Source organism: Jiangella gansuensis DSM 44835 (genome assembly GCF_000515395.1).
Taxonomy (GTDB): Bacteria; Actinomycetota; Actinomycetes; order Jiangellales; family Jiangellaceae; genus Jiangella; species Jiangella gansuensis.
Map to the genome: position 1 here is coordinate 3,649,289 of NZ_KI911782.1, position 57,127 is coordinate 3,706,415.

53 protein-coding genes and 3 pseudogenes (2 of these 56 cut by a window edge) are annotated in these 57,127 nt (G+C 71.2%); 41 read left to right on the forward strand and 15 right to left on the reverse strand.

Features of this window, described 5'->3' with window-relative positions; translation table 11 throughout:
• From hemW to JIAGA_RS34640, 3 genes and pseudogenes are all read left to right on the forward strand, one after another.
• Positions 1-298 carry the 3' end of a radical SAM family heme chaperone HemW gene (gene hemW, locus JIAGA_RS0117260; RefSeq protein WP_026876630.1) on the forward strand. The gene continues 929 nt to the left of window position 1, outside the view, so only the last 298 of its 1,227 coding nucleotides appear in the window; the start codon falls outside the window, past its left edge; it ends in the stop codon at positions 296-298.
• Between the two features lie 68 nt (positions 299-366).
• Positions 367-849, forward strand: a pseudogene (locus JIAGA_RS0117265) (putative immunity protein); the annotation flags it as partial.
• A gap of 4 nt (positions 850-853) precedes the next feature.
• Positions 854-1,180 (forward strand): hypothetical protein, encoded by a 327-nt coding sequence (locus JIAGA_RS34640; RefSeq protein WP_157553263.1) that lies wholly within the window; start codon positions 854-856, stop codon positions 1,178-1,180.
• On the opposite strand, the gene JIAGA_RS0117275 is transcribed toward JIAGA_RS34640, so the two are convergent.
• The 3 genes from JIAGA_RS0117275 to JIAGA_RS0117285 all read right to left on the reverse strand — a co-directional run bounded on the left by JIAGA_RS0117275 (position 1,152) and on the right by JIAGA_RS0117285 (position 4,353).
• Positions 1,152-2,000, reverse strand: coding sequence for a DUF3097 family protein (locus JIAGA_RS0117275; RefSeq protein ID WP_026876633.1), 849 nt, complete (start codon positions 1,998-2,000; stop codon positions 1,152-1,154). The two genes, JIAGA_RS34640 and JIAGA_RS0117275, sit on opposite strands and share 29 nt — an antisense overlap.
• A 111-nt stretch (positions 2,001-2,111) precedes the next feature.
• The gene (locus JIAGA_RS0117280) at positions 2,112-3,608 is read right to left on the reverse strand and encodes an MFS transporter (RefSeq protein ID WP_026876634.1); all 1,497 of its coding nucleotides are present in this window, start codon (positions 3,606-3,608) and stop codon (positions 2,112-2,114) included.
• A gap of 94 nt (positions 3,609-3,702) precedes the next feature.
• On the reverse strand, positions 3,703-4,353 hold the full coding sequence (locus tag JIAGA_RS0117285; protein ID WP_026876635.1) for a TetR/AcrR family transcriptional regulator: 651 nt from the start codon (positions 4,351-4,353) through the stop codon (positions 3,703-3,705).
• A 407-nt stretch (positions 4,354-4,760) separates the two neighbouring features.
• Here JIAGA_RS0117285 and hrcA point away from each other — a divergent pair, with 407 nt between their 5' ends.
• The 3 genes from hrcA to JIAGA_RS0117300 all read left to right on the forward strand — a co-directional run bounded on the left by hrcA (position 4,761) and on the right by JIAGA_RS0117300 (position 7,775).
• Positions 4,761-5,783 (forward strand): heat-inducible transcriptional repressor HrcA, encoded by a 1,023-nt coding sequence (hrcA, locus tag JIAGA_RS0117290; protein WP_026876636.1) that lies wholly within the window; start codon positions 4,761-4,763, stop codon positions 5,781-5,783.
• 11 nt (positions 5,784-5,794) lie between these two features.
• Positions 5,795-6,934, forward strand: coding sequence for a molecular chaperone DnaJ (dnaJ, locus tag JIAGA_RS0117295; RefSeq protein ID WP_211239708.1), 1,140 nt, complete (start codon positions 5,795-5,797; stop codon positions 6,932-6,934).
• A 100-nt stretch (positions 6,935-7,034) separates the two neighbouring features.
• The gene (locus JIAGA_RS0117300) at positions 7,035-7,775 is read left to right on the forward strand and encodes a 16S rRNA (uracil(1498)-N(3))-methyltransferase (protein ID WP_026876638.1); all 741 of its coding nucleotides are present in this window, start codon (positions 7,035-7,037) and stop codon (positions 7,773-7,775) included.
• 50 nt (positions 7,776-7,825) lie between these two features.
• Here JIAGA_RS0117300 and JIAGA_RS33230 read toward each other — a convergent pair whose 3' ends face one another.
• The 3 genes from JIAGA_RS33230 to JIAGA_RS30490 all read right to left on the reverse strand — a co-directional run bounded on the left by JIAGA_RS33230 (position 7,826) and on the right by JIAGA_RS30490 (position 10,675).
• Positions 7,826-8,893: a Gmad2 immunoglobulin-like domain-containing protein gene (locus tag JIAGA_RS33230; protein ID WP_051426209.1), complete on the reverse strand. Its 1,068-nt coding sequence runs from the start codon at positions 8,891-8,893 to the stop codon at positions 7,826-7,828.
• 10 nt (positions 8,894-8,903) lie between these two features.
• Positions 8,904-9,413, reverse strand: a complete 510-nt coding sequence (locus tag JIAGA_RS0117310) for a SigE family RNA polymerase sigma factor (protein ID WP_211239709.1) — start codon at positions 9,411-9,413, stop codon at positions 8,904-8,906.
• Positions 9,414-9,613: 200 nt separating this feature from the next.
• The gene (locus JIAGA_RS30490) at positions 9,614-10,675 is read right to left on the reverse strand and encodes an LCP family protein (RefSeq protein WP_051426210.1); all 1,062 of its coding nucleotides are present in this window, start codon (positions 10,673-10,675) and stop codon (positions 9,614-9,616) included.
• A 165-nt stretch (positions 10,676-10,840) separates the two neighbouring features.
• Between JIAGA_RS30490 and JIAGA_RS0117320 the strand changes: the two genes are divergently transcribed.
• The 6 genes from JIAGA_RS0117320 to JIAGA_RS33235 all read left to right on the forward strand — a co-directional run bounded on the left by JIAGA_RS0117320 (position 10,841) and on the right by JIAGA_RS33235 (position 16,972).
• Positions 10,841-11,188 (forward strand): histidine triad nucleotide-binding protein, encoded by a 348-nt coding sequence (locus JIAGA_RS0117320; protein ID WP_245597201.1) that lies wholly within the window; start codon positions 10,841-10,843, stop codon positions 11,186-11,188.
• Between the two features lie 150 nt (positions 11,189-11,338).
• Complete coding sequence (locus JIAGA_RS30495) at positions 11,339-12,373, forward strand: PhoH family protein (RefSeq protein WP_035812653.1); 1,035 nt, start codon at positions 11,339-11,341, stop codon at positions 12,371-12,373.
• Positions 12,370-12,831, forward strand: a complete 462-nt coding sequence (gene ybeY, locus JIAGA_RS0117330; RefSeq protein WP_026876641.1) for an rRNA maturation RNase YbeY — start codon at positions 12,370-12,372, stop codon at positions 12,829-12,831. Before JIAGA_RS30495 ends, ybeY begins: the two co-directional genes overlap by 4 nt.
• A gap of 37 nt (positions 12,832-12,868) precedes the next feature.
• A complete protein-coding gene (locus tag JIAGA_RS30500; RefSeq protein ID WP_084469753.1) occupies positions 12,869-14,245 on the forward strand; it encodes a hemolysin family protein in 1,377 nt (458 codons plus the stop codon).
• On the forward strand, positions 14,242-14,583 hold the full coding sequence (locus tag JIAGA_RS0117340; protein ID WP_026876642.1) for a hypothetical protein: 342 nt from the start codon (positions 14,242-14,244) through the stop codon (positions 14,581-14,583). The genes JIAGA_RS30500 and JIAGA_RS0117340 overlap by 4 nt, the downstream gene beginning before the upstream one ends.
• Positions 14,584-14,713: 130 nt before the next feature.
• Entirely contained in the window at positions 14,714-16,972 is a 2,259-nt protein-coding gene (locus JIAGA_RS33235) for a zinc ribbon domain-containing protein (RefSeq protein WP_026876643.1), read from the forward strand.
• Between the two features lie 135 nt (positions 16,973-17,107).
• Here the strand turns inward: JIAGA_RS33235 and JIAGA_RS0117350 are convergent, their stop codons facing one another.
• Both JIAGA_RS0117350 and JIAGA_RS0117355 read right to left on the reverse strand, forming a co-directional pair.
• Positions 17,108-17,689, reverse strand: a complete 582-nt coding sequence (locus JIAGA_RS0117350) for a TetR/AcrR family transcriptional regulator (protein ID WP_035812655.1) — start codon at positions 17,687-17,689, stop codon at positions 17,108-17,110.
• The gene (locus JIAGA_RS0117355; RefSeq protein ID WP_026876645.1) at positions 17,689-18,015 is read right to left on the reverse strand and encodes a DMT family transporter; all 327 of its coding nucleotides are present in this window, start codon (positions 18,013-18,015) and stop codon (positions 17,689-17,691) included. The genes JIAGA_RS0117350 and JIAGA_RS0117355 overlap by 1 nt, the downstream gene beginning before the upstream one ends.
• 103 nt (positions 18,016-18,118) lie before the next feature.
• Between JIAGA_RS0117355 and era the strand changes: the two genes are divergently transcribed.
• The 3 genes from era to JIAGA_RS36360 all read left to right on the forward strand — a co-directional run bounded on the left by era (position 18,119) and on the right by JIAGA_RS36360 (position 20,229).
• The gene (gene era, locus JIAGA_RS0117360; RefSeq protein WP_026876646.1) at positions 18,119-19,060 is read left to right on the forward strand and encodes a GTPase Era; all 942 of its coding nucleotides are present in this window, start codon (positions 18,119-18,121) and stop codon (positions 19,058-19,060) included.
• Positions 19,061-19,127: 67 nt separating this feature from the next.
• Positions 19,128-19,808, forward strand: coding sequence for a DUF433 domain-containing protein (locus JIAGA_RS0117365; RefSeq protein WP_169738883.1), 681 nt, complete (start codon positions 19,128-19,130; stop codon positions 19,806-19,808).
• Positions 19,809-19,932: 124 nt separating this feature from the next.
• Positions 19,933-20,229, forward strand: a complete 297-nt coding sequence (locus tag JIAGA_RS36360; RefSeq protein ID WP_425402788.1) for a PIN-like domain-containing protein — start codon at positions 19,933-19,935, stop codon at positions 20,227-20,229.
• 44 nt (positions 20,230-20,273) lie between these two features.
• Here JIAGA_RS36360 and JIAGA_RS0117375 read toward each other — a convergent pair whose 3' ends face one another.
• A complete protein-coding gene (locus JIAGA_RS0117375) occupies positions 20,274-20,957 on the reverse strand; it encodes an alpha/beta fold hydrolase (protein ID WP_084469755.1) in 684 nt (227 codons plus the stop codon).
• A gap of 177 nt (positions 20,958-21,134) precedes the next feature.
• On the opposite strand from JIAGA_RS0117375, the gene leuA reads away from it, so the two are divergent.
• The 7 genes from leuA (at position 21,135) to JIAGA_RS0117415 (ending at position 27,820) form a co-directional block, all read left to right on the forward strand.
• A complete protein-coding gene (leuA, locus tag JIAGA_RS0117380) occupies positions 21,135-22,895 on the forward strand; it encodes a 2-isopropylmalate synthase (RefSeq protein ID WP_026876650.1) in 1,761 nt (586 codons plus the stop codon).
• Positions 22,896-23,259: 364 nt separating this feature from the next.
• Positions 23,260-24,834: a D-alanyl-D-alanine carboxypeptidase/D-alanyl-D-alanine endopeptidase gene (gene dacB, locus JIAGA_RS0117390; RefSeq protein ID WP_051426212.1), complete on the forward strand. Its 1,575-nt coding sequence runs from the start codon at positions 23,260-23,262 to the stop codon at positions 24,832-24,834.
• 57 nt (positions 24,835-24,891) lie between these two features.
• Positions 24,892-25,158 carry a type II toxin-antitoxin system Phd/YefM family antitoxin gene (locus JIAGA_RS0117395; protein ID WP_211239710.1) on the forward strand — a complete coding sequence of 89 codons (267 nt, stop codon included), beginning with the start codon at positions 24,892-24,894 and terminating at the stop codon, positions 25,156-25,158.
• Positions 25,155-25,595 (forward strand): type II toxin-antitoxin system VapC family toxin, encoded by a 441-nt coding sequence (locus JIAGA_RS0117400; RefSeq protein ID WP_026876653.1) that lies wholly within the window; start codon positions 25,155-25,157, stop codon positions 25,593-25,595. The genes JIAGA_RS0117395 and JIAGA_RS0117400 overlap by 4 nt, the downstream gene beginning before the upstream one ends.
• Before the next feature lie 164 nt (positions 25,596-25,759).
• Entirely contained in the window at positions 25,760-26,248 is a 489-nt protein-coding gene (locus JIAGA_RS0117405; protein ID WP_026876654.1) for a pyridoxamine 5'-phosphate oxidase family protein, read from the forward strand.
• Positions 26,249-26,309: 61 nt separating this feature from the next.
• Complete coding sequence (recO, locus tag JIAGA_RS0117410) at positions 26,310-27,038, forward strand: DNA repair protein RecO (protein ID WP_026876655.1); 729 nt, start codon at positions 26,310-26,312, stop codon at positions 27,036-27,038.
• Positions 27,035-27,820: an isoprenyl transferase gene (locus JIAGA_RS0117415; protein WP_026876656.1), complete on the forward strand. Its 786-nt coding sequence runs from the start codon at positions 27,035-27,037 to the stop codon at positions 27,818-27,820. Before recO ends, JIAGA_RS0117415 begins: the two co-directional genes overlap by 4 nt.
• Positions 27,821-27,863: 43 nt before the next feature.
• On the opposite strand, the gene JIAGA_RS0117420 is transcribed toward JIAGA_RS0117415, so the two are convergent.
• The 5 genes from JIAGA_RS0117420 to JIAGA_RS0117440 form a co-directional block, all read right to left on the reverse strand.
• Positions 27,864-28,322 (reverse strand): MarR family winged helix-turn-helix transcriptional regulator, encoded by a 459-nt coding sequence (locus JIAGA_RS0117420; RefSeq protein ID WP_026876657.1) that lies wholly within the window; start codon positions 28,320-28,322, stop codon positions 27,864-27,866.
• A gap of 240 nt (positions 28,323-28,562) precedes the next feature.
• Entirely contained in the window at positions 28,563-29,804 is a 1,242-nt protein-coding gene (locus JIAGA_RS0117425) for an RNA polymerase sigma factor (RefSeq protein ID WP_026876658.1), read from the reverse strand.
• A 36-nt stretch (positions 29,805-29,840) separates the two neighbouring features.
• Entirely contained in the window at positions 29,841-30,833 is a 993-nt protein-coding gene (locus JIAGA_RS0117430; protein WP_026876659.1) for a metal ABC transporter permease, read from the reverse strand.
• The gene (locus JIAGA_RS0117435; protein ID WP_026876660.1) at positions 30,830-31,585 is read right to left on the reverse strand and encodes a metal ABC transporter ATP-binding protein; all 756 of its coding nucleotides are present in this window, start codon (positions 31,583-31,585) and stop codon (positions 30,830-30,832) included. Before JIAGA_RS0117435 ends, JIAGA_RS0117430 begins: the two co-directional genes overlap by 4 nt.
• Positions 31,586-31,598: 13 nt before the next feature.
• Entirely contained in the window at positions 31,599-32,645 is a 1,047-nt protein-coding gene (locus JIAGA_RS0117440) for a metal ABC transporter substrate-binding protein (RefSeq protein WP_026876661.1), read from the reverse strand.
• Between the two features lie 332 nt (positions 32,646-32,977).
• On the opposite strand from JIAGA_RS0117440, the gene JIAGA_RS0117445 reads away from it, so the two are divergent.
• The 18 genes and pseudogenes from JIAGA_RS0117445 to JIAGA_RS0117525 all read left to right on the forward strand — a co-directional run bounded on the left by JIAGA_RS0117445 (position 32,978) and on the right by JIAGA_RS0117525 (position 56,458).
• Positions 32,978-33,394, forward strand: coding sequence for a Fur family transcriptional regulator (locus JIAGA_RS0117445; RefSeq protein ID WP_026876662.1), 417 nt, complete (start codon positions 32,978-32,980; stop codon positions 33,392-33,394).
• A gap of 205 nt (positions 33,395-33,599) precedes the next feature.
• The gene (locus tag JIAGA_RS0117450; protein WP_026876663.1) at positions 33,600-34,376 is read left to right on the forward strand and encodes an SDR family NAD(P)-dependent oxidoreductase; all 777 of its coding nucleotides are present in this window, start codon (positions 33,600-33,602) and stop codon (positions 34,374-34,376) included.
• Complete coding sequence (locus JIAGA_RS0117455; protein WP_051426214.1) at positions 34,376-35,737, forward strand: lyase family protein; 1,362 nt, start codon at positions 34,376-34,378, stop codon at positions 35,735-35,737. The genes JIAGA_RS0117450 and JIAGA_RS0117455 overlap by 1 nt, the downstream gene beginning before the upstream one ends.
• Entirely contained in the window at positions 35,734-36,699 is a 966-nt protein-coding gene (locus JIAGA_RS34645) for a thiamine pyrophosphate-dependent dehydrogenase E1 component subunit alpha (protein WP_026876665.1), read from the forward strand. The genes JIAGA_RS0117455 and JIAGA_RS34645 overlap by 4 nt, the downstream gene beginning before the upstream one ends.
• Positions 36,692-37,678 carry an alpha-ketoacid dehydrogenase subunit beta gene (locus JIAGA_RS34650; protein WP_026876666.1) on the forward strand — a complete coding sequence of 329 codons (987 nt, stop codon included), beginning with the start codon at positions 36,692-36,694 and terminating at the stop codon, positions 37,676-37,678. The genes JIAGA_RS34645 and JIAGA_RS34650 overlap by 8 nt, the downstream gene beginning before the upstream one ends.
• A gap of 112 nt (positions 37,679-37,790) precedes the next feature.
• A complete protein-coding gene (locus tag JIAGA_RS0117470; protein WP_026876667.1) occupies positions 37,791-38,768 on the forward strand; it encodes a sugar ABC transporter substrate-binding protein in 978 nt (325 codons plus the stop codon).
• A gap of 25 nt (positions 38,769-38,793) precedes the next feature.
• Entirely contained in the window at positions 38,794-40,305 is a 1,512-nt protein-coding gene (locus JIAGA_RS0117475) for a sugar ABC transporter ATP-binding protein (RefSeq protein WP_026876668.1), read from the forward strand.
• Entirely contained in the window at positions 40,302-41,615 is a 1,314-nt protein-coding gene (locus JIAGA_RS30510) for an ABC transporter permease (RefSeq protein WP_051426215.1), read from the forward strand. The genes JIAGA_RS0117475 and JIAGA_RS30510 overlap by 4 nt, the downstream gene beginning before the upstream one ends.
• Positions 41,612-42,088: a VOC family protein gene (locus tag JIAGA_RS0117485; protein WP_026876669.1), complete on the forward strand. Its 477-nt coding sequence runs from the start codon at positions 41,612-41,614 to the stop codon at positions 42,086-42,088. Before JIAGA_RS30510 ends, JIAGA_RS0117485 begins: the two co-directional genes overlap by 4 nt.
• Positions 42,089-42,141: 53 nt before the next feature.
• Positions 42,142-42,990 (forward strand): amidohydrolase family protein, encoded by an 849-nt coding sequence (locus tag JIAGA_RS0117490; RefSeq protein ID WP_026876670.1) that lies wholly within the window; start codon positions 42,142-42,144, stop codon positions 42,988-42,990.
• Positions 42,990-44,063 carry a Gfo/Idh/MocA family protein gene (locus tag JIAGA_RS0117495; protein ID WP_051426216.1) on the forward strand — a complete coding sequence of 358 codons (1,074 nt, stop codon included), beginning with the start codon at positions 42,990-42,992 and terminating at the stop codon, positions 44,061-44,063. The genes JIAGA_RS0117490 and JIAGA_RS0117495 overlap by 1 nt, the downstream gene beginning before the upstream one ends.
• Positions 44,060-45,091: a LacI family DNA-binding transcriptional regulator gene (locus JIAGA_RS0117500; RefSeq protein WP_026876672.1), complete on the forward strand. Its 1,032-nt coding sequence runs from the start codon at positions 44,060-44,062 to the stop codon at positions 45,089-45,091. Before JIAGA_RS0117495 ends, JIAGA_RS0117500 begins: the two co-directional genes overlap by 4 nt.
• 52 nt (positions 45,092-45,143) lie before the next feature.
• Positions 45,144-45,929 (forward strand): hypothetical protein, encoded by a 786-nt coding sequence (locus JIAGA_RS34655; protein WP_157553267.1) that lies wholly within the window; start codon positions 45,144-45,146, stop codon positions 45,927-45,929.
• Positions 45,930-46,015: 86 nt separating this feature from the next.
• Positions 46,016-49,366, forward strand: coding sequence for a glycosyl hydrolase family 95 catalytic domain-containing protein (locus tag JIAGA_RS0117510; RefSeq protein ID WP_157553269.1), 3,351 nt, complete (start codon positions 46,016-46,018; stop codon positions 49,364-49,366).
• A gap of 196 nt (positions 49,367-49,562) precedes the next feature.
• A pseudogene (locus JIAGA_RS36365) lies at positions 49,563-52,352 on the forward strand (exo-alpha-sialidase); the annotation flags it as partial.
• Between the two features lie 39 nt (positions 52,353-52,391).
• The gene (locus tag JIAGA_RS36370) at positions 52,392-54,743 is read left to right on the forward strand and encodes a DUF6351 family protein (RefSeq protein ID WP_483790131.1); all 2,352 of its coding nucleotides are present in this window, start codon (positions 52,392-52,394) and stop codon (positions 54,741-54,743) included.
• A 63-nt stretch (positions 54,744-54,806) separates the two neighbouring features.
• Positions 54,807-55,937 (forward strand): EstA family serine hydrolase, encoded by a 1,131-nt coding sequence (locus JIAGA_RS0117520; RefSeq protein WP_026876676.1) that lies wholly within the window; start codon positions 54,807-54,809, stop codon positions 55,935-55,937.
• Positions 55,934-56,458: a pyridoxamine 5'-phosphate oxidase family protein gene (locus tag JIAGA_RS0117525; protein ID WP_026876677.1), complete on the forward strand. Its 525-nt coding sequence runs from the start codon at positions 55,934-55,936 to the stop codon at positions 56,456-56,458. Before JIAGA_RS0117520 ends, JIAGA_RS0117525 begins: the two co-directional genes overlap by 4 nt.
• 60 nt (positions 56,459-56,518) lie before the next feature.
• Here the strand turns inward: JIAGA_RS0117525 and JIAGA_RS36170 are convergent, their stop codons facing one another.
• On the reverse strand, positions 56,519-56,986 hold the full coding sequence (locus JIAGA_RS36170) for a DUF6703 family protein (RefSeq protein WP_342673662.1): 468 nt from the start codon (positions 56,984-56,986) through the stop codon (positions 56,519-56,521).
• Between the two features lie 56 nt (positions 56,987-57,042).
• Here JIAGA_RS36170 and JIAGA_RS30520 point away from each other — a divergent pair.
• A pseudogene (locus JIAGA_RS30520) lies at positions 57,043-57,127 on the forward strand (antibiotic biosynthesis monooxygenase family protein) (its annotated part continues 251 nt past the right edge of the window); the annotation flags it as partial.

Here is a 57,127-nt window from a genome sequence, read left to right on the forward strand (position 1 = left end):
CTGGTGGAACGTCAAGCACCCGGCGGCATGGGCGTCCCGGCTGGCCGCCGGCTCCAGCCCGGCGTACGCCCGCGAGATGCTCGACGCCGAGACCCAGCGGGTGGAGCGGGTCCTGCTCGAGGTGCGGCTGGCCACGGGGTTGCCGCTGGACGCGCTCGACGACGACGGCCGGCGCGCGGCCGCGCAGGTGGTCGCCGACGGCCTCGCCGACGACACCGCGCACGCCGATGGCCGCCTGGTCCTGACCCGCCGCGGCCGCCTGCTCGCCGACGCCGTGGTTCGCGACCTGCTCCCATGATCATCAACGGTTGGGTGTGTGATGGCACCCGTAACCGTTGATGATCATGGGGCTCGCGTGGGATCAGGGCTGAGGAAGTCCTCCCAGTCTTCGAGGCGGCGGTACCCGGTGACGGTCGTCCGCGCGCAGCCATCGATGCGGCGTGGGAGTTCGTCAACGGGGCGAGGCGGACCAAGCTGCAGCGCATCACCTCGTTGGACGCGCACCGCGCAGCGAAGGAGGCGCCCACCGAGGCCGCACGTCTCGCGGCGCGCGCCGGCGGCGACGCCGCATCCGCCGCGTATCTCCACCCGATCGCGAAGGCCACCCAGGTGGGCCACGTCCTGCGCGCTGCGGCCAGTGCGGCCCGCGTCGCCGAGTTGAACGCAGGCGATGATCCCCGCGCCGGCATCGCGGTCATCGAGCAGGCGCGGCGGCGCGCCACACCGGCACTGATCGATGTTCTCGGTCGCTATCCGCTCGCGCCGGCTGGGAAGGGCCGGGTCGCGTTGCTTATGACCATCTTGGACAACTCCCTGCGTGTGTCGCTGAATCGCCAGGACACCTCATGATGGCTTGATCATTTCCGGTATATGGTCGCGCGGCCGACGTTATGATCAACTTCCCGACGTCGACGACGATGGTGCCGATGAGCGTGAAGAAAAGACGGGGATCACCGCCGCCAGCCGGACGAGCATGGGCCGGCCGCGGGGCAAGGGCCACGCCGTCCAGGCGACGATCTGGGGCCGGTCGGCGGCCGGCACTGCTCGTGCCGACGAGAAACGGGTCATCGGCCGTCGCCGTGACAGGGAGCTCGAGCCCTACCGGCGGCTGAAGCCGACCATCGACGACGACATCCGACGGCTGATGAATCTCAGGGATGGCCTGGCGACGGGTCGGTGACGAAGTCGATCATCTCCTCCACCCGGCCCAGCAGCGAGGTTTCGAGGTCGGTGTAGGTCGTCACCGCGCCGAGGATGCGCGCCCACGCCTCCCACGGCTCGACGTTCCAGCCGAGGCGGGCCATGACGCCCTCCTTCCATGGCTCACCCTTGGGTACGTCCGGCCAGGCCCCGAGCCCCAGCACTGACGGCCGTACCGCCTGCCACACGTCGATGTAGGGGTGTCCGACGATGAGGACGTGCTCGGCGTGCGCACCGCCCCGCACCGCGTCGGCGAGCCGTGATTCCTTGCTGCCCGCGACGAGGTGATCGAGCATGACGCCCAGCCGCCGGCCGGGTCCGGGCTCGAAGTCGTCGACGACGGCGGCGAGGTCGTCGGCCCCGCCGAGCTCCTCGACGACGACGCCCTCGACCCGCAGGTCATGGCCCCAGACCTTTTCGACCAGTTCGGCGTCGTGCTTGCCCTCGACGTAGATGCGGCTCTCGCGGGCCGTGCGGGCTTTGTGGTTCAGCACCGCGACGGAGCCGGACGCGGAGACCATGCGGCCGGGCTGGCGGGGCGCTGTCGGGCGGACCAGCGCGACCGGTTTGCCGTCGATCCAGAAGCCCGGGCCGAGCGGGAAGGCGCGGCGCTTGCCGTGCCGGTCCTCGAGGATGACGCCGTGCTTGTCGACTTCCACGACGGCACCGCAGAACCCGGTCTGCACGTCCTCGACGACGAGCCCGTGCTCGGCCGGCTGCTCGGTGCTGGCGGGGCGCCGGGGATGCGGAGAGTCGGCCAGGACGTCGCGGCCGTAACGGTCGGAGTAGCTGCTCACGATTCGTGACGGTACTGGCTCACCGTGGCCGGGCGCGGCAACGACATGCGCGCGGGGTGGGGGCGCGAAAAGGCCCCCGCCGCTGGAGGCGACGGGGGCCCGTGGCGCTCGGACTCAGTGGATCATGACCGGAGCGGCCTCGCCTTCACCCTCGCCTTCGAACGCCGCTTCCTCGCTCTCCGGCGTGGCGTTGACGAACGCGAAGGCGATGGCCGCGGCCACCACCAGGATGCCGACGGCCCACCAGATGGCGGTGGTGTAGCCGTTGACCATGCCCTGGAGTTGCACCAGCTCCGGCGACGACGCACCGGCCAGGTTCGCGCTGATGTACGTCGTCGTGGCACTGGCGGCGATGGTGTTGAGCAGGGCTGTGCCGATGGCGCCGCCGACCTGTTGCGAGGTGTTGATCATCGCTGACGCGATGCCGGCGTCGCGCGGCTCGACCCCGTACGTGGCCAGGCTCATGGCCGGCATGAACGTCGAGCCCAGCCCGAGGCCGAGCAGGAGCTGCGCCGGCAGCAGGAGACCCACGTACGAGCTGTCCACGCCCATCTGAGTGAGGATCAGCATGCCCGCGGCGGCTACCAGCAGACCCGGCGTCATGATGTAGCGCGCCGGGACCCGAGTCATCAGCCGGGCACCGATCTGGGTGGAGCCGATGACCATGCCGGCCACCATCGGCAGGAACGCCACACCGCTGCGGACCGGACTGTAGTCCTTCACGATCTGCAGGTAGTAGGTGAGGAACAGGAACAGGCCGAACATCGCAATGACGGCCAGGCCGAGCGCGAGGTACACGCCGCCTCGGTTGCGGTCCAGCAGTACGCGCATCGGCAGCAGCGGCGCCTTCACGCGACGCTCGACCATGACGAACGCGCCCAGCAGGACGACGGTCAGCACGAACATCGAGATGGTGCCGGCCTCGGACCAGCCCTCCGTCTCCGCCCGGGTGAAGCCGTAGACCAGCGTGACCAGGCCGAGGGTGCCCAGCAGGGTGCCGGGAATGTCGAGCGGCGAGCGGTTGCGGGTGCCCTTCGGCTCGAACACCTGGGTCAGTGCGCCGACGAACGCCACCGCCGCGATCGGGATGTTGACGAAGAACACCCAGCGCCAGTCGAGGTACTCGGTGAGGATCCCGCCGAGGATCAGACCGATGGCCGCGCCACCACCGGCGATGGCACCGAAGATGCCGAACGCCCTGGCACGTTCCTTGGTCTCGGTGAACATGACGGCCAGCAGCGACAACGCGGCCGGTGCCAGCAGCGCGCCGAACACACCCTGCAGCGCGCGGGAGGCGAACATCATGAACTCGTTGGCGGCCGCGCCACCGAGGGCTGACGCCCCGGCGAAGCCGATGAGTCCGGTGAGGAACGTGTTCTTGCGGCCCCACATGTCGGCCACCCGGCCGCCGAGCAGCAGCAGGCCACCGAAGGCCAGCGCGTAAGCCGTGATGACCCATTGCCGGTTGGCGTCGGAGATGCCGAGGTCGGCCTGCGCCGACGGAAGCGCGATGTTCACGATGGTCGCGTCGAGCACGACCATCAGCTGCGCCACGGCGATGAACGCGAGCGCCCGCCAGCGCCGTGGATCTGGCTGAGTTGTTTCAGGCATGACGAGTCCAATCAAGGTTTTCCGTGTCCAGGCGAGTCGTCTACGAACATGACGGTTTCGCCCGGGTAGATGTGACATGCAGGCGGGACAGGGCTCAGGCGGTGTCGGCTTCGAAGTCCTCGAAGGTCACCGCGGTTCCGCACAGCTCGGACCTGGCGGGCGTGTGCAGGCCATCCAGGAAGAGCTGCAAGTGCCGGTGCATGAACCGCTCGACCTGTGAACATGCGGTTCCGGCGACCGGACGGGTGAGCTGGGTGATCGCGACCATGAGATCACCCAAGGCGATGTCGGGCCGGAGCTGGCCGGACCGGCGGGCGTTGTCCATGAGGCGCGTGACCGTCGCCTCGAGGCGTTCGCGGGCATCCACGACGTGGGGATCGTTCTTGTCGAACCCCTCGTGGAGGAGGGACGAGAGCGCGCCTACGCGTTCGTCGGCGGCTCGGTGGACGAAGCGCCGCAGCGCCTGGAACGGGTCGGGCTCCTCGGCGAGGGCGGCCTCGGCCTGTTCGGTGATGCGGGCCATGGAATACGACGCCACGACGTGCACGAGTTCGTGGCGGTCGGAGAAGTGCCGGTACAACGTGGCGTTGCCAACCCCGGCGCGGTGCGCGATGGCGTCGAGCGGCACGTTCGGCCCGTGTTCGACGAATGCCTCGCGTGCCGCGGCGATGATGCGCTCGCGGTTGCGGGTGGCGTCAGTACGGACCGGACCCGTCTTGCGGTCGGCCGTCGCGCTGGCGCCCATCGGATCCCCCTTCGAGGTCGTACCTGAACCGGGGGAACTTTCCCCGGTTCCCGATCCGGGGAAAGGCTCCCCGGATCGACGGACACAGGCTCAAACGGGGAGTGTGTCCCCGGATATTTCCGGACCTGGCTGTGACCTGCGTCACATGGATGGCTGGACAGGCGCCGTCGCCCCGGCGTCAACGCTCGCAGCGAGGCGCGGTCGGGAGCAAACGAATTTTCCAGCACGGCCACGACGCTACTCACGGGGTCCGACAAGGTCGGTCCGCTGCTCACCGATGTGGGTGGCCGAGCGGGCGGCTCGGTGAGCCGCCGTGAGCGTGGCGCGACGCGGGCCCGCCCGATTACGTAGAATTGGCACTTCGAAGGGTCGAGTGCCAAAGTGATCGCGACGGGAGGTGTGCTCGGTTGTCCATCGATGACCGCAAGCTCGACGTCCTACGGGCGATCGTCCAGGACTATGTCGCCACTCAGGAGCCGGTCGGTTCGAAGGCGCTGGCCGATCGGCATCAGCTCGGGGTGTCGCCGGCCACCATCCGCAATGACATGGCCGTGCTCGAGGACGAAGGCTATATCGCCCAGCCCCACACCAGCGCCGGTCGGGTGCCCACTGACAAGGGCTACCGCTTGTTCGTCGACCGGCTCTCCACGGTGAAGCCGCTGTCGTCGCCCGAGCGCCGGGCCATCCAGACCTTCCTCGACGGCGCCGTGGACCTCGACGACGTCGTCTCGCGCACCGTGCGACTGCTCGCCCAGCTCACCCGGCAGGCCGCTGTGGTGCAGTACCCGTCGCTGAGTCGCTCGACCGTGCGCCATGTCGAGCTGGTCATCCTGGCGCCGGACCGTGTGCTCGTCGTGCTCATCACCGACACCGGCCGGGTCGAGCAGCGGGTCGTTGAGCTGCCCGCCGACGCCGACGACACCCTCGTGGGTGAGCTGCGCGCGCGCATCAACGCCCTCGTCGTGGGCCAGGACTTCGCCACCGTCGAGACCCGCGTCACCGAGCTGGCCGAGCGCTTCGCCCCCGAGGACCGCGCCACCGTCGCCGCTGTCACGGCCACGCTGTTGTCCACGCTCATCGAGCGGCACGAGGAGCGTGTCGCCGTCGCCGGCACCGCCAACCTGGCCCGTTACGGCCAGGAGTTCGACCACGAGCTCGAGCCGCTGCTGTCCGCGCTGGAGGAGCACGTCGTGCTGCTCCGCCTGCTAGGCGAGGCCACCAGCCCGGCCACGTTCCGGGTGCGCATCGGCAGCGAGAACGCGCCGTCCGGCCTGTCGGCCACGTCGGTGGTCACCACCGGGTACGGGCCGGGCGAGTTGGCCCTGGCTAGCATGGGGGTGGTCGGGCCGACCCGGATGGACTACCCCGGGACGATCGCGGCGGTCGGCGCTGTTGCTCGATATGTCAGCAAGATTCTCTCGGCTCACTAGGGATGACAAGGGTGCCCACCACGGATTACTACGAAGTCCTCGGCGTGCCGAAGGACGCTTCCAGTGAGCAGATCAAGAAGGCCTATCGGCGGTTGGCGCGGCAGTTGCACCCTGACGTCAACCCCGACCCCGAGACGCAGGAGCGCTTCAAGGAGGTCGTCACCGCCTACGAGGTGCTGAACGACCCGCGCAAGCGTGAGATGTACGACCTCGGGGGAGACCCCCTGGCCAGCGGCGGCGGGGCGGGTGGCAACTTCGGTGGCGCGTTCTCGTTCACCGACATCATGGACGCCTTCTTCGGTGGCAGCGCCGCCCGTGGCCCGCGCAGCCGGGTCCGTCGCGGCCAGGATGCGCTGGTCCAGCTGAAGATCGAACTGGCCGACGCCGTCTTCGGCGCCACCCGCGAGCTCCAGGTCGACACCGCGGTCGTCTGTGAGGTCTGCCACGGCGCCGGTACCGCCCAGGGGGCGCAGCGGGTCACCTGCCCGACGTGCCAGGGCCAGGGCGAGGTCAGCCAGGTGCAGCGGTCTTTCCTCGGCCAGGTCATGACCAGCCGGCCGTGCCCGGCGTGCCAGGGCTTCGGGACGGTCAACCCCAACCCGTGCGTGGAGTGCTCCGGCGACGGCCGGGTGCGCACCCGCCGCACCCTGACGATCAAGATCCCGGCCGGTGTCGACAACGGCACCCGCATCCAGCTGTCCGGCCAGGGCGAGGTCGGCCCGGGCGGCGGCCCCGCCGGCGATCTCTACGTCGAGCTGGCGGTCACCCCGCACCCGGTCTACACCCGCAACGGCGACAACCTGCACTGCACGCTCCCGCTGCCCATGACGGCGGCCGCGCTCGGTACCAGCGTCGAGATCGAGACGTTCGACGGCCCGGCAACCATCGAGATCCGCCCCGGGGCCCAGCACGGCGAGCAGATCAAACTGGGGGCTCGCGGCGTGCCGAAGCTGCGCGGTACCGGCCGCGGCGACCTGCTCATCCACCTCGATGTGCAGACGCCGACCAAGCTCGACGCCCGGCAGGAAGAGCTGCTGCGCGAGCTGGCCGCGCTGCGCGACGAGGAATCCGTCCCGGGTCCCGGGCCGGCGCAGCAGCACGGCAACTTCTTCACCCGCATCCGCGACGCGTTCAAGGAAGGCCTGGCCTGACCGCCCGGCGACACCGAAATGATCACGTCGACGCGGGCGCGCGCTGCGCGAGTGGCCCGTCCTTCGGAACACAGGGTGTACGCCTGGTGATGGGCCGACCGTGAGCGCTCCAGTGTTCATCGCCGACGCCGCCGCACTACGGGCGTCGGACGAGGTCGTGCTCGACGGCGACGAGGGCCGCCACGCCGCCGTCGTCCGCCGCATCGCCGTCGGCGAGACCGTCGAGCTCACGGACGGCGCGGGGCAGCTGGCGCGCTGCGTCGTCGTCGGCGCCAGCAAACAGAGCCTCACGTGCGCCATCGAGGAACGGATCGCCGTGCCCGCGCCGCGGCCCCGGGTGGTCGTCGCTCAGGCCCTCCCGAAGGGCGACCGCGGCGAGACCGCCGTCGAGACCCTCACCGAGGTGGGTGTCGACGAGATCCTGCCGTGGTCCGCGCAGCGCTGCATGGTGCGGTGGACGGGCGAGCGCGGCGAGAAGTCGCTGCGACGCTGGCGGTCCACGGCGCGCGAGGCGGCCAAGCAGGCACGCCGGGCCTGGCTGCCGTCCGTCGGCGACGTGACGACGACGCCGGCACTCGCCACGCGGGTCCGAGACGCCGCGCTGGCCGTCGTTCTGCACGAGGAGGCGACCGCGCCGCTGGCGTCCGTCGACCTTCCCGACGACGGCGACATCCTACTGGTGGTGGGCCCGGAGGGCGGGGTGACGCCGGAGGAGATCGAGACGTTTGAGGCCGCCGGCGCCGTCACTGTCCGGATGGGACCCACGGTGCTGCGGACGTCCACCGCCGGGACGGTGGCCGCCGGCATCCTGCTCGCCCGCACCCCACGCTGGCTCCCATGATCATGTTCCCTCGCGGACCCTAAAGCGACCGCGAGGGAACATGATCATGGTCACTCGACGGTGAAGGTGCGCGAGTCGCTCATCGGGGGACGGCCCTCGCCGCCGGACACGTCCTCCTCGGTGATCACGACCTCATAGGTCCCCGGCTCCAGCTCGACCTCGAACTGGAACTCCGCGAACGTGCAGCACTCGGCGGCCGTGGTGGCACCCTGCTCGACTACCTCGCCGTCGCGGCGGACCTCCCACGGCACGTTGGCCTCGAACGTCGCCGCCTCGCCCATGACGGCGACGGGGCTGGTGACCGTGGCGCCCTCGGCCGGCTCGTTGAGCTGCATCAGCTGCCGGACCTCCAGCGGGTCGGCGCGGCCGACCGGCTCGGCGAGCGACACCCCGTCCAGGGCGTCGACCGGCTGGCCCTCGACCGTGATGCGCACCGGCAGCGAACCGTCCTGACCGCTGCTCGCCGCCGCGGCCGTCGCGGTGTAGACGACCTGCTGTACGGCCAGCTCGGCCGCCGAGGGCTCGGTGTCACCGGCGGTGACCTCCGGCAGGGCGGTGAGGTCGACGGTGATGACGTCGACGCCCACCTCGGCGGAGCGGACCAGGTCCGGCTGCCACAGGCTCGAATAGTCGGGATCGGCCGGGTCGGCCAGCTGGCGCAGCGCGGCGAGCACCGGCGGGTCGGCGGTTTCGACCGTCTGGAACTCCCGTGCCAGCCGGGGGCCTGCGCCGGAATCGGCGACGAAATAGACCGGCAGCGAGAGCGTCTCGACCGGCCCCGTCGATGGTGGCTCGCTCGGCGGCGTGGTCTGGTCGCCACCTGGCGGCGTCGGCGACCCGGAGCCGTCGGCGGGGGTGCGTGACGGCGACGACGTGGTGGAGGCGATGGGGTCGTCGGAGCCGTCCAGGGCCATGACGCCGCCGACCAGCACCGCCACGGCCACCGCCGTCGCCGCGGCCAGGCCCAGCAGCACCGGCCGGCGCCACAGCGGCACGTCCTTCGTGCGCCGGCGGATCTGCGCCAGCCCGTCCGGTCCCGGCTCGACGTGTTCGGCCGCCCGGTTCAGGGCGGCGTGGAGGCGCTGTTCCTCAGGTGTCCAGTCCTCGGGGGTGTTCATGGTTGCCTCCTCACGACCACTCGGCGAGCGCTGCGCGCAGTCCGGCCATGCCGCGGGAGGCATGGCTCTTCACCGCTCCGTTGCTGATCTTCATCGCCCTCGCGATCTCCGATTCGGACAGGCCGCCGTAGTACCGCAGGACCAGCGCCTCGCGCTGGCGGTCCGGCAGCTCCCGTAGGGCGTCGACGACGGCGGACGTGGCGGCGTCGAGGACGGCGTGGTGCTCGGCGCTGGGTTCGTGGACCGGGGGGTCAGCCGGATGCCGGGCCGCGACCCCACGCCGTCGCTGGATCGAGCGGCAGCCGTGCACCACGGAGGTGCGCAGGTACCCCACCGCCGCGGCCGGGTCGCGCAGCCGGCGCCAGCGGCGGTGCAACGCCACGAAAGCGTCCTGCACGACCTCCTCGGCGACGGCGTGGTCGCCCTGGAGCAGCGTCGCGAGCCGGACGAGGCGCACGTAGTGAGCTGCGTAGAGCTCCGTGATCGCTTCGTCGGCGCCGGACTCGGTCCTGTCCTCCACCACATACCCCTAGTGACGCGTTGCCGGCCGTGTTGGTTTACCGGCCGGCGCCGTTCCCCGATGCGGGCCACAACCGTAGGCGATCGCGGGGACGATCTTCAGGCGAACGGAGCCATCACCGGGTTTGTCCTCGCCTCAGGCGGCAAGCATTCCTGGGGGAGCGTGAGTACCCATGGTGGACGTGATCATTTCCGACGGGGTCAGCGGACGTCGTCGCCGGTCACCAGTTCCGGGTTCGCGGCCAGGAAGGCGTCCATGTCGTCGGCGGTCAGGGCGGTCCACAGCTGGCCGGCACGTTCCTCGTCGTACACCACGATGCTCTGCGACCCGGCCATGCCGGTGCCGTCGGTGGGCACCGTCAGGAACGTCATGTCGTTGGCGCGCAGGCCGTTCATCGACAGCCCGAGCTCGACCATGCCGAACGCGGACAGTTCGTCGTCGACCCGGGCGGCCTGGCCGATGGCGCCGGCGATGCCGTTGACCTTGCCTGGGCTGGTGAGGGTCCCGGACGAGATCAGCTCGGTCATCAGCGCGCGGAGGTAGTTCTGCTGCCGCTTGACCCGGTCGAAGTCGCCGCCGGGCAGGTCCTTGCGGTCGCGCACGTACTGCAGGGCCGTCGCGCCGTCGAGGGTGTGCTCGCCCGCCGCCAGGGTGGTGCCGTCGGCCAGGACCGTCTCGTCGTCGAACGTCATGGTGACGCCGCCCAGCTCGTCGGTGAGTGCCTCGAAGCCGTTCCAGTCGATCAGTGCGAGGTGATCGACGCGGATGCCGGTGAGCTGCTCGACGGTTTGCACGAACAGCGCCGGCCCGCCGAACGAGTACGCGGCGTTGATCTTGTTCTGCCCGTGGCCGGGGACGTCGATGTAGGTGTCTCGCGGGATGGAGACGAGGTAGCCGCGGTCCCGGCCCTCGGGGAAGTGCGCCAGCATGATGGTGTCGGTGCGGGCGGCACCGGGCTCGTAGACGTCCACCTTGTCCTCGCCGTCCAGGCCGCCGAGCAGGAAGGTGATGCTGTCGCCGGGCGCGTCGGCCGGCCGCTGGTCCTCGGGGATGTCGAACGCGTCCGGGATGCGCTCGATGTTGGACGACAGCCGGTTGACGAACCAGAACGCGCCGCCGGCGACGGCGAGGATGAGGACCAGCAGCGTGACGAGCACGCCGATGAGGATGCGCCGGTTGCGGCGGCGGCGCGGCCGGTCGTCCGCGGGAGGGGTGGTGCCCGCGGGGTCGCCGGGCTCGTGATCGACGGTCGGGTTCGACATGGCTCCAGAGAGTACGGTTCGGGGCTGGGACGAGGCCGGAGGACACCCCAGCCCGTGGCGCCTCCACTGTGATGACGCCCCGAGCGGCGACCGGGTTGCGCCGGATTCTCGCGGCCGCGGCCCGTACCATCCGACGTACCCGAGATCCCGCGACGCGGAGGCATTGTGAGCCCAGACCCGGACTGCCTGTTCTGCAAGATCGTCGCCGGTGCCGTGCCGGCCACCGTGGTGCTCGAGACGAGGCGGACGCTCGCCTTCCGCGACATCTCGCCGCAGGCGCCCACGCACGTGCTGGTCATCCCGCGCGATCACCACCGGGACGTCGCCGAACTGGCCGATGCGTCCCCGGAGACGCTGGCCGAGCTGGTCGACACCGCGCGGGCGGTGGCCGCCGACGAGGGAATCGACGCGTACCGGCTGGTGTTCAACACCGGGGCGCAAGCCGGTCAGTCCGTGTTCCACGTGCACGGTCACGTGTTGGGCGGGCGCGCCATGACGTGGCCGCCCGGCTGAGCGAACCCGCGGCCGTGCCTTGCGGCCCGAAAGCAAGCCCACCGAAAAACAGGGCTGACCTGTCGGTGGACACGGGTAGCATGACAGGAACCGTCAGCGCAGCACTCCGAGACCGAAAGAAGGCGTGAACAGGCCCCGCGTGGCCGACCCATGACGAAGACAGAACAGGCCGAACAGCAGGCCGCCCAGCACACGATCGTCATCCCGTCGAGCATCTCCATGGTGAGCTTGCTCGGCTCCGGTGACGAACTGATCAGGGTCGTCGAGGCGTCGTTCCCCGGCGTGGACATCCACGTGCGCGGCAACCAGATCACCATGACCGGCGTACCGGGCGACATGGCCGAGGCCGAGGCCGCCATCGACGAGATGGTGGCGGTGCTGCGCACCGGTCAGGGCCTCACCCCGGAAGCGGTCGAGCGCACGGTCTCCATGCTGCGCTCACGCACCAGTGAGCGCCCGGCCGACGTGCTGACCGCGAACATCCTGTCCAACCGCGGTCGCACCATCCGGCCCAAGACGCTCAATCAGAAGCGTTACGTGGACGCGATCGACCGGCACACGGTCATCTTCGGCATCGGCCCGGCAGGCACCGGCAAGACGTACCTCGCCGTCGCCAAGGCGGTGCAGGCATTGCAGGCCAAGCAGGTCAGCCGCATCCTGCTCACCCGTCCCGCCATCGAGGCCGGCGAGCGGCTCGGTTTCCTTCCCGGCACGCTCTCGGAGAAGATCGACCCGTACCTGCGGCCGCTCTACGACGCCCTGCACGACATGATGGACCCGGCGTCCATACCGCGGCTCATGACCGAGGGCACCATCGAGGTCGCACCGCTGGCATACATGCGCGGCCGCACGCTCAACGACGCGTTCGTCATCCTCGACGAGGCGCAGAACACCTCGGCCGAGCAGATGAAGATGTTCCTCACCAGGTTGGGCTTCGGGTCGAAGATGGTCGTCACCGGCGACGTCACGCAGGTCGACCTCCCCGCCGGCACCACGAGCGGGCTGCGCGTCGTGCAGGAGATCCTCGACGGCATTGAGGACGTGAACTTCTGCCGGCTGACCAGCCACGACGTGGTCCGGCACCGGCTGGTGGGCGACATCGTCGACGCATACACCCGCTACGACGCCGCGCAGGAGGCGGCGCAGGGCAACGGGCGGTCGCGCGTTCCCGGCCGGCGCTCGTGACCATCGAAGTCAACAACGAGTCCGGGACCGAGATCGACGAGAAGACCCTCTCCGACCTCGCCCGCTTCGTCCTCGACCACCAGCGCATCCATCGCGGCGCGGAGCTGGCCATCCTGCTGGTCGACACCGCCACCATGGAGCAACTGCACGTGCAGTGGATGGACGAGCCCGGCCCGACGGACGTCCTGTCGTTCCCCATGGACGAGTTGCGGCCCACGCCGGACGACGCCGAGCCGGAGCCCGGCCTGCTGGGTGACGTCGTGCTCTGCCCCGACGTCGCCGCCACCCAGGCCAAGGCCGCCGGCCACAGCGCCGCCGAGGAGCTGGAGCTGCTGACGGCGCACGGCATCCTGCATCTGCTCGGGTACGACCACGCCGAGCCGGAGGAGGAGAAGGAGATGTTCGGTCTGCAGAAGCAGCTGCTTACCGACTGGCGCAAGGCCCGAGGCGGCCGCTGATGGTCGCCTCAGCCCGCTGGGGGGAAGGCTCGCCCCGATGACGACGCACGATCTGCTCGTCGCCGTCCCGGTCCTGGCCGCCGACGGTTCCGGATCGGACGGGTGGGCCGGAGGTACCTCCATCGCCTGGCTGCTGGGTTCGGCGGCGGTCCTGGTCGTCCTCGCCGGGCTGATCGCGATGGCCGAGGCGGCGCTGTCCACCTTCTCCTACGCCCATGCCGAAGAGCTGCGGCGCGAGGGCCGGCGCGGGTCGACGGCCCTGAGCCGGGTCGCCGCCGACCCGGTGCCCGCGCTGAACACGGCACTGCTGCTGCGGATGCTCACCGAGATCGCCGCGGTGGTGCTGGTCGCGGTGGTCTGCGAGGAGTACTTCGACCCCTGGTGGCAGACCCTGCTCGTCGCGGCGGGCTCCATGGTGGTCGTGTCGTTCGTGGTCATCGGGGTCGCACCGCGCACTATCGGCCGCCAGCACGCCGACGGCGTCGCGCTCGCCTTCGCCGGGCCGCTGCAGAGCGTCACCCGGGTACTAGGCCCGATCCCACGGCTGCTGATCCTGCTCGGCAACGCCCTGACCCCGGGCAAGGGCTTCCGTGAAGGTCCGTTCGCCACCGAGGCCGAGCTGCGCGAGCTGGTCGACCTGGCCGAGGCCGGGCGCATCATCGAGTCCGGCGAACGGCAGATGATCCATTCGGTGTTCGAGCTGGGCGACACCCTGGTGCGTGAGGTCATGGTGCCGCGCACCGACGTCGTGTTCATCGAGGCCGGCAAGACGCTGCGGCAGTTCCAGTCGCTGGCGCTGCGCAGCGGGTTCAGCCGCATCCCCGCGGTCGGCCCGGGCGGTCTCGACGACGTCGTCGGCATCGTCTACCTCAAGGACGTCGCCCGCCGGCTCTACGACAACCGCGACGCCGAGTCCGTCGAGCGGGTCGAGTCGGTGGTGCGCCCGGCGTTCTTCGTCCCCGACTCCAAGCCGGCCGACGACCTCCTGCGTGAGATGCAGGCCCAGCGCACCCACGTGGCCGTGGTGGTCGACGAGTACGGCGGCACCGCCGGCCTGGTCACCATCGAGGACATCCTCGAAGAGATCGTCGGCGAGATCACCGACGAGTACGACGCCGACGAGGTCGGCGTCCAGACGCTCGACGAGGGAGTGGTCCGGGTCAGCTCGCGACTGCACGTTGACGACCTCGGCGAACTGTTCGGCATCGAACTGTCCGACGACGACGTCGACACCGTCGGCGGTCTCATGGCCAAGCACCTCGGCCGGGTCCCCATTCCCGGCGCGGAGGTCGACGTCGCCGGGTTGCACCTGGTGGCCGAAGGTCCAGCGGGCCGCCGCAACCGCATCGGAACCGTCCGGGCCAGCCGGCGCGTTCAGGTCACCGACACCCAGCCGCACGAGGAGCACGCGTGAGTGACGCACTGGATCCGGAAGACGCGAAGATCCTGACTCTGGCCAGGTCGGCCCGGGCCCGCGCCGGTGCGGCCGGCGGCGCGGCCGTCCGTGATCTCGACGGCCGCACCTACGCCGCAGCCGATGTCGTGTTGCCGTCGCTGCGGCTGACCGCATTGCAGGTCGCGGTCGCCAGCGCGGTGTCCAGCGGCGCCGTCGGCCTGGAGGCCGCGGCCGTCGTCACGGAGGCCGCCGCGGACGGCGTCGACGTGGCGGTGGCGGGTGATCTCGGCGGGCCGGGTGTCCCGGTGTTCGTGGCCGGGCCGGACGGCACGCCCGTAGCGACGGTTCGAACGTAGATATCAGCATCCGAGTGCGCTAACGTGCGGGCCGTCCCAGTCCGGCGATGTTCCGTACGTCCGGCCGCCTGAGGCGGGCGGTACCACTCGGCGTGACCGGCCGAGGCGACCGATCGAGACGGAGAGTCCAATGAACTTCTGCAGCAACTGCGGGGCGCCGGCCACGGGCACGGCCTACTGCGGCAACTGCGGCACACCGATGACGGCGGACACGTCCGCGCCGGCCGGCGCGGGGGCGTCCGGGGCGGGCACGACGGGTGCGGCCGGCGCGGGGGCGTCCGCCACCGTGGGCCAGCCCGGCCAGCCGCAGGCCGGTGCTCGTCCTGGTGCGGTGGGCGCCCAGGCGGTCAGGCCGAACCCGTTCGCCGACATCCCGGTGCTCGACTATGTGCGTGACGTCGTCGCTCTGGTCCTGCTGCTGGTCTCGTTCGGCATGCCGTGGGACCTCGCCGACACCGCCACCGGCAAGGTCTACGTCATCCTGGTGACCCTGCTGTCCATCGTCTCGCTGTCGCTGCCGTACCTGAAGCGCGGCGGCGTGCTTCCGGTGGCGTGGGGGAGCGCCGAGCTACGGCTGGCCCGGCTGGCGGCCAACGCGCCCTACGTCGTGGTCGTCCTCATCACGCTGGTGCTCGGCTACGTCGGCGAGAACAACGGCGACGGCATCGGCGTCGGCATCGCGTTCGGCCTGGCCGGCGCGTTGCTGGCAGCCCAAGGGCGACAAGCCGAGCAGACGCCCGCCGACGGCGGCGACGGCGCGCTGTGGCGATGGATCTCACTGGGCATCGGCGGCCTGTTCGCCCTGCTCACGTTGATCAGCTTGATCGTGTTCCTCACCGACGGTGCCGAGAACCTCGACTGGGAGCAGATCACCTACGCCGTCGTGGCCATGCTGGCCATGTTCGCGCTGGCCGCCCTGCCGTTGTGGGGTGTGTTGCGCGGCGATGCCGCCTGGCGCGACGTGCTGATCACCCTTGGCGCGGTGGCCCTGTTCGTCAACGTGTGGCAACTGAACGCCGACGAGACCATGCCCGACGCCTGGAGCCTCAGCCACGCCGGCCCATGGCTCGTGCTCGTCCCGGCGCTGGCCGTCGCCGTTTCCGCGCCGGCCCTGAACGCCCGTTTCCAGGCTCGGGCCGGAGCCGCGCACTGGGTCGCGGTGGCGGCCCGGATGTTCCTGCTCACGATGCTGGCCGCGGCGGTCGGCGTGGTGCTGTACGTCCTCAGCCTCATCGCGGTGGAGACCGGCCGCGGCGTGGGCATCGTCGTCCTGGTGCTGCTGCTGATCTCGGCCCTGGCCGCCCTCGTCGGACGTAACGCACTGGTCCGCTCGCCCAACCAGGGCCGCGCGGTCGCCGTCGTCGCCGCCGGGGTGCTGATCCTGCTCGGCGTCGTCGTCGCGGCCGTCCTCGGCGGCTCGGACGATCAGATCGTCGCGGTGCCCGACGCGGTCATCCTCAGCCTCCTGTGGTGGTTCGGCGTCGCGGTGATCGTGGTGCTGACCGCGCCCGGATCGGTTCGCGGCGAGTTCGGGCCGGTGGGTGCCAGCCAGCTCAACCTGAGCAGCGTGCTCCCCGGCAACGGCAACGGCACGGCAACGTCGACGGCGGACGCCTCCACGACGACGGCCGCCGGTGCCACGGCCGGCGGGGCCGCTGGCACGGCCGCTGCTGGTGCGGCCGCCGCTGGGCGGGAGAAGCAGCGCGACGACGTCCCGGCCAGTCCGGCGGTCCCGTCCGAGAGCGAAACCGACAAGCCCGCGGGTACGGACTCCCGCGAGCCGGAGGTTCGTGCGGCCGACGTTCCCGTCACTGAGGAGCCGGTGGTGGAGGAGCCGAGCGAGGAGCGGCTTCGCGACGGTCTCGCCGGCGCGCCCGAGCAGAGCTCGGCGGAGTCCGCCGGTTCTCGTGCCGGCGCGGCGGAAGCGGATGCGTCCGGCGAGCGCGCGGCGGACGCGGGAACCGCCGAGGAGGAGGCCGCTGCCGAGCCCGACGCCGCCGAACCGGGTGGCCCGCGCGAGGCGTCCGGTCTCAATGTGCGGGAGACCGCCGGCCCGATCAGCGGCCTGGCTGTGTCCGAGCCGGCTGCCGCCGACAGCGCCGAGACCAGGGCCGATCGCCCCGCGGTGGACGATGTCGCGACGCGCGTCCAGCCCAGCGTCGACGCCACCCGGGTCGACCAGCCGGCTGTCTCCGAGTCCGGCTTCGACGCCCGTACCGCGCTCGACCCGAACACGCCGCTGCAGACGCTGGCGGACATCGCCGCCCAGGAGCCGGGGCTGCGCAAGTACATCGCCGCCAACCCGTCGACGTACCCGGAGCTGCTGGACTGGCTCGGTCAGCTCGGTGACCCGGAGGTCGACGAAGCATTGCGCCGACGCGGTCGCTGAGCACAGCATCGACGCCGAACGCCGGCCACCTCGCCGTTGATCATGGAGTAGATCATGATCCTTCACCTGTTGATCATGACCAACTCCATGATCAACAGGTGAAGGCGGAGGCGTCGTCCCCGGACCCGGAGGGGGTCAGGCCGCCGGTGTCGTGGCGGTCAGCAGCGCGGTGAGGGCTTCGGCCGCGGCGCGGCGTACGCCGGTGAGGTCCGCGCCGTCGACCAGGGCGGCGATGACGGCGCCGTCGACCACCGCCAACACCACCTGCGGCGGGACCTCGGTGTGCAGCCCGGAGCGGTCCAGCACCGTCTCGACATGCTGGCGGGCCGCGGCGTTGGTGCGCCGGGCGGCGTCGGCGAGCAGTGGCTCGCGTGCGGCGTGCACGTACCGCTCGTACCAGGCCACCAGCGCGTCGTAGTCGTCCGGCGTGAGGAGGGTGGCGACGATGCGCGCGACCGCGGGTCCGCTGCGCCGCCGGGCCGGCAGGGCGTCGACGGCGGACTGCATGCGTTCCGCGTCGGTGTCGGCGAGGGTGTCGACGGCGGCACGGCGCAGGTCGGTGAGATCGGCGAAGTAGTACGTCGTCGAGCCGAGCGCCACGCCGGCGCGGGTGGCCACCGCCCGGTGACTGACCGCCTCCAGCCCGTGGGCCAGCAGGATCTCGGTGGCGGCGCGGACGAGGTCGGCGCGTCGTTGTTCGCCTTTGGCGGTGGCCATCAGTGTGCCGACCCGCCGACGAGGTTGAGCAGGATCACCCCGCACACGATCAGCCCGATGGCCGCGATGCGCAAGAACGTCGCCGGGTCGTCCATGAACAGCATGCCGACGGCGGCGGTGCCGGCCGCGCCGATGCCCGTCCAGACCGCGTAGGCAGTGCCGACGGGCAGCTCCCGCAGGCCCAGGCCGAGCAGAGCCATGCTGATGACCACCGACACCGCGAAGCTCAGCGTCGGCCAGAGCCGGCTGAACCCGTTCGACTCCTTGAGCGAGACGGCGAACACGGTCTCGAACAGCCCGCCGACGATCACGTACAGCCATGCCATGGGGATCCTCCACCTCGAATTCTTGGACGAGCGTACCAGAAAAACTGTACGGTCGTCCAAATCGGCGACGGTTCCTGTCCGAGAGTGGGAGACTCGACCCGTGATCGGTGACAACGGCGACCAGAACTCCCGGCCCTTCCGCTCCGGCTTCGTGTGTTTCGTGGGCCGGCCCAACGCGGGCAAGTCCACCCTGACCAACGCCATGGTCGGCGAGAAGATCGCCATCACGTCCAACCGGCCGCAGACCACCCGGCACGCCATCCGCGGCATTGTCCACCGCGACCACGGCCAGCTGGTCCTCGTCGACACCCCTGGCCTGCACCGGCCACGCACCCTGCTCGGACAGCGGCTCAACGACGTCGTACGCTCCACCTGGGCCGAGGTCGACATCATCGGCGTGTGCATCCCGGCCAACGAGGACATCGGCCCCGGCGACCGTTTCATCGCCCGCGAGGTCGCCGCCATCGCTCGCACGCCGAAGGTCGCCGTCGTCACCAAGACCGACCTCATCGGCGCCGACCGGCTGGCGCAACGGCTGGCCGCCGTCGCGAAGCTGGGCGAGGAGACCGGTATCGAATGGGCCGAGGTCGTCCCCGTCTCGGCGACGACCAACGACCGCGTCGAGCTGCTCACCGGCCTCCTCCTCGACCAGCTGCCCGAAGGCCCGCCGCTGTACCCGGACGGCGAGCTGACCGACGAGCCGGAGGAGACCCTCGTCGCCGAGTTGGTGCGCGAGGCCGCGCTCGAAGGGGTCCGCGACGAACTACCGCACTCCATCGCCGTCGTCGTCGAGGAGATGATCCCGCGCGAGGACCGGCCCGACGACCGCCCGCTACTGGACGTCCACGTGAACCTCTATGTCGAGCGCGACAGCCAGAAGGCGATCGTCATCGGCCGCAAGGGCGCCCGGCTCCGCGAGGTCGGCACCCGCGCCCGCACCCAGATCGAACGGCTGCTCGGAACGCCGGTCTACCTCGATCTGCACGTCAAGGTCGCCAAGGACTGGCAGCGCGACCCCAAGCAACTCGGCCGCCTGGGCTTCTGACGGGCCGAACGGCGATACGAGGCGACTAGGTCGCTCTGTGTCGGTGCCGGGTGCCAATATGGTGCACATGGCGGTTTCCCTGCTTGATCGCGCGATCTACTCCTACTCGGATGTGGACCGTCTCGTCGGCTTGCCTGCAGGCACCGCGCGCCGTTGGCTGGAGGGGTACGAGCGTAGTAGGAAGTTCTACCAGCCGGTTCTTCGCCCGGAGCCGACCGGTGGCGACGTGGTCACCTGGGGCGAGATGGTGGAGGCACGGCTGCTGGCCGAGTTCCGCAGTCGTGATGTTCCCGTTCAGCGTCTCCGTCCCGCCATCGTCGAACTTCGCAAAGAATTCGGCCGTTATCCCTTGGCCCATGCGCGGCCGTTTCTCGACGTCGACGGCCGCGAGTTGGTTCGGGTCGTGCAAGAGCAGGTGAGCTTGGAGCGCCAGCTCCAGCTCGTGGTCGTTCGCAACGATCAGCTCGTGCTCGCCGAGTCGGCCGAGCGTTTCAGCTCTGCGGTCGAGTACGTCGACGATGTCGTCGGACGGCTCAAGCCCGACATGAGGACTCCCGACGTCGTGATGGACCCGAGCCGATCGTTTGGGCAGCCGGCCATTCGGAATGTTCGGACCGAGTCGCTGGCCGAAGACTTTCGTGCTGGCACCAGCCGGGAGGAACTGGTCGACCTCTACGATCTCAGTCCCGAGCAGGTCGATGAGGCTATTCGCTTCGAGCTGATTGCTGGTCGCGAGCGCGCAGCCTGATGGTGACAGGGCTCGCTCCGGTGTACTTCGCGGACGAGAACACCCTCGGGCTGGGCAAGCTCCTGCGGCGTAGCGGACGTGAAGACGTGCTTTATCCCGGGCATGAGGGCCTACCAGACGTGCGCTGGGGACCGCTGACCTGGACTGGATGCCAGTGGTCGGCGCGCAGGGGCTAATCGTGCTCGGCCGGGACAAGCGGATCCGCACGAGACCAGCTGAGCTGAAGGCCTACCACGAGTACGGCATCCGATCAGTGTGGATCGGTGCGAAGCAGGACCTCGGCCCTCGGGACCAGATGAAGCTCTTTCTGCAGCACGAGACACGTTTGCGGAGGGAGATCATCAAGCGCGGCGCGGGACCGTGGGCACTAGCCATGAGCCCGTCGGGACTCCGTCCGCTCAACCTTCGCAGCGTTGGATAACTGGACGGAGAGACCTGGACCCGCCCACGGTGCCGAGTCGGTGATCAAGCGGCAAGGAACGCTTCCACGGTGGTGCGGAAATCGGCCGGGCGGGTGGCGTGGGCCCGGTGGCCGGCGTCGATGGTCACCAGCGTGGCGGACGGGATCAGCGCGGCCATCCGGGCGATGCGGTCCTGCGGTACCTGACTCTGCGGGCCGCCGGCGATGACCAGGGTCGGCGTCGTGATGGACGGCAGTAGCGACGGCCACGAGGGGTCGGGGGTGCGCACCTGGGACCTGATCGCGGTCAGCGCGGCCCAGTCGTAGGGGAGGTCGCCGTCGGGGCGCGACCCGACGGCGACGTCCGGACGCGGCCACGGCGGTGGCGTCTCCTCCAGCACCAGCCGCCGGACCCGGTCCGGGTGGGTCGCGGCGCACAGGTAGCCGACGACTCCGCCCATGGAGTGGCCGACGACGTCGGCTCGTTCCAGGTCCAGGGCGTCCAGGACACCGAGGAGGTCGTCGCGCATCAGCTCGAACGAGTAGGCGGGCGTGCGGGCGCTGGCGCCGTGGCCTCGCGCATCGTAGGCGTGCACCAACCGGCCCGCGGCGGCCAGGGCCGGGCCGACGTCGTCCCAGGTGGAGGCGTCGCCGCCGGCGCCGTGGAGCAGCACCACCGGCGTGTCGCCGGGGCCGCCCCAGCGGCGGTGAGCGAGTTCGACGCCGTCGGCGATGCGCAGGTGCGTCACCCCGGGAACGGTACCGGCCGTGGGCGGTGTCGCGGCCGACGGTGCTACAGTCTCAGGCGTGCAGCGCTTCAGCCTCCTGCTTAGCTGCCGCGGTGGGGTCCGCTAGACCGGCTCCCTCATCGCGGTGAGTTCGCGCTGCCGGTCGCGCTTGCCCGACCACTCGCAGGAGCCTCTGGAATGAACCCCTCTGATACCACGCCGTCCTGGCCGCCGATGCAGCGCGGCTCCGGCCTGCCAGTCCACCGGTACCGGCCGTTCCACGAGCAGATCGCCGTCGATCTGCCCGACCGCACCTGGCCGACCCGGCGCGTCGAGACCGCGCCGCAGTGGTGCGCCGTCGACCTGCGTGACGGCAACCAGGCGCTCATCGACCCGATGAACGCCGAACGCAAAATGCGCATGTTCAAGCTCCTGGTGGCCATGGGCTACAAGGAGATCGAGGTCGGGTTCCCGGCCGCCAGCCAGACCGACTTCGACTTCGTCCGTGAGCTCATCGAGGGCGACCACATCCCCGACGGTGTCGTCATCCAGGTGCTCACGCAGTGCCGCGACCAGCTGATCGAGCGGACGTTCCAGTCACTCGTCGGCGCCAAGCAGGCCATCGTCCACCTGTACAACTCGACGTCCGTCCTGCAGCGGCGGGTCGTGTTCGGGCTGGACCGCGACGGCATCACCGACATCGCCACCAACGGCGCCCGCACGGCCCAGAAGTACGCCGAGGCGATCACCCCGGACACCGAGATCTACTGGGAGTACTCGCCGGAGTCCTACACCGGCACCGAGCTGGAGTACGCCGCGGAGATCTGCGGTGCCGTCGCCGACATACTCGAACCGTCGCCGGACCGCAAGGTGATCGTCAACCTGCCGGCCACGGTCGAGATGGCCTCGCCCAACGTGTATGCCGACTCCATCGAGTGGATGAACCGCAACCTGCCCCGGCGGGAGTCGATGATCCTCTCGCTGCACCCGCACAACGACCGCGGCACGGCGGTCGCCGCGGCCGAGCTGGGGTTGATGGCCGGCGCCGACCGCGTCGAGGGCTGCCTGTTCGGCAACGGCGAGCGCACCGGCAACGTCTGCCTGGTCACGCTGGGCATGAACCTGTTCACCCAGGGCATCGACCCGCAGATCGACTTCAGCGACATCGACGAGATCCGTCGCACCGTCGAGTACTGCAACCAGCTGCCGGTGCCGGAGCGACACCCGTGGGGCGGCGACCTCGTCTACACGGCCTTCTCCGGCAGCCACCAGGACGCCATCAAGAAGGGCTTCGAGGCACTGGAGCGTGACGCCAAGCAGGCCGGCGTCGCCATCGAGGACCACACCTGGGAGGTCCCGTACCTGCCGGTCGACCCCAAGGACGTCGGCCGCACCTACGAGGCGGTCATCCGGGTGAACTCGCAGTCCGGCAAGGGCGGCGTCGCCTACATCATGAAGTCCGAGCACCAGCTCGACCTGCCGCGCCGGCTGCAGATCGAGTTCTCCGGCGTCATCCAGGGGCTCACCGACGGCGACGGCGGCGAGATCGAGCCGGGACGCATGGGTGACGTCTTCCGCGCCGAGTACCTCGACCGCACGACGCCGCTGGCGCTGAACTCGGTGCACACGTCGTCGGCGGCGGGGGAGCGCGACGCGCTCGAGGTCGGCGTCTACGTCGACGGCGTACGGAAGGTGCTCACCGGCAGCGGCGACGGCCCGATCGACGCCTTCATCGACGCGCTGTCCGGCATCGGCTATGACGTTCGCGTTCTCGACTACGCCGAGCACGCCCTCAGCTCCGGCGCCGATGCCAAGGCGGCGGCCTACCTGGAGTGCACGGTCGGCGGCGAGGTCTACTGGGGCGTCGGCATCGACGCGAACATCGTCACCGCGTCGCTCGAGGCGATCGTGAGCGCGGTGAACCGCGCCGCCGCGGCGGCGGCGTCCGGGTCCGTCTGAGACCACCCGCCGTCGTCACCTGATCTCCGATGCGTCACCTGATCGTCTGCATCTGGGCGATCAGGTGACGACGGCGATCCGTCCGCCCAGGTGGCGTCGTCGCTCGTGCACCTGATCGTCTCCAGCATGCGGACGCGGAACGATCAGGTGCACAAGGGCGCCGTATCCGTCGAGTACGTCACCTGATCGTCCATGGTCCACATGCTGGAGACGATCAAGTGGCGAAACGGAGATCAGGTGACCTGCCGCCGCTCACCCCGTGACGCGTAGCTTGACAGAACCGGACAAGTCTTGACAGCGGTAGAGGTATAGACCATCGTCGTCGCTCTGCGGATACGATCTTGCGACGCCGAGGAGCGACCCCATGGCCCTGCGGACCCGGAACCTCGTCATCCCGTTCGCCGTCGGAGCGCTGATCGCGGGAGGGTCTGGCGTCTTCGGCGCCGATCCCGAACCGGTCACCGCCGAGCAGACCGCGCTCGCCCAGGACCTCGACGCCATCCTGGCCGATCCGCGTCTCGACGGCGGGCAGGCGTCGGTCGTCGTCCGGGATGCGGCCACCGGCGAGGCGCTCTACGAGCACGATCCGGGCCAGCGGCTCATGCCGGCGTCGAACGAGAAGTTGCTGACCTCGGCGGTCGCGATGGATGTGCTCGGTGCCGACTACACGTTCTCGACGACGGTGGCCACGGCGGGCCGGCAGACGGGTCCGGTGCTGCGCGGTGACCTGTATCTGCGCGGCACCGGCGATCCCACCCTGCTCGCGGACGACTATGCCGAACTGGCGGCTCAGATCGCCGACGACGGGGTCCGGGTCGTCTCCGGGCGCGTGGTCGCCGACGACACCTGGTTCGACGACGTCCGGCTGGGCAACGACTGGGCCTGGGACGACGAGCCGTACTACTACGCTGCGCCCATCTCGGCGCTGACGGTCGCGCCCGACACCGATTACGACGCCGGCACGGTGATCGTGAACGTCGATCCCGGTGCCGCCGAGGGCAGCCCGGCCGTGGTCACGCTGACCCCGCACACCGACGCCGTCACCATCGTCAACGAGGCCACCACCAGTGCGGCGGGCAGCGGCGACGACGTCAGCGTCGAGCGCGAGCACGGCAGCGACCGCATCGTCGTCAGCGGCTCTGTCGCGGCCGGCGGCAGCGGCAGCAGCGAGTGGGCGAGCGTCTGGGAGCCCACCGTCTACGCCGCCGACGTGTTCACGAAGGCGCTGGCCGCCAAGGGAGTCCGGGTCACCGGTGCGCCGGTGCGCGGCGTCACCCCCGACGACGCCCGCGTGCTGGCCGAGCACACGTCCATGCCGCTCAGCGAGCTGATGGTGTCCTTCATGAAGCTCAGCAACAACGGGCACGGCGAGGTGCTGATCAAGGCCATGGGCCGGAAGGTGGCCGGAGCGGGCACGTGGTCGGCCGGGCTCGGAGTGCTGCGCGACGAGCTGCCCGGCTTCGGCGTCGACACCGCCACCGTCGCCAACCGGGACGGCTCCGGGCTGTCCCGGCGCAATCTCGTGCCGGCCGCGGAGATCACCGACCTGCTGCTCGCCGTGCAGGACCGGCCCTGGTTCGACACCTGGTACGAGGCGCTGCCGATCGCCGGCGTCTCCGACCGCATGGTCGGCGGGACGCTGCGCTCGCGGATGAGGAACACGCCGGCCGCGGGCAACGTCCATGCCAAGACGGGCTCGCTGACCGGTGCGTCGGCGCTGTCGGGTTACGTGGACGACGCCGATGGCCGACGGCTGATCTTCTCGATCATGTTCAACGACTACCTGAGCGGCAAGCCGTCTGACCTGGAGGACCGGATCGCCGTGCGGCTGGCGCAGCACACGCAGGAAGCGGCGGCCACGGCCCGGACGGCGGAGATCGAGGTCCCGACCGCCGAACTGCCCGACGATGTGGAGTGCTCCTGGGTCAAGGCCTGCTGACCGGCGGGGTCGTGCCGGGAGTTTGACGATGTGACCATGGTCGGTGACCATGGTGGTATGACGATGGCTGCTGCCACACCAGCGAGTCCGGCCCCCGATGGGGACGAGATCGGTGCCGGCCGGTTCAAGGCCGTCTGCCTGCAGGTGCTCGACGAGGTCGCGACCACCCGCCGGCCGGTCACCATCACAAAACGGGGTCGGCCGGTCGCCCGGTTGGTGCCGGTCGATCCGCCGGCGCCGCTGTTCGGCGCGTTGGCCGGCACGGTCGGCGAGTACGGCGATCTGGTCGCACCTGTCGAGGACGACTGGGACGCCCTGCGGTGATCGCCGAGGGACGTACCCACGTCCTGCTCGACACCCATGTCCTGGTGTGGATGCTGGCCGGCGACGAACGGCTGTCCCGCGAGGCCCGGCAACTGATCGAGAACGCGTCCTACGAGGGCGGCGCCGACGTCTGCGCCATCAGCCTGTGGGAGGTGTCCATGCTGGCGGAGAAGGGCCGGCTGCCGCTGTTCCGAGACGTCGGAGCATGGGTGGAGTCGGTGGCAACGCACCCCGCGCTGAACATCGTCCCGCTGGCGCCCGAGATCGCGGTTGCGAGCACCCGGCTGCCCGGGGAGCTGCACCGAGACCCGGCCGACCGCATGATCGTCGCGACCGCGCGCACGGTGAACGCCACGCTGGTCACGGCGGATCGCGCCCTGCTCGAGTACGGGGCGCAGGGGCACGTCCGGGTGCTCGCCGCCAGCGGATCCCCTTGATCATCGGCCATTGACCCCGTCATGGCGGGGTGAACAGCCGATGATCATAGGGCGATGGTTTCCTCCACGTGACCGAGGCACTTCGAAGTGCCGTCTTCCGCGCGGCGCGCCGGCGTCCGAGGATAGTCACAGGCACGAAAAGTAACCATCCTGGAGGAAGCCCGGTGGGCACGACGTTTTCCGAGATCGAGCAGGACTTCGCCGACATCCTCGGCGACATCGTGTACGCGACCATGACCACCGTCGACGGCCGCGGCCGCCCGCGGTCCCGGGTGCTGATCGCGGTGTGGGAGGTGATCGACGGGGCGCCCCTGGGCTGGCTCGCGACGTTCCCGACGCCGGTGAAGACGGCGCACCTGGCCGTGAACCCGCACGCGTCGTTCTCGTACTGGAGCCCCAAGCAGAACGCCGTCGCCGTCGACACCGTCGCGACCTGGGTCGAGGGCCGGGCCGACAAACAGCACGTCTGGGACCTCTACCAGGCCGGCAGCCCACGCGGCGTGGGCTACCCGCCCGGCCGGTTCTGGCGTTCACCGGCCGATCCCGCCTTCGGGGTGCTGCGGTTGGAACCGTACCGAGTCCAGGTGCTGCGCGGCGTCGAACTCGCCGCTGGGCGGCCGTCGCGCATCTGGGCGCCCGCCATCGCCTCTTGATCATGGGGAGGGGTGGCGTGGCCGGACGGTGTTGATCTCGGCAGCGGATAAAGTGGGCCGCGTGGCGCTCTATCGTGACGAGGGGGTGGTCCTCCGCACCCAGAAGCTGGGTGAGGCCGACCGCATCGTCACGCTGCTGACCAGGGCCAACGGTCGCGTCCGGGTGGTCGCCAAAGGGGTACGCCGCACCACCAGCCGGTTCGGCGCTCGGCTCGAACCGTTCATGCATGTCGACGCCCAGTACGCCACGGGCCGCACCTTCGACATCGTCACTCAGGCCGAGACGATCGCACCGTACGGCATGAGCATCACCGACGACTATGGCCGCTACACCGCCGGAACCGCCATCCTGGAGACCGCTGAGCGGCTCACCGCCGAGGAGCGCGAACCGGCCGTCCAGCACTATCTGCTGCTGGTCGGGGCGTTGCGCACGCTCGCCGGCGCCGAGCACGACCCCGGCCTGGTGCTCGACGCCTACCTGTTGCGAGGGCTGTCGATCGCCGGGTTCGCGCCGAGTTTCTCCGACTGCGCCCGTTGTGACGCGGGCGGTCCGCACCGGCTCTTCTCCGTCCAGGCCGGCGGCATGGTCTGTCCGTCGTGCCGGCCGTCGGGAACGGTCGCTCCGGCACCGGACACGGTCGCACTGTTGGGGGCGCTGCTCACCGGTGACTGGGCGGTGGCCGACGCCAGCGAGCCGCGCACCCGGCGCGAAGCCAGTGGCATCACGGCGGCGTTTCTGCAGTGGCACCTGGAGCGGGGGCTGCGGTCGCTGGGCCTGGTGGAGCGGTGAGGCGGACGTACACGCCCCCGACGCCGCATCCGTCGGGAGCGGTGCCGCCCCCGGTGCCGCCGGATTTGGTGCCGGCGCATGTGGCGCTGGTCATGGACGGTAACGGCCGGTGGGCCAATGCGCGTGGGCTGCCGCGCACGAAGGGTCACGAGGCCGGCGAGGCGGTCCTGCTGGACGTCATCCACGGCGCCATCGAGATCGGCATCCGGCACTTGTCGGTGTACGCGTTCTCGACCGAGAACTGGCGGCGGTCGCCGGAGGAGGTCCGCTTCCTGATGGGCTTCAACCGTGCCGTGATCCGTCGTCGCCGTGACGAGTTGGATGCGCTCGGGGTGCGGATCCGCTGGGCGGGGCGCCGGCCGCGGCTGTGGAAGAGCGTCATCGGTGAGCTTCAGGATGCCGAGCAGCGCACTCGCGGCAATGACGTCATCACGTTGCAGTTCTGCGTCAACTACGGTGGCCGGGCCGAACTGGGCGACGCTGCCGCGGCATTGGCCGCCGATGTCGCGGCGGGGCGGCTGCGGCCGGACAAGGTCAATGAACGTACGCTCGGGCGCTATCTCTACAATCCCGATCTACCGGATGTCGATCTGTTCGTCCGGCCGTCGGGGGAGCAGCGTACGTCGAATTTCATGCTGTGGCAGTCCGCATATGCCGAAATGGTCTTCCTGGACACGTTGTGGCCCGACTTCGACCGCCGGCAGTTGTGGGAGGCGGTCGAGATCTACGCGCGGCGTGATCGCCGGTACGGGGGAGCGGACCCTGCAGCGCCCGCTGTGTGACTTGGAGTGGTGGCCTGCTGCGTCCGGGGATCCCCACCGCCGGTCAGACGGGTCCCATGTCGCGCTCTTCGCGCCAGCCGAGGTTGGTGGCCATGCGCATGAGGACGTCGACGGCGATGCGGTATTCGTCCTCGCTGATGCCGGCGGTGACGCGCTCGCGATCGGCGGCGACGGCGGCTTGGATGTCCATCAGGGCTTTGACGCCGGTGTCGGTCAGCGCGACGCGGTCCGTGCCGACGGGGGTGGCCCAGCCGCGATTGCAGAGGTCGTCGACGACGGGGCGGACGGTCGGCATGTGGGGTGCGAGGTAGAGCGCGGCTTCATCGTCGATGTGCGCGTAGGTGGCCGGCCCGGATTCGAGCAGATTCAGGATCTGCCAATGCCGTGGTGTGACGGCGGCGCTGCCCAGGACGGCGTCGAAGCCCTGGTCGATCAGCCGATCGACGAGCTTGAGCCAATACCCGATGGGGTGCCGCTCTTCGGGCGCCCTGGACGCGTTCATGAAACCCCTCTGAACCGACAAGTCGTGGTGACACGTACAGGCAAAATTACCGGTCTGTGCGCTTGGTGCACCGGATAACGACCCGCCCGTCACGATGTGATTCGCCATCATCGCATTTCGACAACACTGTCGGGCAGGCGTTCAGGCAATTCCGTTCATGATCACTCTTTGAATGACGATGACGACAGGGTGGCCGCTCGTGTGTGGGACGGCCGACGGTGCGCCGGCGCTGTGGGCGCCTCACCCAGCTGAGGCCAGTCGCGCGGCGCGGTCCTCGAGGTAGCGCTGCTCGGGCAGGCTGGTGGTGCGGCGGGCGGCGAGCTCGTACGCGGCTCGGGCGGCCTCGGCGTCGCCGGCCATCTCCAGCAGGTGGGCCCGGACCGCCTCCAGCCGGTGGTGTTCGGCCAGCCGGCTGTCGGACTCGAGCGTTACCAGCAGCTCGAGGCCCGCGTGCGGCCCGTGCACCATGGCGACGGCGACCGCGTGGTTCAGGGTGACCATCGGGTTCGGCGCGAGGCGCCCCAGCAGTTCGTACAGGGCGAGGATCTGCTCCCAGTCGGTGTCCTCGGCCCGCCCGGCTTCGTCGTGGACGGCGGCGATGGCGGCTTGCACCTGGTAGGGGCCTACCCGGGTGCGGCTGAGCGCGTCGGTGATGAGAGCGACGCCCTCGGTGATGGCCTCGGCGTTCCACAGCGCACGGTCCTGTTCGGCGAGGGGCACGAGGGTTCCGTCCGCGCGGGCACGGGCCGGCCGGCGGGCATCGGTGAGCAGCATCAGCGCCAGCAGGCCGGCGACTTCGCCGTCGTCGGGGAGCAGACGATGCACCTGGCGGGTCAGACGGACCGCTTCGGCGGTGAGCTCGACGCGATGCAGGTCGGCGCCGGACGTCGCGGTGTAACCCTCGTTGAAGATGAGGTAGAGCACGTGCAGCACGGCGCGCAGCCGTCCTTCGCGTTCGTCGGCCGGCGGCAGCTGGAACGCGACGCCGCTGGTCTTGATGCTCTGCTTGGCCCGGCTGATGCGTTGCGCCATGGTCGACTCGGGCACCATGAACGCCCGCGCGATCTGTGCCGTCGTGAGGCCGCCGACCGCTCGGAGCGTGAGCGCCACCTGCGACGGCGCCGACAACGCCGGATGGCAGCACATGAACAGCAGCGTGAGGGTGTCGTCCTGCGACGGCGGCGCCTCGTCGGCCGGCGGCGCGGCGAACAGCACGTCGGACGGCGTCAGCGCGGCGGCCGTCTCCTCGCGGCGGCGCCGAGCGGACTCGCTGCGCAACTGGTCGGTGAGCCGACGGGACGCGACGGTGATGAGCCAGGCCCGCGGGTTGTCCGGCACGCCTTGGTCCGGCCACTGCACCGAGGCGGCGAGGAGTGCGTCCTGGACGGCGTCCTCGGCGGCGTCGAAGTGGCCGTAACGGCGCACGAGCGCGCCGAGCACGTGCGGTGCCTGCTCGCGCAGCTGCTCCTCGATGCCGTTCACGGTGACCCATTGTGGGTCACGCCACCGACAACGTGCTCAGTGCTCGTCGTAGTGGCGCCCGTGCGCGGCATGCAGGTGGCCGTCGTGCAGGTAGTCGGTGTGGTTGCCGTGTTCGACGGTGGGGTGGCCGCAGTCCGGGTCGTGCCGGTGCGGATGTGTGCCGGCCGGTACATGAGCACCGGTGACGCGGGGGTCCTCGGCCGCCGCCGCGGGCGAGGCGTTGCGCCGTCGCCGCAGGGCCGTGCCGAGGGGCCAGGCCAGCACGAACCCGGCCAGCGAGGCCACCACGATGCTCGCGCCCGGTGCGACGTCGACGTAGTACGAGAAGATGACGCCGGCCACGGACGGCACCAGCCCGAGCACCAGCGCCAGCGAGAACGTGGTGCGGAAACTGCGGGTGAGCTGCTGCGACGTCGCCACCGGCACCACCATCAGCGCGCTGACAAGCAGCAGCCCGACCGTCCGCATCGCGACGCTGACGGTGACCGCGGCCATCACCGCGATCAGCATGCTGTACAGGCGCACCGGCAGGCCGGTGACCCGCGCGAACTCCTCGTCCTGGCAGATCGCGAACAGCTGCGGCGCCAGCCCGACGGCCAGTGCGATGACCACGACGGCCAGCACGGCGACCACCCACAGGTCGTCACCGGACACCGTCGTGATGGAGCCGAACAGGTACGTGTTCAGGGTGGCGGCCGTACTGCCGGCCAGCCCGGTGAGCAGCACGCCGCCGGCGATGCCGCCGTAGAACAACATGGCCAGGGCGACGTCGGCGGAGGCCTTGCCGCGGGCCCGGACGATGTCGATGGTGAGTGCGCCGGCGATGGCGACGACGACGGACGTCCATGCCGGCGCCCAGCCGGTCAGCAGGCCGACAGCGACGCCGGTCAGCGCGACGTGCCCGATGCCGTCGCCCACGAGCGCCAGCCGCCGCTGCACCAGGTAGGTGCCGACGGCGGGCGCGGCCAGGCCGGTCAGCACCGCGGCGATCAGCGCGCGCTGCATGAAGTCGTAATCGAGGAAGCTCATCCGAACAGCCGCCCAGCTTCGTCGTTGTCGCCGTAGTCGTGATGGTCGGGTGGCCCGGTGAGTGTCATGGCAGGCGCCGGCAGCGGGCCGTCGTGCACGACCCGGCCGCCGTCGAGGATGACGCCACGGTCGACCAGCGGGGCCAGCGGGCCCATCTCGTGCAGCACGAGCAGTACCGTGCGGCCCGAGGCGACGAAGGTCCGCAACGCGCGGGCGAACGCTTCCTGGCTGCGCTGGTCGACGCCGGCGTTCGGCTCGTCGAGGACCATCAGGTCCGGCTCGCTGGCCGCGGCGCGGGCGATGAGCACCCGCTGCTGTTGACCGCCGGAGAGCGTGTCGACGCTTCGGCCGGCCAGCTCGGACAGCCCGACCAGTTCGATGGCGTGGTCGATGGCGTCGCGGTCGGTTCGCCGGGACGGCTGGAACAGCCGTCGGTGCGCCAGCCGACCGGCGGCGACGACCTCACGCACGGTGGCCGGAACGCCGGCCGCGGCGGTGGTGCGCTGCGGCACGTAGCCGATGCGCCGCCAGTGGCGGAACGACCCGAGTGGCGACCCGAACAGCTCGATGTCGCCGGCCGCCGGTCGCACCAGGCCGACGATGGCGCGCACCAGGGTCGACTTGCCCGACCCGTTGGCACCCAGCAGCGTCACGACCTCGCCCTCGCTGACGCGGACGTCGACGCCGTGCAGCACCGGGCGCTCGTCGAGCTCCACGCGCAAGCCGCGGACGTCGACGACGGGTGATCTCATGACGACACCGTACTCAGGAACACCCGTTGGCCGTCCGCAGTGCCTCCAGGTTGGCGCGCATCAGGTCGAAGTAGTCCTGATCGGCCGTCTCGTCGGTCAGGCCCTCGATCGGGTCGAGCACCGCGGCCTCCACGCCGAGGTCGCCGGCGAGCGTCTCCGCCACGGCCGGGCTGACCAGCCGCTCGTAGAAGATGGTGCTGACACCCTCGGCCTTGACGACGTCGTGCACCTGGGCCAGCCGCTCCGGCGAGGGCTCGGCCTCCGGGTCGATGCCGGAGATGCCCACCTGCTCCAGGTTGTACTTGTCGGCCAGGTACCCGAACGCCTCGTGCGCGACGACGAACACCTGCCGCTCGCACTGGCCCAGGCCGGTGGCGAACTCCTCGTCCAGGTCGTGCAGGTCGGCGATGAGGTCGTCGGCGTTGGCGTGGTAAGCGTCGGCGTTGTCCGGGTCGAGGTCGGCCAGCCGGTCGGCGACGGTCTCGGCGATCGGCTCCAGGTTGGCGGGGTCGAGCCAGATGTGCGGGTCGCCGTCGAGGTCGCCGTGGTCGTGGCCTTCGTGGCCCTCCTCGGCATGGTCGTCGGCGTGGTCGTCGCCGTGCTCCTCGTCGCTGTGTTCGTCGTCGGAGTGCGCTTCGTCGGTGTGCTCGTCTTCGGCATGGTCGTCGCCGTGCTCGTGATCGCTCTCGTGCTCGTCGAGCAGGGTGACCAGCTCGGCGGTGTCCAGGCCACGGTCCTCGGCGTTCTGCTCGACGGCCTCGTCGACGGACGGCTGGAAGCCGCCCAGATAGACGACGAGGTCGGCGTCGGTCACCGCGCCGACCTGGCGCGCGGACAGCTCGAGGTCGTGTGGCTCGCCGCCGGGCTGGGTGAGATTGTCGACGGAGGCGTGGTCACCGGCGACGCGCTCGGCGACGAAGGCGAGCGGATAGAACGACGCGAGCACGCTCGGCCCGTCGTCACCGGCGGTGGCGTCGTCGTCGGAGCCACAGGCGGAAAGGGCCAGGCCGGTCATGGCGAGAGCGGTCAGCCCGGACGCTGCCGCACGACGAGTCTTCATGGGACACATTCTCATCAAGACTGACAACCATTGTCAAAACAGGCGACCCCGTGGTACGTCCGCCCAGCCCCTCGCCCACCCGCCGGCCAAGGTTGATCTTGGAGTTTTCGCGGGATCAATCGGGCAATCAGGGCCCCAATTGCCCCATTGCTCCAAGATCAACGGGGCGGGCTTTCGCGTCCGGGGCGGGGCGGTGCCGGCAGGACTACACTGACATGGTAATGAGAATCGACTGGCCGGGTTCGCCTCCGGCCGGACGGCCAGGCCCTCCACTAGGGTGGAACGGCCCGGTGATGAGTGCCATCGAACGAGCAGGGAGGCGGGCCACACACGTGTCGGCACGCGAACAACCGGTCAAGGAGCACCGCCGGACGCGGCAGCGCGCCGCGGTCGACGAGGTGCTCGACGAGACCGAGGACTTCATCAGCGCCCAGGAGTTGCACTCCGTGCTGCGGGACCGGGGCGCCGGCGTGGGGCTGGCCACGGTCTACCGAACTCTGCAGACGTTGGCCGACGACGGCAAGGTCGACGTCCTGCGCTCCGACGGCGGCGAGGCCGTCTATCGCCGCTGCGTGCGCGAGGAGCATCACCACCACCTGGTCTGCCGCTCGTGCGGGGCGACGGTGGAGATCGCCGGTCCGGCGGTGGAGCGCTGGGCCTCGTCGGTCGCTGAGAAGCACGGGTACGTCGACGTCTCGCACACGCTGGAGATCTTCGGTACCTGCCCGCGCTGCGCTGCTCGGTCCTGAGCGCACCCGGTCGTCGGGCTCCCATGATCAGGTGAGACAACGAACCTCGAACGTCACCAGGCGTTCTCCCGCTTCGCCATGCATGCCCGGTGAAGCGGGAGGACGCCTGGTGACGTCCCGCACGGTCTGGCGCCCTGAAATTTCCCCTCTTGTCCGCCTCAGGGGTGCCTGGTACCTTCAGTCAATCGTTTGACTAGGAGGTGCCGTGAGCGTTGCTGTCGACCTCGGGGGCCGCCGTGCCCTGGTCACCGGGGGTGCCGGTGGCCTCGGCCTGGCCTGTGCCCGGGCGCTCGTGGACGCCGGTGCCCGCGTCGCGGTCTGCGATCTGCCGGGTGACGGCGTGAAGGGCGCCGTCGGCGAACTCGGCGACGCGGCGTTCGGGATCGAGGCGGACCTCACCGAGACCGGCCGGCCGGCGGCAGTGGTCGAGGCGGCGGTCGCCGGGCTGGGTGGCCTCGACACCCTCGTCAACTGCGCCGGCATCATGGAGACCACGCCGATGGCCCAGGTCGGCGAGGCCGCCTGGCGGCGCATCGTCGACGTCAACCTCACCGCGACGTTCCTGGTCACCCAGGCCGCCGCGAACGCCATGGCCGGCCACGGTGGCGCCGTCGTCACCCTGGCTTCGGTGGCCGGGCGGTCCGGGCGTCCCAACGCGGTCCACTACGCGGCCAGCAAGGCGGCGCTGCTGTCCATGACCAAGTCGGCGGCGATGGCGTACGGGCCGGCGGTTCGCGTCAACGCCGTGTGCCCGGGCGTCTTCCGCACGCCGATGTGGGACGGCATCATCGCCGACCGCGGCCGCGAGTTCGGCCCCGGCGCCGGCGAGGCCTACCTGCGGGAGGTCACGTCCGCGGCGCCGCTGCGCCGGGAGGGCCGCCCCGGCGAACTCGCCGCCGTCGTGCTGTTCCTCGTCAGCGACCTCGCGTCCTACGTGACCGGCCAAGCGGTCAACGTCGACGGCGGATTGGAGATGCATTGATGGCCGGTGGTGCGATTCCGGGGCCGTTCCGGCTGCTCACCGCGTTGTACGCGGACGAGCCGATGACACGCGTGTTCAGCGAGGAGGCCACCGTCGACGGGTGGTTGCGCGCCGAGCTGGCGCTGTGCCAGGCGCAGGCGAGCGTCGGCGTCGTCGACGACGAGGACGTCCAGGCGCTGAAGCGGCGCATCGCGGAGCGGCCGGTCGACCTGCCGACACTGTGGGCGGAGTCGCGCAACGTCGGCTACCCGGTATTGCCCCTGGTGCGGCAGCTGGCCGATCCGGTCGACGGGTCCAGGCCGCCGCGGGTGCACTGGGGCGCGACCACGCAGGACATCATGGACACCGGGCTGGTGCTGCAGCTTGCCGCGGCCGGGCGGCGGCTCGAGGAGCTGCTGCGCGAACTCGGCGACGCCCTGGCCGTGTTGACCGAGCGGCACCGGGGAACCGTGATGGCCGCCCGGACCCACGCCCAGCAGGCGGTGCCGACCACATTCGGAGCCAAGATCGCCGCGTACCTCGGCCAGGTGACGCGGAACCTGGCCCGCCAGCGGGCGGCGACGACAGCGGTCAGTGTCGTCTCGCTCTACGGCGCCGGCGGCACGTCGGCGGCGCTGGGAACGGCGGCGGGTGCCGTCCGGCGGGCGATGGCCGGCGAGCTCGGGCTGGCCGCGGACGACGTCCCGTGGCACGTGGCGCGCGACCGACTCGTCGAGTTCGGTGCGGCCTGCGCGGCCGCCGCCGGGACGGCCGGCCGGTTCGGGCGTGAGGTCGCGGACCTGTCCCGGACCGAGATCGCCGAGGTGCGCGAGATCGACGGCCACCATCGGGGCGCGTCGTCGACCATGCCGCAGAAGCGCAACCCGATCTCGTCGGAGGCGATGCTCGGGTTCAGCGTGCACGCGGCCACCCTGCTGCCCGGGCTGTACCGGGCGCTCGAGGCCGGTCACGAACGAGCCACCGGCGAATGGCAGGCCGAGTGGATGATCCTGCCGGACCTGGCCTGCAGCACGGCCGCAGCGGTGGCGCTGGCCGCCGGCACGGCGCACGGCCTGCAGGTCGACCCCGCAGCCATGGCGGCGAACATGGGCGCCGAGGGCGGGTCGGTGCTGTCCGAGGCGTACATGATGCGCTTGGCGCCGCACCTGGGACGAGAGAAGGCGCACGACACCGTCTATGCGGCCGCGGGGCGGGCTCGCGCCGAAGACACGACGCTCGACGACGTCCTGCGGCGCACCGCCGAGGTCGTCGCACTGCTGCCCGACGGCATCACCCCCGGCGAGTACGTCGGCGAGGCCGAATCGATCTGCGACCGCGCCCTGGAGGCGTGGTCGGTCCAGCGAGAGGCGAAGGGACGATGACGGAAACGGAGACCGGCACCGAGGTGCTGCTGCGCGATCTATGCGACATGTGGCGCGTCAGGTTGCTCGAGGAGAAGATCCGCGACCTCCGCCTGAACGGCGACGTCGTCGGCTCGGTGCACCTGTGCATCGGGCAGGAGGCAGGCCCGGTGGGAGCCTGCTCGGCGCTGGAGCCGGCCGACGCGCTGTTCGCGACGTACCGCGGGCACGGGTGGGCGCTGGCCCGCGGCGTGCCGGCCGTGGGCATCCTGGCGGAGTTGCTGGGCCGGGCGACCGGCGTCAACGGCGGGCGTGGCGGGTCGGCGTACTTCAGCGCGCCCGAGTACGGCTTCCACGGTGAGAACTCCATCGTCGGGGGTGGGGCTCCGTTGGCGGTGGGCGCGGCACTGGCCGGCCGGTTCGACGGCACCGGGCGGGTGGCCCTGTGCGTCTTCGGCGACGGCGCGATGAACCAGGGCTCGGTGCACGAGTCGATGAACTTCGCCGCCGCGTTCGACCTGCCGGTCGTCTTCGTCTGCGAGAACAACGAGTACTCCGAGCTGACGCCGATCCGCGACATGGTCCGCGCCGACGTGCTCGCCGACCGGGCCCGGGCCTACGGGATCCTGGGCGAGCGGATCGACGGCAACGATCCCGCCGTGGTCCGTGACCGGGTCGGCGATGCCGTCCAGAGCGCTCGCGAGGGCGGCGGCCCGGTCCTGCTGGAGCTCATGACGGCGCGTTTGGTGGGCCACTACATCGGCGACGCCGAGCAGTACCGGCAACCCGGTGAGCTGGAACGGCTGGCCGAGAACGAGCCCATCGCCCGGCTGGAGCGGACGCTGCGCTCGGCGGGGACACCCGAACCCGAGATCGAGGCGGCGCGCGACGATGCCGCCCGCGAGATCGAGACGGCGACGCAGGAGGCGTCGGCCGCCCCGTTGGCCGACGCCGAGGCCGTGAGGAGGCACGTGCATGCCTGAGATCCGCAAGCTCTCGTACGGCGAGGCGGCCAACGCGGCCCTGCGCCGCGCCCTGGAGGAACGGCCCGAGGTCCTGGTGTACGGCGAGGACGTCGGCGTGCCGGGCGGCGTGTTCGGGGTGACCAAGGGCCTGCGCAAGCAGTTCGGCGACCGCGTGTTCGACACTCCCATCAGCGAGTCGGCCATCATCGGCTCCGCCGTCGGTGCCGCCATGTTCGGTCGGCGGCCGGTGGTCGAGATCATGTGGACCGACTTCTTCCTGGTCGCGTTGGACCAAGTGGTGAACCAGGCGGCGAACGTCCGCTACGTGTCGGAAGGTCGGCTCACCGCACCGATCACCATCCGCACCCAGCAGGGTGTCGCCCCGGGGTCGTGCGCCCAGCACTCGCAGAGCCTCGAGGCGTTCTTCCTGCACACGCCCGGCATCCGGGTGTGCATGCCGGTGACCGCCCAGGATTCCTACGACCTGCTGCTGTCGTCGATCGCGTGTGACGACCCCGTCGTCGTGATCGAGAACCGCACGCTCTATCACGGCGGCAAGCAGGAGGTGAGCGTCGGTGGGCCGGTGGCCGCGATCGGCGGCCTGCGCACCCGCCGCTCCGGCACCGCGGCCACTGCGGTGACCTGGGGCGCGATGTCCCGGCAGGTGGTTGACGCCGCCGACGTCCTCGCCGCGGAGGGCCAGGAGGTCGAGGTGCTCGAGACGCCCTGGCTGGACCCGTTCCCGTGGGACGAGGTGTTGACGTCCGTCGCGAAGACGCGCCGGCTCGTCGTGGCTCACGAGGCCAACCGCACCGGCGGCTTCGGCGCGGAGGTGCTCGCGCGGGTGGCGGAGGCGGGCATCGAGCTGGCGGCGCCACCGGTGCGGGTGGCCGTGCCGGACCTGCGGCTGCCCTCGGCGCCAGGACTGGCGGCCGCGGTGGTTCCGGCGGCCGACGATGTCACCGGAGCGCTGCGGCAGGTGGTGGCGGCCCGCTGAGTACGGCGGACCGCCGTACTCAATCGATTGACCAGCCGTCCGCCCGGAACGGCGCCGGACGGCACCCAGGACCGAGAAGATCGAGAGGACTGGCATGAGGCACCACAACGGAGTGAGGTCCGCTGCATTCGCCGGCGTGCTGGCGGTGGCTCTGGCCGCGTGCGCGACCGAGGCGACCACCGACGAGACCGGGGCGGAGGAGTCGGGCGGGTCCGAGAGCTGCCGGATCGCGATCGACAACGGCTCCGGCACCGGCTTCCCGTACCCCAACGCCGGAGCGAACGGCATCATCGACAAGGCCGAGGAGCTCGGCTGCGAGGTGATCGCGCACCTGGACGGCAAGAGCGACGTCCAGACCGAGGCCGCGAACGTCCAGAACATCATCGCCCAGGAGCCCGACGGTGTGATCATCATCCCGGCGAACGCGGCCGAGGCCGGCCGGTTCGTCGACCAGATGACCGAGGCCGGCATCAAGGTGGTCAGCTTCCACAGCATCATCGGCGCGGACCGGGCCATCGACGACGTCTACCCGTCGCTCAGCTCCCTGGTCATCGAGAACGAGACGGGCGTCGGCGCGATGGTCGGCGAGGCCATGATGGAGAGCGTCCCGGAGGGCGGGCCGATCGGCCTGGTGCTGGGCGCTCCGGGCTATGCCGAGAACACCCTGCGGGTGGAGGAGTTCCGCGCGGTCACCGAGGGGACCTTCGAGATCGTCGCCGAGCAGCCCGGCGGCTGGGTCGCCGACCAGGGGCAGACGGCGTGCGCCTCGATGCTCAACGCCAACCCCGGGATCGTCGGCTTCTACGCGATCTCCGACGACATGGCGGTCGGCTGCCAACAGGCGGTCGACGCGGTCGGGTCCAGCGCCGTCGTGTGGGGCGTCGGCGGTGCGCAGCTGGGCATCGACTCGATCGCCGCCGGCGGCATGGACGGCACCGTCTGCTACAAGCCGTACGACGGCGGCGCCCGCGCGATGGAGGAACTCAAGAAGGCCATCGACGACGACTCCTACGGCACCGGCGAGCTGGTCTTCTACGACACGCCAGTGATCACCGCGGAGAACGTCGACGAATGCGAGCCGCAGTGGTGACCGCCGGGCGCGGCGCGGTGGCGACGTGAGCGGCGTCCTGCTCGAGGCCCGCGGTGTCTCGAAGCGGTTCCCCAACGGGACCGAGGCATTGCGGCAGGTGAGCCTCACCGTCGACGAGGGCTCGATCCACGGGCTGGTCGGCGCGAACGGTGCCGGCAAGTCCACCCTGTTCAAGATCATCGCAGGTGCCCTGCCGCCGACGGCCGGACGGATCCGGTGGCGCGGCGCGGATGTCGACTGGAACGCCCCGGGCGACTCCCGGGCGGCCGGTGTCTCGACCATCCACCAGCACATCCCGCTGGTGCCCACGCTGACGGTGCTGGAGAACGTCTACATCGGTGAACTCTCCGGGGTGTTCCGCAAGGCGCCGTTGCTGCGGCGCTACGAGGAGCTGTGCGAGCGGCTGGGCTATCGGGCCGACCCGGACCGTGAGGTCGGCCAGCTGCCCCTGGGGGAGCGGCAGATGGTCGCCGTCGCCCAGGCCCTGGCCGGCGGCGCGGCCTTGGTGTGCATGGACGAGCCGACGGCGTCGATGGCGAGTGCCGAGGTCGATGTACTGTTCGCGGCGGTCCGCCGGCTGCGCGCCGACGGGGTCTCGTTCGTGTTCTGCTCGCACTTCCTCGACCAGGTGCTGGAGCTCACCGATGCGATCACGGTGCTGCGCGACGGACAGGTGGTGGCGTCCGCGCCGACGGCGAGCCTGGACGAGAACACGCTCGTCGACGCGATGGTGGGGCGGGACCTGCACGCGATCGAGGAGCACCGCGCCGAGCCGATGCCGGCCGGCGCGCCGGTGCTGCTGGAGGCTCGCGGCCTGGCGTCTCCGGGACGGCTCGACGGCGTGGATCTCACCGTCCGCTCCGGCGAGATCGTCGGTGTCGCGGGGATGCTCGGCTCGGGCCGGTCGGAGCTGCTCGAAGCCCTGTTCGGGGCCGACTCGCGGTGCTCGGGAACGGTGAGCGTCCGCGGTGAGCCGGTGCCGCACCGGGTGCGGGCCCGGGTCGAGGCCGGTGTCGCGCTGGTACCGGAGGACCGCGCCCGCCAGGGGCTGGTGCCGGCCTGGGAGATCTGGCGCAACGTGTCCCTGCCGGGCATCGCCGAGCTGTCGCGTCACGGCGTGCCCGACCACGCCGCAGAGCTCGACCGCGCGGAGCGGGCCATCGCCGACCTCGGTATCCGTACGCCGTCCGCCGAGACCCCGGTGGCAGCGCTGTCCGGCGGGAACGCCCAGAAGGTGGTCTTCGCCAAGTGGCTGTTCGGCGGCGGCCACGTCTTCCTGCTGGACGAGCCGACGGTCGGGGTGGACGTCGGCGCCAAGGCGGACATCCTCCGGCTCGTGCGCGGGTTCGCCGCGGCGGGCAAGGCGGTGGTGATCGTGTCCTCGGCCTTCGAGGAGTTGCTGGCGGTTGCCCACCGCATCGTGGTCATGCGCGCGGGACGGGTCGTCGCCGAGCGCCTGGCCGCCGAGACCGACGAACCGGAGCTGCTGGCGTTGTCCAGCGGCCTGACGACCGTGAGTGGAGCGAGCCGACGATGACGACCACCCTGTCCCGAGCGGCCGACTCCGTGCGGTCCCGGCCGGCCCCGACCATGCGCCAGCGCACCGAACCGTTCCGGCTGCACCGTGCCGGCGTCGTGTACGCCTTCGCGCTGATCCTGATGACCTTCACACTGGCAGCCGAGTTCACCGGCCGCCCGTTCTACCTGTCGCCCGTGAACACCGCGAACATCCTCGACCAGACGGTTCAGGTGGGCATCCTCGCGGTCATCATGACCATCTGCCTGATCAGCGGCAATTTCGACCTGTCGGTGGGCGCGACCGCGGCCCTGGGCGCCGGTGTCACGCTGACGGTGCTCAACGCCGGCAGCGGCGTGGCCGTCGCGGTGCTGGCCGGGCTCGGCACGGGCGCCGCGATGGGCCTGCTCAACGGCGTCCTCGTGCAACTGGTGGGCGTCAACGCGTTCATCGTGACGCTGGGCACCATGACCGGCGTGCGCGGGCTGCTGTTCATCCTCACGGACGGGCAGAGCATCCAGACCGACCACGACGGCCTCGGCAACGTGTTCACCGGGGTGCTGCCGCTCAACGCCAAGGTGTGGGTGGCGATCGGCGGCGTGGTGCTCGTCGCGCTGGGGCTTCGGTCGCTGCGGCGCGAACGCCAGGGGCTGGTGGCCAGCGGGTACGGGCCGTGGATGGTGGGCGCCGGGGTGCTGATCGCGGCGGTGGCGCTGGCGTTCCTGCCCACCCGGTGGGAACTGACGACGCAGGTCTACATCTTCCTCGGCGTCGCCGTCGTGGCCTGGCTCGTCCTGCGGTTCACCGCGGTCGGGCGCCGCCTGTACGCCGTCGGCGGCAACACCGAGGCCGCCCGGCTCTCCGGCATCGACGTGGCGCGGTACAAGATCACTCCGTTCGTGCTGAACGGCCTCTTCGCGTCGCTGGTCGGCATCCTGTACGTCTCGCGGTTCTCCGCGATCAACCCGCAGGCGATGAGCGGCCTGGAGCTGACGGTGCTGGCCGCGGCCATCCTGGGCGGCACGTCGCTGTTCGGCGGCGCGGGCAACGTCCTCAAGTCCGTCGTCGGCGCGCTGATCCTGTTCACGCTGATCAACGGCTTCGGCGTGCTCAACCTGGGCGCCAACTACCAGGACCTCATCAAGGGCGTCGTGATCATCGGCGCCGCCACCATCTACGTCCTGGCCGAGCGGCGGGGGCAGCGCAACCGGCGGGTCGACGACCCAGGCGGCGACGGCAGCGGTGATCCGCCGGACACCCCGGCCGGACCACCCGGTCCGGCGTCCGCGGCAGTGGAACCGGAACGGCCCGCAGCGAGGCCGGCCCCGTGAGCGGGCCGGCCGGCACGGTGACCGGGATCTGGCACTTCAGCTTCACCGTCTCCGACCTGGACGCTTCGGTGGCGTTCTACCGCGACCTGCTCGGCATGACCCTGGTGCACGTGCAGGATCAGGACAACGACTACACCCGCTCGCTGGTCGGGTACCCGGACGCCCGGCTGCGGGTGGCGCAGCTGAGCGCCGGGCCCGCCTCGGGCACCGGTTCCTCGCACGACCTGGAACTGGTGCAGTACCTGGCTCCGGAACGGCCCTCGCTGGACCCCGAGCGGGGCCGGGCCGGTGCCGCGCACCTGGCCTTCGTCGTCGACGACGCCGGGGCGGCACACGCCCGGCTGGCCGCCGCCGGCGTACGGTTCCTGTCGCCGCCCAACGCCATCACCGCCGGCGCCAACCGGGGCGGCTACACCTGCTACTTCTTCGATCCCGACGACATCACGCTCGAGCTGGTCCAGCCGCCGCCGTGACCGTCGCGGCGTCCCGCAGTCCCTACACTCTGGCCAGGAGGTTCGATCACCGCATGAGAGTCGTCGACGCGCATCAGCACTTCTGGGACCTCGAGGCGGTCGCCTACCCGTGGCTCACGCCCGCCGACGGCCCCATCCACCGCACCTTCGACTGGCCCGACCTGGAACCCGAGCTGACCGCCGCCGGGGTCGACGCCACCGTCCTGGTGCAGGCGGCCAACTCCGTCGAGGACACCGAGGCGATGCTGGCCCAGGCCGACCGGCACCCCGAGGTCGCGGGCGTCGTCGGCTGGGCCGACCTCACCGACACCGCCGCCGCGGCGGCGGTGCTCGACCGGTTCGCCGCCGACCCCCGGTTCGTCGGCATCCGGCACCTCATCCACGACGAGCCCGACCCGGACTGGCTGCTGCAGGACGCCGTGCTCGACAACCTGGGGCTGCTGGCCGAGCGTGACCTGAGCTTCGACGTCGTGGCCGTCCTGCCGCGGCACCTTGGGCACGTCCCCACGCTGGCCGAGCGCCACCCCGGCCTTCGGCTGGTCATCGACCACCTGGCCAAACCGCCGATCCGGGAGCGCGGCTGGGAACCGTGGGCGTCGCTGCTGCGCCGCGCCGCGGAGTACCCGAACGTCCATGCGAAGGTCTCGGGCCTGAACACGGCGGCGGACTGGGGGACCTGGAGCACCGCGGACCTCGCCCCCTACGTGGAGCACGCCGTCGACGTGTTCGGCCCCGGCCGGCTGATGTACGGCGGCGACTGGCCGGTCAGCATCCTGGCCGGCGGCTACCAGCCGGTGTGGCGGGCGACGCTCGAGCTGCTGGCGCCGCTGCCCGACGCCGACCGCGCCCGCGTGCTCGGCGGGACGGCCGCGGAGTTCTACCGCCTTCCGGAGGTGTCGTGATGCTCGACGTGCTGCGCCCGATCGCGGCCGAGTGCGACCTGACCGTCCCCGCCGAGCACCGGTTGCCCGTCGCCGTCGTCGGCGCGGGCTCCATCGTCGACGTCGCCCACCTGCCGGCGTACGCCGCCGCCGGCCTGGAGGTCCGGGGCATCTTCGACCTGGACACCGCCAAGGCCGCCGACGTGGCCGCGCGGCACGGGCTGCCGCGCGTCTACACGTCACTGGAGGACCTGCTCGCCGACGACGTGCCCGTCCTCGACATCGCCGTCGCACCGGCGGCCCAGCCGGAGGTCGCCGTCCAGGCGCTGGAAGCCGGCAAGCACCTGCTCTGCCAGAAGCCCTTCGCCCTGGAGATGGCCGACGCCGAGAAGGTGGTGGCGCTCGCCGCCGACCGTGGCCGCGTCGTCACCGTCAACCAGCAGATGCGCTATGAGGAAGGCATCGCGGCCGCGCGAGCCATGGTGCGGCAGGGCTGGATCGGCGAGCCGGTGGCCATGACCATCACCGTCGACATCGCCACCGACTTCTCCGGCTGGGGCTGGCTGTATCGCAGCGACCGGCTGGACTACTGGTACCACTCGATCCATTACCTGGACGCGGTGCGCTCGGTCCTCGGCGATCCGGCGACGGTGTACGCCGCGGCCGGCCGCACCCCCGGTCAGGGGCCGGCCGGTGAGACGCGCACCATCAGCACGCTGACGTACCCGTCGGGGGCCCACGCCATGGTGTTCGTCAACCACGAGAACCGCGCCGGCGACACCGTCGCGCAGTTCCGCATCGACGGGTCGGAAGGCGCCGTCCGCGGCACGATCGGGCTGCTCTACGACTACCCGCACGGCCGTCCCGACACCCTCGAGGTGAGCAGCCGGAGGTTGCCGACCGACGGCTGGCTGTCCTACCCCGTCACGTCGCGCTGGCTGCCCGACGCGGTTGCCGGCCCGATGCGCGCGCTGCTCGCCGAGGTGGCCACCGGGAGAGAGGCACCGACGTCGGGCCGCGACAACCTCGCGACGCTTCGGCTGGTCCATGCGCTGTACCGCAGCGTCGACACCGGGCAGGTGCAGGCACCATGACGACCGGCACTCCAGGTGCGCGTCGCACCACACTCGCCGACGTCGCGGCGCGCGCCGGCGTCGACCGGTCGGTCATCTCCCGGGTGCTCAGCGGTGACCCGCGGCTGCTGATCCGCGAGGAGACCCGGCGGCGCGTCCTGGACGCCGTGCGCGACCTCGGGTACCGGCCGAACGTCGCCGCGCGCACGCTGCGCACGCGGCGGACCGGCACGCTGGGCCTGCTCATCCCCGACTACGCGAACCCCGTGTACGCGGAGATCATCAAGGGTGCCGAGGCAGCGGCCGCCGAGCGCGACTGTGTGCTGCTCACCGGCAGCGCCGACGCGGCGACCGAACTGGACTCCTACCTCGACCTGCTCGGCCAGGGCAGGGTCGACGGACTGTTGCTGGCCGGTGAGCTGACCTCGAAGGCGGTTCTCGACGGCCTGACCGCCGACGGTCTGCCATGGCTGCTGGTCAACCGGACCATGCGTGGCGAGGCCAGGCATGTGGTGCTCGACGACGAGCGCGCCGCCGCCCTGGCGGTCGAGCACCTCGCCGGCCTGGGGCATACCGACATCGCCCATCTGGCCGGCCCGAGCGGTGCGGACACGGCCCGGCGGCGCCACCGCGGCTACCAGGCCGCGATGCGGGCGCACGGCCTGGACGTACAGCCGAGCTGGACCACCCGCGGCGACTACACCGCCGACGGCGGGTTCCGGGCCATGATCGAGATCCTCGAGGCGCCGGGGCGGCCGACGGCGGTCTTCGTGGCCAACCTCGCATCGGCCATCGGCGCCCTGCACGCGCTGCGCTCCCGCGGCGTGGCGGCACCGGACCTGATGTCGGTGGTCGCCGTCCACGACCTGCCGCTGGCGGAGCATCTCTCGCCGGCGCTCACCACCGTGCGCATGCCGCTGCGCGAGCTCGGCCAGCGCGGCGTCGAGCTGCTGGCCGAGGTCGGGCCGGACGCGACGGTGCGCGAGGTCGTCACCGGCCCGATGGAGGTCGTGCCCCGTGAGTCCACGGCACCGCCGCGGGCCCGATGACCGCCCTGATGCCCACCCCGCCCACGTGGCCCGCCAGCTGGCAGGAGACTCCATGAGCCGACGACCGCCCGGTGTGCTCTACCGCACCGACATCGATCCGCCCGCCTCGGTGCCGCCGACGCCGGTCGTGGCGCGCGGCGCCGCGCACCTGGGCATCGACCTCGCCACCGTCCGCGGCGGCGGAGTCGGCGGACGGGTCCGGCTGGCGGACCTGACCGCCGCGGCGCCGAGTGCCGGAGGTCCCGCGGCGCCCGCCCGGGCGGTGGCCGTCGCCGAAGCCGACGTGACCGGGCTGCTCGCGCGGCAGCTCGTTCCCGGCGAGCTGCCGGCCAGGGTCGCCGCGGCGGTCCTGCTGGCAGCGGACGGCGCCGGCCTGCCCGCCGGGCTGAGCGTGACCGTGCCGGACGGCGGCGGAGCCCTGGCCGCGGTCCCGGTGCCGAACGCCACCGAGCTGTCGGTGGCCGGGCTGGCCCGGGCCATGGCGCACGCGCGGTCCGAGCCGGGCGTGCCGGAGCAGGAGCGCACCGGGCCGGCGCGTTCCGTCCTGGAAGGGGCCGGGCTGGTTGTTCACGACGACGCCGGCGACGGACTGCTGCTCGAGCTGCCGGTGGTCGAACCGGCGCCGGCGCTGCTGATCGCGATCGGCGCGCCGCGGCGGCAGGTCGTGCCGGACACCGCCGGCGGTCTGGCGCTGTCGGTGCGGTGGTTCGTCCAGCTGGCGGCCGTCAGCGATCCGGCCCGGCTACGGCGCGGTCCGGCGACAGCCCTTCTGCGCGCGGCGATCGCGGCCGTCGAGGACGAGACCGGCGCCGGTTCGGTCGCGTCGCCTGGCCGCTAGCGCACCCACATCCATCCAGTCCAGCGGGGGACGAGTCGGCGGGGGACAGTCCGAGCACGAAGTCAATCGATTGTCTGGAGGCAAAGATGCACAGACGTCTACTCAGAGCGGCGCTCACCGGGGTGTTGGCCGCGGGATTGTCGTCTCTCGTGGCGCCGGTGCCGGCGGGTTCCGCGGATGCCGCACCGGCGCGGTCGGGCCGCCCGGTGACGGCGTGGCAGGACGGAGCCCTGCAGGTCGATGCCGAGGGCCTGGTCTCCCGGTCCGACCTGATCCTGGAACAGGCCCCCTGGCGCGATTTCGAGAGCATGCCGCTGGGCAACGGCCACCTCGGTGCGGCGGTGTGGGCGGAGCACGGCTTCACCGCGCAGCTGAACCGCAACGACACCTTCCCGGACCTGAAGTCCGCCGGCCAACTGGTGATCCCTGGGCTGTTCGACCTGTCGTCGGCCGACGACTACAGCGGCCGGCTCGACATGTACGACGCGCAGCTGCGCCAGTCCGGCGGCGGCCTCGATGCCACCAGCTACGTTCGGGCCGACGCCGACCAGTTCGTCGTCGAGGTCACCGGCGCCGACCCGGACGAGGCCCAGACGGTGGAGCTGCGGCTGTGGGAGGACCGCGCGCCGGCGACGTATGCCGACGGGAGCGTCGTCGCCCTGGCCGAGACGTTCACCGACGAGCAGTCCGGCATCACCACCGGCGCAGTGGCCGCGGTGACGGCCGTGGCGCGAGACGTGATCGCCGAGGTGGTCGACGACGTGACGGTCCGGCTGACCTTCCGGCCGGCCGAGGACGGGTCGTTCCGCGTGGTGGTCGGTGTTCCCGCCTACACCGGCGGTGACGTGGCCGCCGCGGCCGCGGACGCCCTGGCCGGTGCGGACGCCGGCGGCTTCGAGGCCAGCCACCTGGGCTGGTGGTCGGACTTCTGGGCCGGTGTGGCGCCGATGCGGGTGAGCTCGCCCGACGGCGTCGGGGAGTACATGGAGAACCTGCGGGTCCAACAGCTCTACACCACCGCGGCCACCCAGCGCGCCGAGGTGCCCACGGGCCAGGCCGGCGCGGCGAACATGCTGTACCCGTTCGAGGACCGGATGATCTCGCCGGACTTCTACTTCCACTTCAACCTGCGTCAACAGGTGTTCGCCAACTTCGGTGCCGGCACGGCCGAGTTCAACGACGCCTACCTCAGCCTGTACATCGACCGGCTGCCGCAGATGCTCGACTGGACCCGGGAGAACTGGCCCGGCACGGAGGGCGTCTGCGTGTCGGAGCTGCTGCGCTTCGACGGCAGCGGCGGCGCCTGCGACGGCACGATCGGGCCGGCGTTCCTCAACCGGGTCATCTCCACCGGACCCGAGGTGGCCCACGACATCTGGAAGCAGTACCTCTACACCGGCGACGAGGCGATCCTCGAGGAGGGTTACCCGCTGATGCGTGAGGTGGTGCGCTTCTACCTGTCGCTGCTGGAGGAAGGCGACGACGGGCGCGTCCACCTGCACAACATCAACTCGCTGGAGACCCAGTGGGACACCACCGATCCCACTCCGGACGTCGCGGCGATGAAGGTGATGTTCCCGATCGTGGCCGACCTGGCCGACCAGAACGGCGACGCCGACCTCGCGGCCGAGCTGCGGGCGACCATCCCGAAGCTGCCCGAGTTCCGCACCGTCACCAGGAACGGTGTCGAGGTGATGGCGTGGTCCGCCACCGACGAGTCGGCGAAGAACACCCAGAACGTCGACCTCGAACCGCTGATGCCGTGGAACCTGTTCGGCATCGACTCGCAGCTGATGCGCGACACGTTCCACCAGCGGGTCTTCCCGCTGACCCGTGAGTGGGACGAGAGCCCGATCTGGGCGGCGCGGCTCGGCCTGCCCGACGACATGGTGCGGCTGCTGATCGAGGGCACCGTCGACCTGCAGAAGTTCCCGAACGGCTTCACCGGGCACGGCAAGAATGACGACCCAGCGTCGATCAACAACTACTACAGCTCGTGGAGTGCGGTCGTCGCCAGCTCGCTGCAGGAAGCCCTGGTGCAGGCGCACGAGGGCGTGGTGCGGATCGCGCCGTCGTGGGTCGACGGCTGGGACGTCGATGGGACGGTGGTGATACCCGGCGGGCACCGGGTGAGCACGCAGGTGCGCGACGGCGTACCGAACCACGTCGGCGTCGTGGCCGGCTCGGACGACACGCTGCGCATCGCCAACCCGTGGCCGGGCGAGCGAATCCGCGTGGTCGACGGCGCGGAGCCGGGCGGCGCCATCGTCCGGCCCACCGACGCCGGCGAGATCGAGCTGGCGGTCGAGGACGGGGCGAGCTACCTGATCGAGCGGGTGGGCGCCCCGCTGCGGTCGTTCGAGTTCGAGCCGGTCGACGGCGAGCCGGCCGCCGAAGCGCGGCACCTGGGTGAGCAGACCCTCGGTGTCGAGTCCAGCACGCCGGAGATCCGCAGCGACGTCGTCGATGTGGTGGCGCCGGCACATCTGGACCAGCTGGTTCGCGCCCGGGAGGGCGTCGACCACCTGCTGGAGAGCAGTGACGTCCTCACCGGCCTGCCGGACGTCCTCGACGGCACGGCGATGGTGCGCGGCGCGCCGGACGACGCCGAGGACGCCGGCCCGGCCGACTACCTGACCCTCGACCTCAGCCGCCCGGCGGATGTCTACGTGGCGTTCGACCAGCGCGGCGACGGGACGTGGTGGCCGGACTGGCTGGAGGAGCAGGGATTCACCAGGACCGACCTGACGATCGGCACGGACGAGTTCCTCGAGAGTGTAGAGCTGGAGCCCGATGGCCGGATGCGCGCGTCCGGGTCCGGCGTGACGCTGATCGAGGGTGGCTCCGACTGGGGCGATCAGGTCCTCGATGTGGCATTGCAGCAGGTGCAGGTCGGCACCGGAGTGGTGTTCCGGGCCCAGGACTCCCGCAACGGCTACGTGTGGCAGATCGGCGGCGCTCTAGGGAGCGACGGCGGCCTGGGCCAGCTGCAGATGTACCGGATGGTCGACGGTTCCATGACGCGGATCGGGCAGATCAACCCGCTCCCGCCGGGTGCGGCCAACGAGTACGACCTGCGGATCGAGGCGATCGGCGACCGCATCCGCACCTTCATCGACGGCGAGCTCGTCGACGACCGGCGCGACGACACGTTCGCGGCGGGGCGGGCCGGGATCCGGATGGCCGGCAGCGAGGTCGGTGAGTTCGACCGGTACACCGTGAGCACCCCGGAGGGGGAGACGTTGTTCGACGACGACTTCTCCGGCGACCTCTCGGCCTGGGACATCCCGGCGGATCGCGAGAACGTGCCGCTGGTGGTGTGGAAGAAGCAGCTGCCGGCCGGTCGGGTCTCGTTCGGCCCGAACTCGGGCATCGACGGCGAAGGCGAGGCGCCCTACGTGACCTTCGTCGACGAGTCGGTGCCGGTGGAGGAGTAGCCCGCGGTCGACGGGGGCGCCGCAGTCCGGCGGCGCCCCCGTCGGCAACGTCGGGCACGTGGTCTTTCATGTCATCAGGACGGCATCCGTGCTGCTGGTGGATGGTGCGTCCCAGTGATCGGGCGAGCCATTGCCTGCTTTCGAAATATCCCGATAACGTCGTCGGAACGGTTCTAATACGTATTAATAGACGACGATGTCGGGAGGATCCGTGCTGGTGACCAAACGCTCGCGACGGCGGGCATGGCGGGTTTTGGCGGTGGCGACCGCGGTGGCCGTCCTGCTCGGAGTGCTCCCGGCGGCCGCGGCAGACCGTGCTTCTGAGCCGGCCGCTCAGCCACCCGCCGAAGCCGCGACCGACACCGGGCGGTTCGACGAGACCGTCCTCTGGGACTCCGCCGAGGGACCGCACGAGAGCTACCACGTGCAGGGCCTGGCCGTGACGCCCGCCGACACTATCCTCGCCTTCACCGAAGGCCGGCACGAGGTGTGCGACGCCGGCCCGCGTGACATCGTGCTGCGTCGCAGCACTGACGGAGGCGACACCTGGGAACCCAGTCGCGTCGTCGTCCCGTCCGACGACGGCCAGTCGTGGGGGAACCCGACCCCCGTCGTCGACGAGGAGACTGGCGAGATCTTCCTGTTCTTCGGACTGTCGTTGCTCGATCCCGCCAACATTGGCTGCTCCGGCGACTACCAGGAGATCTACCTGAGCCGCAGCACCGACGACGGCGTCACCTGGAGCTCGCCGGTGGAGATGGACGAGCTGTTCGCGGGCAACCCCTACGGCTGGACGCTGCACGGTCCCGGCCCCGGCCACGGCATCCAGCTCCAGGACGGCCGCCTGGTCATGCAGGTGCTGCACCGGCGCCAGGTCGTCGGCCACACCGTCGCCGAACGGCTCTACGGTGTCTCCGCGATCTACAGCGACGACCACGGCGCCACCTGGCAGGCCGGCGAACCGATTCCGGTGGACGTCAACTACCCGATCAACGAGAGCCGCATCTACGAGCGCGCGGACGGTGCCATCGCCGTGAACGGGCGGTCCGCGGCCGGCGGGCACCGGCAGCGCATCGCCGCGGTCAGCACCGACGGCGGCGAGACCTGGTCGGACCCGGTGCACGAGCCGGCCACCGGCCGCTACAACGCCGTCGACGCAGGATTCCTGCGGTTCGAAGGCGCTGACGGCGTCGGCCGCCTGCTGCACAGCCGCCCGGACTCCGCGCGTCGCGAGAACCTGACCGTCTCGGTCAGCTACGACGACGGCGCCACCTACCGCTACGACAAGATCGTCAACCCGGGTGCGTCCTACTACTCCGACCTGGCGGTGCTGTCCGACGGCACCATCCTGCTGTTCTACGGCCGCGACGGCGAGATCCTCGGCTCCCCGGCCCGGCTGGTGATGGCCCGCTTCGACCTGGCCTGGCTGACCGGGGGGCGTGACACCGGCGACGATGCGGGGCTCGCCGAGCGGGGCGTCGAACTCGGCGACGTGGCAGGCACAAAGGTCCGGCCGCCCAGCGGCGCGCCCGCGAGCCGCACCGTCACCCCCGACGTCGCCGGCGGCCACGACGCTGTCGTCACCGGTCAGCCCGAGGCGACCGATGGCGGTTTCGTCCTCGACGGCGACGACCATCTCGAGATCCCGCCGGCCGATCCGGTCCTGGCCGCCGGCGACGCGTTCACCGCGACCGCCTGGTTCCGGACCGAACAGTCGGAGTCCCAGGCGATCCTGTGGGCGTACGGCTTGGGCTCGGCGACGCCGCAGTGGTGGCTGCGCGCCGAACCGGGGAGCAACCGGATCCGGGCGCTCGTCGACACCGGCCACGGGACCGCGTCGCTCACCGCGCCCGGTTCCTATGCCGACGGTGAGTGGCACCACGTGGCGTTGACCAGGGCGGACGGCACCCTGGCGCTCTACGTCGACGGAGCGCCGGTCGCGCAGACGGCCAGCCCCACCGGATCGTTGTCGTTCGACGCCCGCGACGGCGTCCACGTCGGGCAGCGCCCGGACGGCGAGAACCGGCTCACCGGCGGCATCGACGACGTCCGGCTCTACGACCGGGCCCTGGCGGCCGGGGAGGTGGCCGCGCTGGCGGCCGGCCGTGGCGAGGCCGGCGGCCCGGCCGGCGCTGTCGTCCACCTGCCGCTCGACACGACCACGTCGCAGCGGGTGCCGCGGCCGCAACCGGTCGCCGTCGCCGACGGCAACGCTCGCGGTGGTGCCGCTCTGGACTACCAGGCGGGCGAGCCTGGTGACTACGTGGAGATCCCGTTCCGGCTGCCGCGCGACGAAGGCGCGTTCGAGGTGGCCGTCCGGTACGCCCGGACCTGGGCGAACGGCGAGATCGAGGTGAGCATCGACGGCGCGGCCCTGCCGACAGGTGTCGTGGACCCCAGCCTGGACAGCGGCTCCGCGTACCAGACATACCAGCACGGCACCGTGGAACTCGGCCGCGGCCTGCACCGGATCCGGTTCACGCTGGTCGGTCCCGGACGGCTGGGCGGAACCGCGATCGCGGTGGACGAGCTGACACTGATCACCGCGGAGCACCCGTCCGACGAGGCGCACCGCGATGTCCTCGTCGACGACGAGTCGGTGGGCGCGTTCCGGATGACCGGGACGTGGGGCCGGGCCACCGGCCAGGCCGGACACCCGTACTTCGGCGTCAGCTACCGCTCCGCACCGGCCGGCACCGGCGACCGCCGGGCCAGCTGGCAGCTCGACGTCCCGGTGGCGGGGGAGTACAACGTGCTGGCCTGGTCGGTGGCGCACGCCAACCGTGCCTCCGACGCGCCGTTCACGGTCAACCATGCCGACGGCAGCACCACCGTCGAGATCGACCAGCGCGGCCAGGCCCGCGCCGTCGGCGACAGCCGGCCCGGCGTCTGGGTTGACCTCGGCCGCTACCGGTTCGAGGCCGGAGCCGCGGGCAGCGTCGAGCTGGCCAACGACGCGGACGGGTTCGTCATCGCCGACGCGGTCCTGCTGACCCGCGATTCGGTCCCGGGCCGGACGGCGGACGTGGCGGCCGAGCCGCTGTCGGCATCGACCGTCCGGGTGACGTGGGCGGCCACCGACGGTGCCGACGGCTACCACGTCGAGCGCCGGGCCGCCGGTGCGCGGCTGTGGGAGTTCGCCGGGCAGACCGCGGCCGGGGCCACCGCGCTCGACGTCACCGGGCTGGCGCCGGCCACCGCCTACGAGTTCCGCGTCTACGCCGTCGCCGACACCGAGCCGGGTCGCCCCGGGCTGGCCGGTACCGCGTCCGCGCCGGTCAGCGCCACCACAGCCGAGGCCGGCGACGGCGAGGGCGACGGCACGCTGGCGCTGAGTGTTCTCTCCAGTCGGCCGGACGCGGTCTCCGGCGACGACGCGCTCGTGCGGGTGGACGTGGACGCGTCCGTGCCGCTGGACGACGTCGCGGTCACCCTCAACGACGTCGACGTCACCGCGTCGTTCACCGCCGACACCGCCGGGCACAGCCTGACCGGCCTGGTCACCGGGCTGCACACCGGTGCGAACGCACTGGCCGCGCAGGCCGGCACGGAGGCGTCGCGCACCACCCTGGAGCTGACCGGGCACCCGATCGAGGGGCCGGTCTTCTCCGGGCCGCACCAGCCGGTCTTCCGCTGCGGTACCGCGAGCTTCACGGTGCCGGTGATCGGCGGCACCCTGGGCGCCCCGCTGGACGAGAACTGCTCGATCGCCGACCGGGTCGACTACTTCTACCGCACGACCGGCGACACCTTCGCGCCGTGGCCCGCCGGCGCCACCGCGTACCCGGCCGACCTCGCCACGACCACCACCAGCGACGGCGCCGAGGTGCCGTTCGTCGTGCGGATGGAGACCGGCACGGTCAACCGGGCCGTTTACCAGACCACCGTGCTGCACGATCCGCTCGCCGACCCCGAACCCTCCGCGCAGGCCCCGCCGCCGGCGTGGAACGGCGGCACCGTGTTCACGCTCGGTGGCGGCTGCACCAGCGGTTGGTACCGGCAGGGCACGAGGACCGGCGGTGTCGACGACCTGTACCTGCTCGGCCAGGGCTACGGCGTGATGTCGTCGTCGCTCAACGTGTTCGGCAACAACTGCAACGACGTCCTGGCCGCCGAGACCGCGTCGATGGTGAAGGAGCGGTTCATCGAGCGGTATGGGCCGGTCGACCACGTCATCGGGTTCGGCTGCTCCGGCGGCTCGTACCAGGCCTACCAGATCACCGACAACTACCCGGGGATCTTCGACGGCATCATCGTCGGCTGCTCGTTCCCGGACGTCGCCTTCTCGACCGTGCACATGATCACTGACGCCTGGTTGTTGCACAAGTACTTCACCGACAGCGAGTTGGCCTGGACCGAGGAGCAGCGCCTCGCCGTCACCGGCTTCGGGTCCGACGCGACCCCGGCCGCGGTGGCTCCGGGCGCTCGCCGGATCGACCCGCGCGAGTACTGCACCATGGTCCCGGCAGCCCAGCGCTACCACCCGGACACCAACCCCACCGGGCTGCGCTGCGGCGTCTACGACCACACCGTGAACGTGTACGGCCGCGACCCGGCGACGGGGTTCGCCCGCCGGCCGCTGGACAACGAGGGCATCCAGTACGGCCTGGGCGCGCTGAACTCCGGCGACATCACACCGGAGCAGTTCCTCGACCTCAACGAGCACATCGGCGGCTTCGACGACGACGCGAACCTCATACCGGAACGGACCAGCGCCGACGTCGAGGCGATCCGCACCGCCTACCGGACCGGCCGGCTCACCAGCGGCGGCGGCGGATTGGCCGACGTCCCGATCATCGACTACCGCACCTATCGCGACGACAACCCCAACGGTGAGCTGCACGTGCGCTACCACACGTTCTCGATGCTGGAGCGGTTGCGGAAGGCCAACGGGACCACGGCGAACCATGTCAGCCTGCTGGAGGACCTGCGCCACGGCGGCTTCACCACCGCCAGCCCGCTGCTGCAGCACGCGGTCGACCAGCTGGACACGTGGCTGCGCGACCTGGCTGCCGACGACTCCGACGCGCCGCGCATCGACAAGATCGTCGCCGCCCGCCCGGACACCCTGCTCGAGGGCTGCAACACCCGCGACGCCGAGCCGGTGTTCGTCGCCGAGACCCTGGACGGCGACCCCGCGGGCGAGTGCGAGCAGCTGTACCCGACGGCGTCGTTCCCGCGCGCCGTTGCGGGCGAGAGCGTCGCCTCCGACGTCGTCAAGTGCCAGCGGGCCGCCCCGCGGCGCGAGGACTACGACGTCGACTGGACCGATGAGCAGTGGCACCGGTTGACGACGGTGTTCGCCGACGGCGTCTGCGATTATTCGCGGCCGGGTGTGGAGCAGCAGGGCCTGGCCGGGACCTGGCTGCGGTTCTGACGACGTCAGCTCCGGGCCGGACGGCACCGATGAGTTCCGCGCGATGTGCCAGTCTGTTCCGGTATGACGGACGGCGAGGTCCAGGCACGGGTGCAGGCGGCGATCGACCGCCGGGTGCGCGACGGTTCCGAGGTGGGGCTCCAGGTCGCCGTGCTGCGGCACGGGCGGGTCGTCGTCGACGCCGTGGCGGGCCACCGTGACGCCGAGCGCCGGCACCCCGTCGAGCCGGGGACGCTGTTCCACGCCGCCTCCGCCGCCAAGGGCATCGCCGCCACAGTGGCGCATGTGCTGGTGGAGCGCGGCGTGGCCGGCTACGACCTGCGAGTCGCCGATGTCTGGCCCGAGTTCGCCCGGCACGGCAAGGACCAGGTGACGCTGCGGCACATTCTGCTGCACACGGCGGGCGTGCCGGCGCCGCCGTACGACACCACGATCGAGGACTTGTGCGACTGGGACCACATGTGCCGGGTCTTGGCCGACACCGAACCGTGGTGGCCGGCCGGTACCCGCTTCGGCTACCACGCACAGACGTTCGGCTTCCTGCTCGGCGAGACAGTGCGGCGAGCAACAGGACGGACGTTGTCCTGGTGGCTGCGCGACACCGTCACCGGCCCGCTCGGCGTCGTCGACGAGGTGCACTTCGGCGTCCCCGAGACACTGCTGTCCCGGGTCGCGTACCAGCACGCCGCGAACGGAGCCCCGGTGCCGCAGCCACCGGCCGGTTCACCGGCGGACCGCGCGAACCCGCCGGGCATCCGGCCAGACGCGTCCCGGGCCAACCGGCGCGACCTGCTCACCGCACCGATCATCTCCAGCGGCACCATGAGCGCCCGAGGCGCCGCCCGCGTCTACGCCGCCCTGCTCGGCCACGTCGACGACGTACGGCTGGTGTCGGAGCGGCGGCTGCGTGAGCTCGCGACCGTCGTCTACGAAGGCCCGGACGAGGTCATGGACGTGCCCTCCGCTTGGGCCTTCGGCTACAGCCCGGCACGACCGGGCGCGGTGCCGTCGCGGCCGGGCTCCACCTTCGGCATGGCCGGCTCCAACGGCTCGGCCGCCTACGCCGACATCGAGACCGGGGTGGCAGTGGCGGTAATGCGCAACCAGGTCAGCCCGGACTGGTCGGCCGCGGCCGAGATCGACGGCATCATCGCCGACACCATCAGCGGCGACCCACCAGAGGAGAGCTCATGAAAGACCCGGTGACCCGACTCGACGAGCGGTTCAGCGAACCCGGCGCCACCGCGACGACATGGGACCAGGCACGCGCGGTGCTCGAAGCGGCCCAGCTCAGCTGGATCTCGACCGTGCGCGCCGACGGACGGCCGCACGTGACGCCCCTCGTCGCGGTGTGGCTCGACGGAGCGATGCACTTCAGCACCGGCCCGGACGAACAGAAGGCCGTGAACCTGGCCGCGAATCCCGGGGTTGTCCTGACCACCGGCTGCGACTCCTGGGACCGAGGGCTCGACGTCATGGTCGAGGGCACCGCCCGCCGCGTCACCGACCGGGCGCGGCTCGACCGGCTCGCGGCGGCCTGGCGGACGAAATGGGACGGTAGCTGGCGGTTCGAGGCTACCGACGAAGGGTTCCGCCACGAGGACGGCGCCACGGCACACGTCTACGCCGTCGAGCCGGCCAAGGTGCTGGCCTTCGGCAAGGGCACCTTCAGCCACACCCGGCACCTGCCGGGACCGAACGACCACTCCCGGTGATCATGTTCCCTCGCGGTCCGTATGCGCCCGCGAGGGAACATGATCACCGGACGTGTCCCGTCAGGGCAGCCAACCGGCGGCCCGCGACACCACCAGCGCCGCCATCCCGACGATCACCGCGGTGCGCACCAGCCGCGAACCCGGCGTCAGCCGCGGCCACGCCAGCAGCAGCAACCACGCCAGGAACAGCACCACCACGCCGAGCAGGATCGGACCGACCGGCGACGGGGCCAGCAAGCCACCCAGCAACAAGCCACCGGTGAGAATGCCCAGCAGCCACTTCGGCAGGGCCGTGAGCCGCACCAAGGCCGGATAACTCACTGCCTCGAGGCGCCTGCGCAGGCTCGCCTTCGGCGGCGGCCCGGCCGGCGCGGGACGGCGGCTACTACCCGGACGCGGCGCGCGTGAGCCCGCGCCCGGCGCGGCGGGCCGGCGGTTCGGAGTACGGCGCGGCTGGCGGTTCTGCGGCACTGGAGATCCTTCGAGGCGGGCGACGTCACCGAGCATCGTACGGTGGTACGCCGCCATACTGCTCCATGGCTCTGACAGAGTCGAGCCAGAGCGCACGCACGGAAAGGATCACGATGCTGGTCGTCACCCGGTACCGGGTACCGCCCGAGGACGCGGTGTCCTTCCGCGACCGAGCCCATCGCGCCCTGGAAGTGCTGG

Bases quoted from the DNA above. Each gene is read 5' to 3' on its own strand.
- JIAGA_RS0117280 (WP_026876634.1), bottom strand. From the start codon at position 3,608: ATGCCTGAAACAACTCAGCCAGATCCACGGCGCTGGCGGGCGCTCGCG.
- JIAGA_RS0117430 (WP_026876659.1), bottom strand. From the start codon at position 30,833: ATGAGCTTCCTCGATTACGACTTCATGCAGCGCGCGCTGATCGCCGCG.
- JIAGA_RS0117495 (WP_051426216.1), top strand. From the start codon at position 42,990: ATGCTCGACGTGCTGCGCCCGATCGCGGCCGAGTGCGACCTGACCGTC.
- JIAGA_RS0117350 (WP_035812655.1), bottom strand. From the start codon at position 17,689: ATGGCCACCGCCAAAGGCGAACAACGACGCGCCGACCTCGTCCGCGCC.
- JIAGA_RS34645 (WP_026876665.1), top strand. From the start codon at position 35,734: ATGACGGAAACGGAGACCGGCACCGAGGTGCTGCTGCGCGATCTATGC.
- JIAGA_RS0117395 (WP_211239710.1), top strand. From the start codon at position 24,892: ATGACGATGGCTGCTGCCACACCAGCGAGTCCGGCCCCCGATGGGGAC.
- JIAGA_RS30510 (WP_051426215.1), top strand. From the start codon at position 40,302: ATGACGACCACCCTGTCCCGAGCGGCCGACTCCGTGCGGTCCCGGCCG.
- JIAGA_RS0117525 (WP_026876677.1), top strand. From the start codon at position 55,934: ATGAAAGACCCGGTGACCCGACTCGACGAGCGGTTCAGCGAACCCGGC.
- JIAGA_RS30500 (WP_084469753.1), top strand. From the start codon at position 12,869: ATGACGACGCACGATCTGCTCGTCGCCGTCCCGGTCCTGGCCGCCGAC.
- dacB (WP_051426212.1), top strand. From the start codon at position 23,260: ATGGCCCTGCGGACCCGGAACCTCGTCATCCCGTTCGCCGTCGGAGCG.
- JIAGA_RS33235 (WP_026876643.1), top strand. From the start codon at position 14,714: ATGAACTTCTGCAGCAACTGCGGGGCGCCGGCCACGGGCACGGCCTAC.
- JIAGA_RS36170 (WP_342673662.1), bottom strand. From the start codon at position 56,986: ATGGCGGCGTACCACCGTACGATGCTCGGTGACGTCGCCCGCCTCGAA.
- JIAGA_RS0117355 (WP_026876645.1), bottom strand. From the start codon at position 18,015: ATGGCATGGCTGTACGTGATCGTCGGCGGGCTGTTCGAGACCGTGTTC.
- JIAGA_RS0117490 (WP_026876670.1), top strand. From the start codon at position 42,142: ATGAGAGTCGTCGACGCGCATCAGCACTTCTGGGACCTCGAGGCGGTC.
- JIAGA_RS0117500 (WP_026876672.1), top strand. From the start codon at position 44,060: ATGACGACCGGCACTCCAGGTGCGCGTCGCACCACACTCGCCGACGTC.
- JIAGA_RS0117440 (WP_026876661.1), bottom strand. From the start codon at position 32,645: ATGAAGACTCGTCGTGCGGCAGCGTCCGGGCTGACCGCTCTCGCCATG.
- leuA (WP_026876650.1), top strand. From the start codon at position 21,135: ATGAACCCCTCTGATACCACGCCGTCCTGGCCGCCGATGCAGCGCGGC.
- JIAGA_RS30495 (WP_035812653.1), top strand. From the start codon at position 11,339: ATGACGAAGACAGAACAGGCCGAACAGCAGGCCGCCCAGCACACGATC.
- JIAGA_RS33230 (WP_051426209.1), bottom strand. From the start codon at position 8,893: ATGAACACCCCCGAGGACTGGACACCTGAGGAACAGCGCCTCCACGCC.
- JIAGA_RS0117285 (WP_026876635.1), bottom strand. From the start codon at position 4,353: ATGGGCGCCAGCGCGACGGCCGACCGCAAGACGGGTCCGGTCCGTACT.
- JIAGA_RS30490 (WP_051426210.1), bottom strand. From the start codon at position 10,675: ATGTCGAACCCGACCGTCGATCACGAGCCCGGCGACCCCGCGGGCACC.
- JIAGA_RS34655 (WP_157553267.1), top strand. From the start codon at position 45,144: ATGAGCCGACGACCGCCCGGTGTGCTCTACCGCACCGACATCGATCCG.
- JIAGA_RS0117435 (WP_026876660.1), bottom strand. From the start codon at position 31,585: ATGAGATCACCCGTCGTCGACGTCCGCGGCTTGCGCGTGGAGCTCGAC.
- JIAGA_RS34650 (WP_026876666.1), top strand. From the start codon at position 36,692: ATGCCTGAGATCCGCAAGCTCTCGTACGGCGAGGCGGCCAACGCGGCC.
- JIAGA_RS0117365 (WP_169738883.1), top strand. From the start codon at position 19,128: ATGGCGGTTTCCCTGCTTGATCGCGCGATCTACTCCTACTCGGATGTG.
- JIAGA_RS0117420 (WP_026876657.1), bottom strand. From the start codon at position 28,322: ATGAACGCGTCCAGGGCGCCCGAAGAGCGGCACCCCATCGGGTATTGG.
- JIAGA_RS0117510 (WP_157553269.1), top strand. From the start codon at position 46,016: ATGCACAGACGTCTACTCAGAGCGGCGCTCACCGGGGTGTTGGCCGCG.
- JIAGA_RS0117520 (WP_026876676.1), top strand. From the start codon at position 54,807: ATGACGGACGGCGAGGTCCAGGCACGGGTGCAGGCGGCGATCGACCGC.
- JIAGA_RS0117455 (WP_051426214.1), top strand. From the start codon at position 34,376: ATGGCCGGTGGTGCGATTCCGGGGCCGTTCCGGCTGCTCACCGCGTTG.